Annotated in this window: 68 protein-coding genes and 3 pseudogenes (1 of these 71 running past the window's edge); 61 read left to right on the top strand and 10 right to left on the bottom strand. The window is 48.0% G+C overall.

Translation table 11 applies throughout. The features are described 5' to 3' along the window. From FYJ60_RS10785 to FYJ60_RS12845, 46 genes and pseudogenes are all read left to right on the top strand, one after another. On the top strand, positions 1–648 hold the final stretch of the coding sequence (locus FYJ60_RS10785; protein WP_205839071.1) for a restriction endonuclease-like protein. Its footprint begins 1,137 nt before the window's first position; only the last 648 of its 1,785 coding nucleotides appear in the window; its start codon lies beyond the left edge, outside the window; it ends in the stop codon at positions 646–648. A gap of 526 nt (positions 649–1,174) precedes the next feature. Further along, entirely contained in the window at positions 1,175–1,756 is a 582-nt protein-coding gene (gene kwaA, locus FYJ60_RS10780) for an anti-phage protein KwaA (protein WP_330579194.1), read from the top strand. Then, positions 1,753–2,691 (top strand): DUF4868 domain-containing protein, encoded by a 939-nt coding sequence (locus tag FYJ60_RS10775; RefSeq protein ID WP_154458692.1) that lies wholly within the window; start codon positions 1,753–1,755, stop codon positions 2,689–2,691. The genes kwaA and FYJ60_RS10775 overlap by 4 nt, the downstream gene beginning before the upstream one ends. Before the next feature lie 22 nt (positions 2,692–2,713). Beyond that, complete coding sequence (locus FYJ60_RS12695; RefSeq protein WP_235903398.1) at positions 2,714–3,316, top strand: SGNH/GDSL hydrolase family protein; 603 nt, start codon at positions 2,714–2,716, stop codon at positions 3,314–3,316. A gap of 32 nt (positions 3,317–3,348) precedes the next feature. After that, positions 3,349–4,293 carry a helix-turn-helix transcriptional regulator gene (locus FYJ60_RS12690; protein WP_235903397.1) on the top strand — a complete coding sequence of 315 codons (945 nt, stop codon included), beginning with the start codon at positions 3,349–3,351 and terminating at the stop codon, positions 4,291–4,293. A gap of 71 nt (positions 4,294–4,364) precedes the next feature. Next, on the top strand, positions 4,365–5,615 hold the full coding sequence (locus FYJ60_RS10765) for a hypothetical protein (protein ID WP_154458691.1): 1,251 nt from the start codon (positions 4,365–4,367) through the stop codon (positions 5,613–5,615). 28 nt (positions 5,616–5,643) lie between these two features. Beyond that, complete coding sequence (gene yaaA, locus FYJ60_RS10760; protein WP_154458690.1) at positions 5,644–6,414, top strand: peroxide stress protein YaaA; 771 nt, start codon at positions 5,644–5,646, stop codon at positions 6,412–6,414. Between the two features lie 6 nt (positions 6,415–6,420). After that, positions 6,421–6,669, top strand: a complete 249-nt coding sequence (locus tag FYJ60_RS10755) for a Smr/MutS family protein (RefSeq protein ID WP_154458689.1) — start codon at positions 6,421–6,423, stop codon at positions 6,667–6,669. A 15-nt stretch (positions 6,670–6,684) separates the two neighbouring features. Beyond that, positions 6,685–7,095, top strand: coding sequence for a peptide deformylase (locus tag FYJ60_RS10750; protein ID WP_154458688.1), 411 nt, complete (start codon positions 6,685–6,687; stop codon positions 7,093–7,095). Next, positions 7,092–7,505: pseudogene (locus FYJ60_RS12880) on the top strand (DUF523 domain-containing protein); the annotation flags it as partial. The gene FYJ60_RS10750 and the pseudogene FYJ60_RS12880, both read left to right, overlap by 4 nt. Then, positions 7,506–7,991 carry an N-acetyltransferase family protein gene (locus tag FYJ60_RS12875; RefSeq protein WP_456298079.1) on the top strand — a complete coding sequence of 162 codons (486 nt, stop codon included), beginning with the start codon at positions 7,506–7,508 and terminating at the stop codon, positions 7,989–7,991. Beyond that, positions 7,988–8,749 carry a rhodanese-like domain-containing protein gene (locus FYJ60_RS12785; RefSeq protein WP_330579193.1) on the top strand — a complete coding sequence of 254 codons (762 nt, stop codon included), beginning with the start codon at positions 7,988–7,990 and terminating at the stop codon, positions 8,747–8,749. Before FYJ60_RS12875 ends, FYJ60_RS12785 begins: the two co-directional genes overlap by 4 nt. Positions 8,750–8,828: 79 nt before the next feature. Further along, on the top strand, positions 8,829–9,557 hold the full coding sequence (locus FYJ60_RS10735) for an ImmA/IrrE family metallo-endopeptidase (protein WP_154458686.1): 729 nt from the start codon (positions 8,829–8,831) through the stop codon (positions 9,555–9,557). 247 nt (positions 9,558–9,804) lie between these two features. Next, positions 9,805–10,170: a VOC family protein gene (locus FYJ60_RS12870; protein WP_154458706.1), complete on the top strand. Its 366-nt coding sequence runs from the start codon at positions 9,805–9,807 to the stop codon at positions 10,168–10,170. A 21-nt stretch (positions 10,171–10,191) separates the two neighbouring features. Then, complete coding sequence (locus FYJ60_RS10725; protein WP_154458685.1) at positions 10,192–10,833, top strand: GyrI-like domain-containing protein; 642 nt, start codon at positions 10,192–10,194, stop codon at positions 10,831–10,833. 299 nt (positions 10,834–11,132) lie between these two features. Further along, positions 11,133–11,420, top strand: a complete 288-nt coding sequence (locus FYJ60_RS10720; RefSeq protein ID WP_035640437.1) for a helix-turn-helix domain-containing protein — start codon at positions 11,133–11,135, stop codon at positions 11,418–11,420. Between the two features lie 115 nt (positions 11,421–11,535). Next, the gene (locus FYJ60_RS10715; protein WP_154458684.1) at positions 11,536–11,844 is read left to right on the top strand and encodes a helix-turn-helix domain-containing protein; all 309 of its coding nucleotides are present in this window, start codon (positions 11,536–11,538) and stop codon (positions 11,842–11,844) included. An 82-nt stretch (positions 11,845–11,926) separates the two neighbouring features. Then, complete coding sequence (locus FYJ60_RS10710; RefSeq protein WP_154458683.1) at positions 11,927–12,112, top strand: hypothetical protein; 186 nt, start codon at positions 11,927–11,929, stop codon at positions 12,110–12,112. Beyond that, a complete protein-coding gene (locus tag FYJ60_RS10705; protein ID WP_154458682.1) occupies positions 12,102–12,710 on the top strand; it encodes a site-specific integrase in 609 nt (202 codons plus the stop codon). The genes FYJ60_RS10710 and FYJ60_RS10705 overlap by 11 nt, the downstream gene beginning before the upstream one ends. A 19-nt stretch (positions 12,711–12,729) precedes the next feature. Beyond that, entirely contained in the window at positions 12,730–14,136 is a 1,407-nt protein-coding gene (locus tag FYJ60_RS10700) for a hypothetical protein (RefSeq protein ID WP_154458681.1), read from the top strand. Further along, positions 14,126–14,335: a hypothetical protein gene (locus FYJ60_RS10695; protein WP_154458680.1), complete on the top strand. Its 210-nt coding sequence runs from the start codon at positions 14,126–14,128 to the stop codon at positions 14,333–14,335. Before FYJ60_RS10700 ends, FYJ60_RS10695 begins: the two co-directional genes overlap by 11 nt. Positions 14,336–14,676: 341 nt before the next feature. Beyond that, the gene (locus tag FYJ60_RS10690; protein WP_154458679.1) at positions 14,677–15,084 is read left to right on the top strand and encodes a hypothetical protein; all 408 of its coding nucleotides are present in this window, start codon (positions 14,677–14,679) and stop codon (positions 15,082–15,084) included. A 13-nt stretch (positions 15,085–15,097) separates the two neighbouring features. Continuing rightward, a complete protein-coding gene (locus FYJ60_RS10685; RefSeq protein WP_154458678.1) occupies positions 15,098–15,808 on the top strand; it encodes a metallophosphoesterase in 711 nt (236 codons plus the stop codon). A gap of 19 nt (positions 15,809–15,827) precedes the next feature. After that, positions 15,828–15,995, top strand: coding sequence for a hypothetical protein (locus FYJ60_RS10680; RefSeq protein WP_154458677.1), 168 nt, complete (start codon positions 15,828–15,830; stop codon positions 15,993–15,995). Next, the gene (locus FYJ60_RS10675; RefSeq protein ID WP_154458676.1) at positions 15,976–16,578 is read left to right on the top strand and encodes a metallophosphoesterase family protein; all 603 of its coding nucleotides are present in this window, start codon (positions 15,976–15,978) and stop codon (positions 16,576–16,578) included. Before FYJ60_RS10680 ends, FYJ60_RS10675 begins: the two co-directional genes overlap by 20 nt. A 32-nt stretch (positions 16,579–16,610) precedes the next feature. Continuing rightward, a complete protein-coding gene (locus tag FYJ60_RS10670) occupies positions 16,611–17,180 on the top strand; it encodes a metallophosphoesterase family protein (RefSeq protein WP_154458675.1) in 570 nt (189 codons plus the stop codon). Positions 17,181–17,391: 211 nt separating this feature from the next. Continuing rightward, complete coding sequence (locus FYJ60_RS10665; RefSeq protein ID WP_154458674.1) at positions 17,392–18,747, top strand: AAA family ATPase; 1,356 nt, start codon at positions 17,392–17,394, stop codon at positions 18,745–18,747. Position 18,748: 1 nt separating this feature from the next. Next, entirely contained in the window at positions 18,749–19,450 is a 702-nt protein-coding gene (locus tag FYJ60_RS10660; RefSeq protein ID WP_154458673.1) for an RloB family protein, read from the top strand. 610 nt (positions 19,451–20,060) lie between these two features. Beyond that, positions 20,061–21,071, top strand: a complete 1,011-nt coding sequence (locus tag FYJ60_RS10655) for a ParB N-terminal domain-containing protein (protein WP_154458672.1) — start codon at positions 20,061–20,063, stop codon at positions 21,069–21,071. 113 nt (positions 21,072–21,184) lie between these two features. After that, on the top strand, positions 21,185–21,835 hold the full coding sequence (locus tag FYJ60_RS10650) for a DUF6551 family protein (RefSeq protein WP_330579195.1): 651 nt from the start codon (positions 21,185–21,187) through the stop codon (positions 21,833–21,835). A 15-nt stretch (positions 21,836–21,850) separates the two neighbouring features. Continuing rightward, positions 21,851–22,243, top strand: a complete 393-nt coding sequence (locus FYJ60_RS10645) for a type II toxin-antitoxin system PemK/MazF family toxin (protein ID WP_154458671.1) — start codon at positions 21,851–21,853, stop codon at positions 22,241–22,243. 27 nt (positions 22,244–22,270) lie between these two features. Next, complete coding sequence (locus FYJ60_RS12935; RefSeq protein ID WP_154458670.1) at positions 22,271–22,528, top strand: helix-turn-helix domain-containing protein; 258 nt, start codon at positions 22,271–22,273, stop codon at positions 22,526–22,528. Positions 22,529–22,652: 124 nt separating this feature from the next. Next, positions 22,653–23,318, top strand: coding sequence for a helix-turn-helix domain-containing protein (locus FYJ60_RS10635; RefSeq protein WP_154458669.1), 666 nt, complete (start codon positions 22,653–22,655; stop codon positions 23,316–23,318). Positions 23,319–23,333: 15 nt separating this feature from the next. After that, positions 23,334–24,733 (top strand): annotated as a pseudogene (locus FYJ60_RS10630) (tyrosine-type recombinase/integrase). A gap of 1,133 nt (positions 24,734–25,866) precedes the next feature. Continuing rightward, complete coding sequence (locus FYJ60_RS10625; protein WP_154458668.1) at positions 25,867–27,138, top strand: ATP-binding protein; 1,272 nt, start codon at positions 25,867–25,869, stop codon at positions 27,136–27,138. 272 nt (positions 27,139–27,410) lie between these two features. After that, positions 27,411–27,962, top strand: coding sequence for a TetR/AcrR family transcriptional regulator C-terminal domain-containing protein (locus FYJ60_RS10620; protein ID WP_154458667.1), 552 nt, complete (start codon positions 27,411–27,413; stop codon positions 27,960–27,962). A 157-nt stretch (positions 27,963–28,119) separates the two neighbouring features. Beyond that, positions 28,120–28,581 carry a ferritin-like domain-containing protein gene (locus tag FYJ60_RS10615; RefSeq protein WP_205839070.1) on the top strand — a complete coding sequence of 154 codons (462 nt, stop codon included), beginning with the start codon at positions 28,120–28,122 and terminating at the stop codon, positions 28,579–28,581. A gap of 18 nt (positions 28,582–28,599) precedes the next feature. Then, entirely contained in the window at positions 28,600–29,001 is a 402-nt protein-coding gene (locus tag FYJ60_RS10610; RefSeq protein WP_154458665.1) for a pyridoxamine 5'-phosphate oxidase family protein, read from the top strand. A gap of 11 nt (positions 29,002–29,012) precedes the next feature. After that, entirely contained in the window at positions 29,013–29,195 is a 183-nt protein-coding gene (locus FYJ60_RS10605; RefSeq protein WP_154458664.1) for a transcriptional regulator, read from the top strand. A 78-nt stretch (positions 29,196–29,273) separates the two neighbouring features. Further along, positions 29,274–29,732 carry a MarR family winged helix-turn-helix transcriptional regulator gene (locus tag FYJ60_RS10600; RefSeq protein WP_235903395.1) on the top strand — a complete coding sequence of 153 codons (459 nt, stop codon included), beginning with the start codon at positions 29,274–29,276 and terminating at the stop codon, positions 29,730–29,732. Positions 29,733–29,745: 13 nt separating this feature from the next. Next, positions 29,746–29,844, top strand: a pseudogene (locus tag FYJ60_RS12860) (peroxiredoxin); the annotation flags it as partial. Positions 29,845–29,932: 88 nt separating this feature from the next. Further along, positions 29,933–30,694 (top strand): EFR1 family ferrodoxin, encoded by a 762-nt coding sequence (locus FYJ60_RS10590; RefSeq protein ID WP_154458663.1) that lies wholly within the window; start codon positions 29,933–29,935, stop codon positions 30,692–30,694. A gap of 11 nt (positions 30,695–30,705) precedes the next feature. Then, positions 30,706–31,311 (top strand): flavin reductase family protein, encoded by a 606-nt coding sequence (locus tag FYJ60_RS10585; protein ID WP_154458662.1) that lies wholly within the window; start codon positions 30,706–30,708, stop codon positions 31,309–31,311. Then, positions 31,308–31,958, top strand: coding sequence for a flavodoxin family protein (locus tag FYJ60_RS10580; RefSeq protein ID WP_154458661.1), 651 nt, complete (start codon positions 31,308–31,310; stop codon positions 31,956–31,958). Before FYJ60_RS10585 ends, FYJ60_RS10580 begins: the two co-directional genes overlap by 4 nt. A 1-nt stretch (position 31,959) precedes the next feature. Then, positions 31,960–32,901 (top strand): MBL fold metallo-hydrolase, encoded by a 942-nt coding sequence (locus tag FYJ60_RS12930; protein ID WP_154458660.1) that lies wholly within the window; start codon positions 31,960–31,962, stop codon positions 32,899–32,901. Between the two features lie 52 nt (positions 32,902–32,953). Next, positions 32,954–33,106 carry a rubredoxin gene (locus FYJ60_RS12845; RefSeq protein ID WP_154458659.1) on the top strand — a complete coding sequence of 51 codons (153 nt, stop codon included), beginning with the start codon at positions 32,954–32,956 and terminating at the stop codon, positions 33,104–33,106. A 304-nt stretch (positions 33,107–33,410) separates the two neighbouring features. Here the strand turns inward: FYJ60_RS12845 and FYJ60_RS10565 are convergent, their stop codons facing one another. The 4 genes from FYJ60_RS10565 to FYJ60_RS10550 form a co-directional block, all read right to left on the bottom strand. Next, on the bottom strand, positions 33,411–33,629 hold the full coding sequence (locus tag FYJ60_RS10565; protein WP_154458658.1) for a cyclophilin-like fold protein: 219 nt from the start codon (positions 33,627–33,629) through the stop codon (positions 33,411–33,413). Positions 33,630–33,848: 219 nt separating this feature from the next. Next, positions 33,849–34,820, bottom strand: a complete 972-nt coding sequence (locus FYJ60_RS10560) for an alpha/beta hydrolase (RefSeq protein WP_154458657.1) — start codon at positions 34,818–34,820, stop codon at positions 33,849–33,851. A gap of 2 nt (positions 34,821–34,822) precedes the next feature. Continuing rightward, positions 34,823–35,587, bottom strand: a complete 765-nt coding sequence (locus tag FYJ60_RS10555) for a carboxymuconolactone decarboxylase family protein (protein ID WP_154458656.1) — start codon at positions 35,585–35,587, stop codon at positions 34,823–34,825. Positions 35,588–35,590: 3 nt separating this feature from the next. Beyond that, complete coding sequence (locus FYJ60_RS10550; RefSeq protein ID WP_330579191.1) at positions 35,591–36,133, bottom strand: flavodoxin family protein; 543 nt, start codon at positions 36,131–36,133, stop codon at positions 35,591–35,593. A gap of 103 nt (positions 36,134–36,236) precedes the next feature. On the opposite strand from FYJ60_RS10550, the gene FYJ60_RS10545 reads away from it, so the two are divergent. Both FYJ60_RS10545 and FYJ60_RS10540 read left to right on the top strand, forming a co-directional pair. Further along, complete coding sequence (locus FYJ60_RS10545; protein ID WP_154458654.1) at positions 36,237–36,674, top strand: MerR family transcriptional regulator; 438 nt, start codon at positions 36,237–36,239, stop codon at positions 36,672–36,674. Positions 36,675–36,748: 74 nt separating this feature from the next. Beyond that, positions 36,749–39,265 carry an excinuclease ABC subunit UvrA gene (locus tag FYJ60_RS10540; RefSeq protein ID WP_154458653.1) on the top strand — a complete coding sequence of 839 codons (2,517 nt, stop codon included), beginning with the start codon at positions 36,749–36,751 and terminating at the stop codon, positions 39,263–39,265. A 501-nt stretch (positions 39,266–39,766) separates the two neighbouring features. Here FYJ60_RS10540 and FYJ60_RS10535 read toward each other — a convergent pair. Both FYJ60_RS10535 and FYJ60_RS10530 read right to left on the bottom strand, forming a co-directional pair. Then, the gene (locus FYJ60_RS10535) at positions 39,767–40,150 is read right to left on the bottom strand and encodes a hypothetical protein (protein WP_154458652.1); all 384 of its coding nucleotides are present in this window, start codon (positions 40,148–40,150) and stop codon (positions 39,767–39,769) included. A 66-nt stretch (positions 40,151–40,216) separates the two neighbouring features. Then, complete coding sequence (locus FYJ60_RS10530) at positions 40,217–40,522, bottom strand: hypothetical protein (RefSeq protein WP_154458651.1); 306 nt, start codon at positions 40,520–40,522, stop codon at positions 40,217–40,219. A 271-nt stretch (positions 40,523–40,793) separates the two neighbouring features. Here FYJ60_RS10530 and FYJ60_RS10525 point away from each other — a divergent pair, with 271 nt between their 5' ends. From FYJ60_RS10525 to FYJ60_RS10505, 6 genes are all read left to right on the top strand, one after another. After that, positions 40,794–42,077 (top strand): MATE family efflux transporter, encoded by a 1,284-nt coding sequence (locus tag FYJ60_RS10525; RefSeq protein ID WP_154458704.1) that lies wholly within the window; start codon positions 40,794–40,796, stop codon positions 42,075–42,077. Between the two features lie 137 nt (positions 42,078–42,214). Further along, the gene (locus tag FYJ60_RS10520; RefSeq protein ID WP_205839069.1) at positions 42,215–42,517 is read left to right on the top strand and encodes a hypothetical protein; all 303 of its coding nucleotides are present in this window, start codon (positions 42,215–42,217) and stop codon (positions 42,515–42,517) included. 105 nt (positions 42,518–42,622) lie between these two features. Next, positions 42,623–43,078: a thioredoxin-dependent thiol peroxidase gene (bcp, locus tag FYJ60_RS10515; protein WP_154458650.1), complete on the top strand. Its 456-nt coding sequence runs from the start codon at positions 42,623–42,625 to the stop codon at positions 43,076–43,078. Then, the gene (locus FYJ60_RS12675; protein ID WP_235903394.1) at positions 43,075–43,173 is read left to right on the top strand and encodes a YaaA family protein; all 99 of its coding nucleotides are present in this window, start codon (positions 43,075–43,077) and stop codon (positions 43,171–43,173) included. Before bcp ends, FYJ60_RS12675 begins: the two co-directional genes overlap by 4 nt. 205 nt (positions 43,174–43,378) lie before the next feature. Continuing rightward, entirely contained in the window at positions 43,379–43,744 is a 366-nt protein-coding gene (locus tag FYJ60_RS10510; protein ID WP_154458649.1) for an ACT domain-containing protein, read from the top strand. A 207-nt stretch (positions 43,745–43,951) separates the two neighbouring features. Next, entirely contained in the window at positions 43,952–44,476 is a 525-nt protein-coding gene (locus FYJ60_RS10505; protein ID WP_154458648.1) for a hypothetical protein, read from the top strand. A gap of 44 nt (positions 44,477–44,520) precedes the next feature. On the opposite strand, the gene FYJ60_RS10500 is transcribed toward FYJ60_RS10505, so the two are convergent. From FYJ60_RS10500 to FYJ60_RS10490, 3 genes are all read right to left on the bottom strand, one after another. Then, a complete protein-coding gene (locus FYJ60_RS10500) occupies positions 44,521–45,189 on the bottom strand; it encodes a VWA-like domain-containing protein (RefSeq protein WP_330579189.1) in 669 nt (222 codons plus the stop codon). 35 nt (positions 45,190–45,224) lie between these two features. Continuing rightward, positions 45,225–45,815: an AAA family ATPase gene (locus FYJ60_RS10495; protein WP_235903393.1), complete on the bottom strand. Its 591-nt coding sequence runs from the start codon at positions 45,813–45,815 to the stop codon at positions 45,225–45,227. Between the two features lie 258 nt (positions 45,816–46,073). Next, positions 46,074–46,508, bottom strand: coding sequence for a helix-turn-helix domain-containing protein (locus FYJ60_RS10490; RefSeq protein WP_205839068.1), 435 nt, complete (start codon positions 46,506–46,508; stop codon positions 46,074–46,076). A gap of 336 nt (positions 46,509–46,844) precedes the next feature. Here FYJ60_RS10490 and FYJ60_RS10485 point away from each other — a divergent pair, with 336 nt between their 5' ends. The 7 genes from FYJ60_RS10485 to FYJ60_RS10455 all read left to right on the top strand — a co-directional run bounded on the left by FYJ60_RS10485 (position 46,845) and on the right by FYJ60_RS10455 (position 54,691). Next, positions 46,845–48,056: an MFS transporter gene (locus tag FYJ60_RS10485; protein ID WP_154458645.1), complete on the top strand. Its 1,212-nt coding sequence runs from the start codon at positions 46,845–46,847 to the stop codon at positions 48,054–48,056. Between the two features lie 121 nt (positions 48,057–48,177). Then, positions 48,178–49,224 carry a uroporphyrinogen decarboxylase family protein gene (locus FYJ60_RS10480; RefSeq protein WP_154458644.1) on the top strand — a complete coding sequence of 349 codons (1,047 nt, stop codon included), beginning with the start codon at positions 48,178–48,180 and terminating at the stop codon, positions 49,222–49,224. Between the two features lie 244 nt (positions 49,225–49,468). Next, the gene (locus FYJ60_RS10475) at positions 49,469–49,912 is read left to right on the top strand and encodes an MIP/aquaporin family protein (protein ID WP_272818881.1); all 444 of its coding nucleotides are present in this window, start codon (positions 49,469–49,471) and stop codon (positions 49,910–49,912) included. A gap of 254 nt (positions 49,913–50,166) precedes the next feature. Continuing rightward, complete coding sequence (locus FYJ60_RS10470; RefSeq protein ID WP_154458642.1) at positions 50,167–50,802, top strand: hypothetical protein; 636 nt, start codon at positions 50,167–50,169, stop codon at positions 50,800–50,802. A 72-nt stretch (positions 50,803–50,874) separates the two neighbouring features. Further along, entirely contained in the window at positions 50,875–51,564 is a 690-nt protein-coding gene (locus FYJ60_RS10465) for an ABC transporter ATP-binding protein (RefSeq protein WP_154458641.1), read from the top strand. Then, entirely contained in the window at positions 51,561–53,216 is a 1,656-nt protein-coding gene (locus FYJ60_RS10460; RefSeq protein ID WP_154458640.1) for an efflux RND transporter periplasmic adaptor subunit, read from the top strand. Before FYJ60_RS10465 ends, FYJ60_RS10460 begins: the two co-directional genes overlap by 4 nt. Before the next feature lie 245 nt (positions 53,217–53,461). Continuing rightward, the gene (locus FYJ60_RS10455; protein WP_154458639.1) at positions 53,462–54,691 is read left to right on the top strand and encodes an ABC transporter permease; all 1,230 of its coding nucleotides are present in this window, start codon (positions 53,462–53,464) and stop codon (positions 54,689–54,691) included. Between the two features lie 118 nt (positions 54,692–54,809). Here the strand turns inward: FYJ60_RS10455 and FYJ60_RS10450 are convergent, their stop codons facing one another. Then, entirely contained in the window at positions 54,810–56,153 is a 1,344-nt protein-coding gene (locus FYJ60_RS10450; RefSeq protein WP_154458638.1) for a Na+/H+ antiporter NhaC family protein, read from the bottom strand. Positions 56,154–56,167 lie beyond the last annotated feature (14 nt).

The raw sequence follows: 56,167 nt of genomic DNA, 5'->3' as shown, positions 1-56,167 counted from the left end.
AATACAAAAACCGGTGAGCGCATTTATCTGGCTTACAATCCGTCAGAGATTGCAACACAGACCGTGAGTCAGAGGCCGGATAATGTTCTGGAGCTTGAAAAGAAGGGATCCGGATCAGCATATAAATATGTGTTCGATGTCAAGTATCGTATCGAAATGAACCCGGATGGGCAATTCTATCCGGACTCCAGGCCGGGGCCCAAAGTGGATGACATTAATACCATGCATCGATATCGTGATGCTATTGTTTATGAAAATCCAGAATCACGTTTTACCTTCGAAAAGACCATGTTCGGAGCATATATTCTTTTCCCGTATGCGGATGAGGAAGAATATAAAGATCATCGTTTTTATAAGAGCATAGAAACAGTCAATATCGGAGGACTGCCCTTTCTTCTGTCAGCCACGTCACTGGTCACGGATCTGCTGGAAGAACTCGTCTCTGATTCACCTGAATCAGCATTTGAACGGGCATCTCTGCCGGCAGGCATCGAAGAACGGTTGAAATCCGTTGATTGGGATAAGCGCGAGGTCCTGATCGGATTTGTTCCTGACGATATGCATCGAAAGCTGTTCCTGAATAATCGTATGTATTTCACTCGTAGATTTGATACAATAAATCTGCCTGTTCGTTATGTTGCACTTTAAGAAAAAGGGACTGGAATCGGATGGTATGGGGAAGTTGTCGGATGGGAGCATACTCCGCGAAGGATGCTGCCGGGACGAAGTTCCCATGGCAAAGATAAATACCATGTGTTCAGAGTCCTTAAGTGGCATGCCTTCGAAACACCAATCAGTGTGTCAGAATATGGGCCGAATCCGATTGCCTATACAAACTATTTCCTGCTATCAAACAGTTCGACATATTCGGAACTTCTTCTTAAGAGTGAGGCGGATTATCGCTTCTTCACAGAACTGAAGCGAAGGACAGATGAAGCCGTGATCGAACAGTCTGACGAGGCAACGGCCTTCGAATTCGGTTCAGCGAAAGTGTTGTTTGATCGGTCGAAGATATGTGTTTTTGTGGATGATAAACAGGTCGATATGTGTACGGTGCAGGAGTTTTCAAAGCATCCGAATGCAACATTCAGGCGATTACAGAAATATGCAGATTTAGGAAAAAGGTTATTTCACAAATAGTAGGGGGAAAGAATTGATTAAAAGGCTCAAAAGAATGTTAATGATTCAATCTCTCAGTCCACTGGCTTTATTGACAATCATTCGAAATTTTTCGTTTACTTTACCGGTGAATGAGTTTCAGTCTTTAGACGAGATGATTGTGGCTTTTATCAAGGATAATAGAATTTTAATTGTGGTAATGATTCTCTGCCTGATTTGGATAATTGCGGCAATGTTTTCTTACTTTTCTTTTTCTGCTTTTAGGTGGACAGATAAAAAAAGGGGATTTGAAATTAAGAATGTGCATGAAGAAGAAGACGCAAGTTTAAATTTCTTCATGACGATGATAATACCATTGTTGATCGATGATGTTTATACTCCGCAAGGTGCGCTAACATTTGCAATTATAGTGGTACTTATGTGTGCACTTCTCGAGAAGACGAAATTGTTTTATGCGAATCCGGTTTTATCGCTTCTAGGTTACCGTATTTATACGTTTTCTTTTGTGGAGAATTCAACATATGGTGAAAAAACTTGTATAGGCATAGTACAGGGTAAGTTGAAAGATCATCCTGGGAGTATTGAGTTCAAATCAATTGACGGAAATGTTCTATATGTTAAGGAGATAACCAGATGACAAAGGCTGAAATGCAGGAATACATCAGAAGCATCATTTCTGCAGAAGTGGAAAATGGATTTGAAATATTTGCATGTCTTAAGGAAGACAGCAGTTATAACTTGAAGTATTTACGCGCCACAGATGATCTCATTAATAATACAGAAAGTAAAATTCTTACTGCGCTCGAGCAAAATTTTTTGCCGGAAGATGTGGAATATGATACATCTGACAATATAGCTGATAATAAAAAGGCCTTATATGAAGTTCAACAAGACGAAGTATATCATCCGTTTGACTTCTTACAGGGCTATCAAGAGGTTGTAGAACGCTTCACGGATGCAGATCGAAAAAACTTATCTGGCTTTTTCTTTAGGGTCAATCTTAATGAGAATTACTTTTGGATTTATCAACATGTCTATTCTGTATCCAGAATAGATCGGAGCAAACATGTTTTTGCAATCCTCGCCAAAGATACATACAAAGAAATAAAGGGAGATATTCTTCAAATAGATACAAGAGCTGATTTGATTATAATTGGTACCAGCATAATCACTTCAAAGGTGGATTTGCTACAAAGAAGTTTTGCTTTTGAAAGCTATATAAGAGCGGGCGCTCAGAAGACCATTGGTATTATTGAGGAGTTAGACATAGTTCGGGGTCTGGAAAAGTTTTTTGCGCTTGAAAGCAAACAGAAACTGACAAATGCCAAAAAACTTTTAAAGGCGAGAAATTCCTCGGTACTAACTATGGATCGAAAAACTCTTCTTGAGCGTTTAAAGACTCATTCAAGATACTCTGTTATGTTTGCATTTGAGGATGATCATGTAGTAATTAATTCACAAAAAGATGCGGCTGCGTTTATAAAAATGCTTAACGATGATATTGTACGATCGGAGTTGACAGGGCAGGAATATGACAGCCCGAGCAAATCCGCATTAGAACCACAGGAATAAACATTAGTGTAGGGAGAATATAATGCGTATCCTAATGCTTGGCAACAGCTTTACATTTGCTAATGATATGCCTGCCATGCTGGCGGAACTGACCTGCGCGGAGGTCGTACATCACACCCGCGGTGGAGCCCGTCTGGCAGAGCAGCTCAATCCGAAGACAAAGACCGGCGCTAAAACGCAGGCCGCTCTGGAAAACGAATTCTGGGATTACGTAGTCCTGCAGGAAATGAGCAATGGTCCGGTCACTTCGCGGAATTCCTTCCTGAAGAATGCCGGACGGCTCTGTGCCTGGATCAGAGAAGAAGGTGCCACTCCTCTTCTATTTGCTACCTGGGCTTATCAGAAAGACAGCCAGGCCATGGCAGAGATGGATATAAGCTATGACGAGATGGTGCAGGGCCTGCACGATGCCTATCGCGAAGTCGCCGACCAGAACGATGCGCTGATCGCGGAGGTTGGGCAGAAATTCTATGAACTGGCTGATTCTCAGGATCTGTATGCAGAGGATGGCCAGCATCCGAGCGAAACTGGGTCCCGTCTTGCAGCCGAGACCATTGCGGCCGTGATCCAGGCAGATCAGAAGGCAAAAAGGCGGCCACTACAATCGAGGTCGATCCGAACCTGAACTGGAATGACATCCGTCTGCGAGTCCTGTATATGTATCAGCTTCTTCTGCAGCATACCGACGCGGAGCATCAGCTGACGACTAACCAGATCCGGAACATTATGGAGAAGGAGCACGGTATCTCAATGCACCGGACAACTGTACCGGGCGATATAGAGATGCTGAAAGCGGCTGGCTTTGATGTTCACGCCAGACGTTCGCGCCAGAACAAATATTATCTGGAGAACAGCAACTTCGAGCTTCCGGAGCTGAAGATTCTGATCGACGCGGTGGAATCCTCCAAGTTCATCACGGAGAAAAAGAGCCGCCTGCTGGTGGAGAAACTTCTGAAGCTGACCAGCGAGGCCAGCGCGGCGAACCTCAAGAGAAACCTGCATACTTCCGGCCGGGTCAGATCCGCAAATGAAAAGGGCTACTACATCGTCGATGCTATCAATGAGGCGATCAATGCCGGAAAGCAGATCTCCTTCTACTACACCGACTTTGACGGCAGGAAAAAGCAGTTCCTGCGGAACGAAGGAAAGCCATATATTGTCAGTCCGTACACCATGATCTGGAACGGTGACTATTACTATCTGGTCGGATGGAACCATGAGCAGGAAGAGACCAGAACCTATCGTGTGGACAGGATCCTCAAAACACTGGATATTCTGAATGAAAACGCTCAGCCGGTGCCGGAGGATTTCGATGTAGCCCGTTATACACGGGAAGTCTTTTGCATGTACGACAACGAAGAGCCGCAGGAAGTAACTCTCCTCTGCGCAAACGAAGTCATGAAGGGTGTTCTGGACAAGTTCGGTATGGATATCACCGTCAAGAAGGCAGATCCGGAGCATTTTCGGACGAAAGTGAAGGTCTGTACCTCTCCCACTTTCTACAGTTGGGTGTTCCAGTGGGGAGGCAAGGTACGGATCGAAGGACCGGAGGAAGCGGTGACGGAGTATAGGGAGATGGCTCGGAAGGCGCTGAATTATTAGAAACAACGTGGTATCGCGACATGATTTGAATTTCAAAATTAATGATATAAAAGGAGCTGAAGATAGCTAAAATGGAATTATTTTCGAGAAAAGAGCTATCACAATATACTGCGGAGAGATATAAAGAACTTGAAAAAGAAATACAAGGCTTTTCGGATCAGCAGATTTGCACTTGTGATATAGAAGAGTGGGCTGATTATTTTCAATCAAAGTATTATATAGATCCCATAATACTATATGAGAGCAACATAGAACAAAGCATTTCAGAATCCGTATTAAAACAGTATAACACTTGGCATAGGATGGATCCTTATGAGCCAGAGTATTATAACGTGGACGGGTATAGTATCTCTTTTAAGATTCCGTTTGATGGAGATGCCAATTTACTATATTTGAAACCATCCACTTTTATCATGACCCGGTTTTCGGTTTCCTCTGTAACAGCGCCTCAAGGCGAAGAATTGGGGTCGCTTGTTATTGTCATAGAAAACACAAAAGATAATTTGAAAGTTCATTCAGATAATTTGGCTCAGTATGTGGCTGGACAGTTTGAAGGGCAATTTAAAAATTATCGCCAGATGATTAACTATGTTAATGCTGGAATTAAAGGTTACAATGATGGATTGCGTCAGAACATTATAGGTTTATTGAATAAGAGACGAGACAAGGCGAATGATTTTGCTGCTATTAGCAGAGCATTAAGTATTCCTCTGAAAAAAAGCAAAAATGCGCCAACATCCGCTCCTGTTCCATTGAAACGAGTCACGCGAAAGCCTGTTGAAAAACCTGGATTTCGTCAGCCGGAACCAGAATACTGTATTTCAAATGAAGATTATTCCAATATTTTGAATATTATTCATGGAGTATGCTCCTCCATGGAAGCAACTGCACGTACTTTTATTAAAAACGATGAAGAGGAGCTTAGAGATTTTATTATAACAACACTGGGGACACACTACGAAAATGCTGTCACTGGTGAAACGTTCCGGAAAATTGGAAAGACAGATATACATGTCATTTTCGAGAACAAGGCTGCTTTTATAGGTGAATGTAAGATTTGGCATGGAATCAAGAAGTTCTCAGAAGCACTTGATCAGTTGTTTGGGTATTCTACATGGAAAGATTTGAAAACCGCACTAATTGTTTTTAATAAGGATAACAAGGATTTTTTTTCTATCCGCAGAACGATAGAATGTTGGATACAGGAAAACACAAAGCAATTTAAGGTAAGGAAGGGCAATATGTGGGAGTGTATTCTTCATAGAGAAGATACCAATACAGATGTTGTGCTTTCTATTGCGGTATATGACATTTCGGTATGATAGAAGGTTTTGAAATAAAGGAACTGCTATGAGGATTATCATTTCCCCAGCCAAACAGATGCGGGTGGACACGGATTCCTTTGTCTGTACGGAGCTGCCGGTCTTCACGGATCGTGCAGAGGTCCTGAAGGACTGGATCCAGAGCCTCTCCTACGAGGAACAGAAAACACTCTGGGCCTGCAACGATAAGATCGCCCGGCAAAGCGCAGAGCGATTCGCACATATGGACCTCACGAAAAATCTGACGCCTGCTTTGCTGGCCTATGACGGCATCCAGTATACCTACATGGCACCGGTGGTATTTGAGGATGGCCAATTTGATTATGTGCAGGAACATCTGCGAATACTGTCCGGTTTTTATGGTGTGGTGAAACCTCTGGATGGCGCGGTTCCTTACCGTCTGGAAATGCAGGCGAAGGCAACGGTCGGCGGGCATAAGAATCTGTATGACTTCTGGGGCGATAGCCTGTATCAGGAAGTGATAGACGAAAGCCGGATCCTCATCAATCTGGCTTCGAAGGAATACTCGAAATGTATTGAGAAATATCTCCGGCCGGAAGACCGCTATATTACCTGTGTATTTGGTGAGCTCACGGGCGGCCGCGTGGTTCAGAAAGGCGTTTACGCTAAGATGGCCAGAGGTGAAATGGTCCGCTTCATGGCCGGTATTCATGCGGAGGATCCGGAGCAGATCAAAGAATTTAAGTGGAGCGGGTATCGTTTTGACGAAGACCGTTCTTCTGCTGACGAATATGTTTTTATCCGGACAGAAATATCTGGGAAGCCATCTCGGAGGTGAATACATTTGAGCGAAGCGTTTGTAAAGATAGACCTGCACGGCCTGCGGCAGGAGGAAGCGATGAAGGTCATCGATAAGGCCATAGCATCCGCGGGGCCGACGACCTACCAACTGCAGCTGATCCATGGATATAACAGAGGCACAAGCCTTCGGTCCATGATCTACGACTGGTGCCGATACGAGTCTAAGGTAAAGCGGATCATTCCCGGCGACAATCCCGGGATCACAGTGCTGATATTAAAGGAATTGTATTGAAGAGGGTGACTGTGAATGATCAAACCGATAGTAAAAGACGTATTCTTCCTCGGGCAGAAATCCGAGGCTGCCACAAAGCAGGATATGTCCGTCGGGCAGGATCTTATGGATACCCTGCGGGCCAATCAGGATCACTGTGTCGGCATGGCGGCAAACATGATCGGCGTAAAGAAAAAGATCATTATTGTGAACATGGGCATCATGAATGTCGTGATGTATAACCCGGTCATTGTGAAGAAGGATACACTGTATGAGACGGAGGAAGGCTGTTTGTCCCTGTCCGGCGTCCGGAAAACAACGCGGTATCAGAATATCGAGGTTGAATACTATGACAGCAGCTGGAAGAAACACCGGCAGTCCTATTCCGGCTGGACGGCACAGATCATTCAACATGAATGCGATCACCTTGCGGGGATTATCATATGAAGATCATGGTCAGCGCCTGTCTGGCAGGTGAGAACTGCAAGTATAACGGCGGCAATAACCGGAACAAGAAAGTCCTGCGGTTGATGGAGGAAAATGAAGTGATCACAGTCTGCCCGGAGCAGATGGGCGGACTTCCTACACCGCGTGTTCCGTCAGAGGTCAGGGATGGTGTGGTCACGGCCAGAGACGGCCGGATCGTGGATAAGGAATTTCGAGCTGGTGCCGCAAAGTGCCTGGAGATCGCCATCCGCGAGCGGTCGGACCTGGTCATCTTGCAGTCAAGAAGTCCAAGCTGCGGTGTGAAGCAGAGGTATGACGACACATTTACCGGAAAGCTGGTGGATGGAGCGGGCGTAACGGCGGAGCTTTTGATGGAGCACGGATTCCGGTGTTTGGATGTAGAGGATCTGGTGGAAATCCATGAAGGAATAGTGATACGAAAGCTGCAGCCTGAGGAAGTGGAGCTGTTGAAAGATTTCCTTTACGAGGCGATCTTCATTCCGGAAGGAGTCTCACCGCCGGCAAGGGATATTGTGGAACGTCCGGAGCTTCGGCTCTATTATGAAGGTTTTGGTAACGCCCCTGCGGATCATTGCCTTGCAGCTGAGATCGATGGTCATGTGGTTGGAGCTGTCTGGACGAGGATCATGAATGATTACGGGCATGTGGATGACGAAACTCCGTCATTTGCCATATCTCTCCTTCCGGAATACAGGAGGCAGGGAATCGGTACCAGGATGATGCGTGGGATGCTGGCTCTGCTGAAAGAACAAGGTTACAGACAGGCGTCGCTTGCTGTGCAGAAAGCGAACTATGCAGTCCGGATGTATAAGAATGTCGGATTTGAGATAACCAATGAAAATGACGAAGAATATATCATGGTGTGCAGATTATGAGAAGAAGTAATAGTATCAGCTGCGGACTGATCCTTTTTACACTCCTTGCTCTGCTGCTTACGGCCTGCTCCTCCGGCCCTCAGGTCATGGACGGCGAAGATATGGTCCGCAGTTATACGCAGATCTCACAGGATGAAGCAAAGAAGATGATGGAGCAGGACGGCACGCAGATCATCGTAGACGTGCGGATGCAGGAGGAATATGACTCCGGACATATCCCCGGCGCCATCTGTATTCCGAACGAGAGCATCGGGACGGAGCCGCCGGAGGAACTCCCGGACTTTGATCAGATTATTCTTATTTACTGCCGGAGCGGGAACCGCAGCAAGCAGGCGGCTCAGAAGCTTTTTGATATGGGTTATATCAATGTCTATGAGTTCGGCGGGATCAATGACTGGACCGGTGAAGTCGTTACGAAAGAACCGGATACAGATACTTCACAGGAAAGTGAGCCGGAAATGCAGATAACAGAGGAGAAAACAGACATGAAGCTGAAAATCGGAGACGCAGAAGTCCCGGTGATCTGGGAAGAAAATGATTCCGTAGATGCATTGCGGGAGATTGTCAAAGAAAAACCATTGACCATACAGATGTCCATGTATGGCGGCTTCGAGCAGGTCGGCCCGATCGGCCGGACGGGACGATCCGCCCGGAAAGTCTGGAGTGGGAAGACGGACAGGTCTGGGAGATCACGCGCACGATTCATGTCGCGGCTCCGGCAGACCATGAATTTGAAGGAATTCGCGACACGGTATTGATCGGTAGTGCGGAAAAATATATTTACCGGACCGGAAACAGGTGGTATGTGGAACCGGTCCGTATGGAGGTGGATTCTTCTTGAGTACGTACATTTCAAACCGTGAGCTCGAGGAGCTCGGAGAAGGGCTGACCCGGCATTATCTGGAGAACGCCCACGTGCAGATGGCCGCCCGGTGCATCGACATCGAAGGCTTGGCTAATTATCTGGGAATGACTGTAGTATTTGAAACATTTGCCGAGGAGGACCGGGATAAGGTCGAATTCCTCGCCGACGGCAGGACACCGCTGAAGATCAGGCGGAAAGGCAGTATCGTCTCATTTTGTTTCCCTTTGGGGACGATCGTGCTGGACTCCTTTCTCCGGCAGGACAAGGAAAGCGGCCGGCGCCGCTTCACCATTGCTTATGAGATCGCGCATTCCGTGATTGAAAAGCATAACCCTGTGCCTCAGTTCCATCGGATCTATGATTCCGAGCATGGCTACACCTTTCAGGAGCTGAAAGCACAACTGACTATGACTGAAAACCAAGCCGACCGGCTGGCGGCAGTGATCCTGATGCCGCAGTTCACTGTCGATCAGGCCTTGAGGGATTTTAATAAAGGCAGGCGGCTCAAAGTCTACGGGCAGAACGTCTATGCCAATGAAGAACGCAGGATCATCAGCCGGATGGCCGCTCAGGTGGGAGTCTCCTTCTCCGCCATGCAGATCCGGCTGAGGGAACTGGATCTTTTGGAGTATCATCCACTGGATGAATATGTCGAGAAGAACCTTCTGGGAGGTAAAGCTGATGAGCGGTTATACCTGTAATCCCAGATACAATACGCCGTCGCCGGATGTTCTGCGGAAGCTGGAGCTTTCCAGGCTGGAAGCTGAAAACATAGAGACGCGCGAAATGCGTTGTCCGATCTGCGGCTTCCTCGTGCGGATCATACCGGTGACACAGACGGATATTGTTTTTGTAAAGTGTCGGAAGTGCAAGTTCGACGGAGCATTAAGCCCTGCTTATTTCAGGAGAATAAGGAACTGCCGGGCGAACAGGATGCAATGGGGAACTATGAAGCTGAGAAATGTGCTGATCGTTGTCCGGGACATTGAAAGATCAAGAAAGTATTACCATGATCTGTTCGGTCTGGAAACGGTACTGGACAATGACGGAAATATGATCCTGTCGGAAGGACTGGTCCTGCAGGATGCAAAGATCTGGGAGAACTTTCTGGGAAAAGACATAATTCCCAAAAACAATGCAAGCGAACTGTATTTTGAAGAACGTGATATCGAGGGCTTTATTCAGAAACTGGAGGAACTCTATCCGGATACAGTCTATGTGAACCGGCTGATGACCCACAGCTGGGGTCAGAGGGTGATTCGCTTCTATGATCCCGACGGGAATCTGATCGAAGTCGGAACTCCGATGGAGTAAGCGTATAAGGAGATTATGATCATGGCATTTGATTTCAAGAAAGAATACAAAGAGTTTTATATGCCAAAGAACAAGCCATCCATCGTGACAGTGCCTCCCATGAACTATATCGCTGTTCGAGGAGAGGGAGATCCCAATGCGGAGGGCGGCGAATACAAAGCCGCAATCGGCCTGCTTTACGGCATTGCTTTTACGATTAAGATGAGCAAAAAAGGATTGCATCAGATCGAAGGTTATTTTGACTATGTTGTTCCGCCGCTGGAAGGCTTCTGGTGGCAGGATGGAATCAGGGGAATTGATTATTCTCAGAAAGAGAACTTCCGGTGGATCTCCGTGATCCGTCTGCCGGACTTCGTGACAAAGGAAGACTTTGACTGGGCTGTGGCTGAAGCGACAAAGAAAAAGAAAGTGAATTTCTCAAAAGTAGAATTTCTGCACTATGAAGAAGGCCTTTGCGTGCAGTGCATGCATATCGGCTCCTACGATGATGAACCCGCCACCGTAGATCTGATGCATCAGTATATGGAGAGTCAGAGATATGAACTGGATATTACCGAGGCAAGAAGGCACCATGAAATCTACCTCAGCGATGCCAGAAAAGTAGCACCGGAAAAACGTAAAACTGTAATCCGGCATCCTATCCGCAAGGTGGAACAGCTATGATTACAGAATGAATCTGACGGAATATGTCCCTGTGGCAACCAGATGCCGGAGGATGAGAAACAATTAAAACAGAATAACACGATACGACTTTTAATCGAGCAAGCGGAGCCGGTCACAGACCGAGACTGCCAGGCGCCGTACGAAGCCGGATTGGAAACAGGATTACCATATCCTTTTATCCGATCCGATTTCGACGGCGCTTTCTCTTCCGCTTCCTGCGGTGGATTCTGCTCGATCACGACTGCTTCGTACGGTGAATGGAAGTCCTTTCCCGGCAGACGCTTGGGAAAGGACAGAACATGTACTTTGATCAGGAAGCATTCGGAAAGCGTCTGAAGGAACTCAGAAATATCAAGGGGATGACCCAGGAGGAGCTGGCTGAGAAGCTGAACATCAGCAGGGAGCATCTGGGCAGGATCGAGCGCGGCAAATATGGCTGCTCCATTGATCTTCTCATTGAACTCTCTTACACGTTAAATGCGAGTACGGATTATCTCCTGCTTGGGAGAAATCCGGACCGGGATCAGGACAGAAAGCAGCTTCTGCAGGTCATCAGCCAGCTGTCGGACATCGCAAGGAACATGTGAAGGGGCCTTTTGAGGTGTCGATATTGAACGACAAGTTCAATGACAAGCCTATCAGAATCGGATATAATAGAGCCGGAGGCTTCTGCCTCAGCTCTTAAGAGAAAGAAGAATCGTCATGACAACAACTATTGATAAAGCAAAAACAGGACAGCAGATCCGTCTGCTGATGGAGAAACGCGGGGTAACGGTAAGAGATGTGAAAAACGCGCTCTCGCTGGCCTGCGTGCAGAGTGTCTATCACTGGCTGGATGGACAGAGTATGCCCACACTGGACAATCTTTATGCCTTAAGCGATCTGCTGGAGGTGCCGATGGATATGCTGGTTTGCGGAAACCGGCGTTATGATCCGGGAAAGGATATACCGGAAGGTGCGGAGCGCCTCTTCCGGTATTACAGGCTGATACAGGACTGTATGGCAGCCTGAACCGGAAAGATCATATACGGAAAGCATTATCCCGGCCCGTCGCAGATCTGCGGTGAGCCGGGTTTTTTATGGGAGGAAGGCCATGATGCTACCGATGATTTCAGAGAAGGAATTCTGCGAGCATATTGAGGATGATGATTTCCCAATCCGATATGGGAACCCGGTATGTATTCACACAAATGACGGACAGCTGCTCGTCTGCATGACATATAAACTCTATGAGCGGCTTCTTGAGAGAAAGGGACAGGTAACCGGCAATGAGTTATGATATCAGATTAAAAGATCCCGTTACAGACGAGACACTGGACCTGCCTTTAAAACATGTTATGACCGGCGGGACATATCAGGCAGACTATGATGAACAGACACGGACATTTTCTCCCAAACCAATCAGCGAGGCATGGCTGAACGTCACGTATAACTATGGACGTTATTATTACGATGCCACAGATGGAGATCCACGTTTCGCTTACGATGAAATCTCTGCTTATTATGCTGATGGGACAACGGGTCCGGTTAAAACAGAGTATGGCATCCGCGGTATTTACGGCAAGACAGGGGCGGATAGTATTCCGATGCTGCAGGATATGATTGAAAGGATCAAGGCAAAATACAAGCCGGCTGGGGAATGGTTGATTACCAGCAGGGACAGGACAAGATACCGCGATAAGTCCGGTAAGGAAGTTGACTTCTATTATGCACTTCATCATAGGGATGAATGCAGCAGCGAGGATTACACGGAAGATATCAGCGAAGGTCCTTGTGATGATTACTGGGAAGCAACAGCCGCGAATGCCATCCGGCCGTTGTATCAGCTTATAGCGATGGCGAAACTCCGTCCGGACGGAGTCTGGGACGGGGACTGATAAAGAAGAGGTGATTTCATTGAATGATTATAAACTGGTGGCACCGGATATAGACAGCCTGCTGAATTGTTTTGAGCGGGGCTTCCTGAACCCCTCTGCGCCGTCAGAAGCTTTGTGTAAAGCGATGAATCCGCTGTTTGAGATGCTGCGGGAGATGGCTCCCCTGCGGAAAAACGATGAAGCCAAAGCAATCTGGGTCACGATTCCAAGAGGATCCATTGAGGATTTTGGCTCCTATGAGGACATGCTTGAGTGGGGCGATGTAAAGAACCGTGAAGAATATGAGCAGTACTGGCTGGAGGAATACCCGGATCCTGTTTGCTGGTATGAACTGGTCATCGCGGAAGCCTTTCATAAAGACGGTTCCAGATGGTTCAGGGCAGTTCATTTTGGCGACAAACCGATCATCAATGCGCATTTTGATTATAACGATGATGAGAAAACCGGATTCACTAACAGAGAGGAAGCCGTCATTGATCTCTGCGCTCTTCTTGCGGAACCGGTCATGGAATCCATGCGGAGGTTGAAGGAAGGCACTTACAATGAATTTGTAAAAGCAAATCTGCCGTATTCATTCAGAACAGGCGTAATTCCCCGGCGGGTTCTCTGGGAAAGGGAACCGGAATGGAAGGAAAGCGATCTGGAAGGACTTCCGGAAGAGACGATCAGTGCATTCCGTGCGCTGTTAAACAGCGGTATAAACCACAGGAATCGTATCGGAAGACTGAAAAGCATGACGGCGAACGATTTCTTCCGTGCCTGTGCGATTGGTTATAAAGCGTGCGGGTACAACGGTACGGATCTGCCGCCTGTCGATCAGTATTTTCTTCATGGTGACGGCAGGGATGAAGGACTGAGCGGACGGGGACATGGACTGAATGCAGGCCCCGGGATTGATTTTGATGATCCGGCAGCCTGGGATGAATGGTATTTTCACCGGGAACAGCACGGGGGACATCCATGGGAAGTCTGCCGTGGCGGGAACAGTACGCATGTTGATCTATATGTGATGCACGACCGGCGTGACCTTGACTTTAAATACAGAGCAGGGGAAATATCTGAAGATGAATATCAGGAGAGGATCCGTTCTTCGGGCTACTTTTTTCTGATTGGCGGGAAACACCGTGCGGCTGAAGCTGTGAGATTTTATACGGCATTGTCTGCAGCCGGCCTCCCGGTGCTGCTTTCTGACGCGGATGATATCATGACGCGGTTTGACGGCACCGGATATGTCGGCATTGTTCCTCACTCCGTTCCGACGAGATACTGTGAGGAACTGTTTCCGAAAAAATACGGAGACATCATTGATTTTATGCATGTGTACAGAGAAGAAATGGAAAAATTCGGAGATGCGATAGAGTGGCTTCCCGAAGAGGAGGCAAGGCTTCAATCTTCTGACCTTCGGGGAAATCAGGATGGCATTTGAAGTATCATCACTGAACGCGGGGCTGAAGACTTATATATTGCAGCAGGATAATCCCGCTTATTCTGCCCGGGAAGAGATTTTAAAAGATCTTTTCCGGAGATACGGAAAGGATGCAGACCAGTACGTCATTTATGAGGATCTTCAGGGAATCGATCGGTCTGTGGCACGGGGTTATGCAGAGACCATATTGAATCGCTGAAAGAACTGGCAGCTTCCATGCCGGATAAGTGGAAAGACTGTTTTACCGATACAGGCTATGACAGATGGTGGAAATTCTCTGTGGAAAGCGCTCTTCCGGCGGCAGACTGGTTAAGTGACCTTGCACTGATAAAAGTATATGTTTCGCTCCGGGATATTTCGAAGCTGTCAAAGGTGTTTTGCGAAACAGTCCGGCTGCTGCTGGCGTACAGTGACAACCGCTTTCATGCAAAGGTATCGCGGGTGAAGCGGAAAGACAGTATGTGTTTCTGGGTGTCGAGGCACGCGTTTCATATTTTAGAAAGCCATTTTTCTGAATGCAGCGATGTCATCGGAGGAGCAATGCCTTTTATTGCGTACCGTGGAAGGCTCGGGATCAGCAGGGAACTGGCGACGTTTGACAGTCACAATTCAGAGCAGGCCCTGCTGATCAGCAGCTATTTCAATTCGCTTGAGAAAGAGGGAGACGTCAGCCTCAGCAGGATGTACGACCTTCTTATCAAAGCGTGGAATCAGGAGATCCCGCCGGATCATCCCGTTATGAAAGCTTTTCAATATACCAGAGCTCAGACTGTTCTGCTTCTGCTTGATACCATGGATGTGATCACCGGTAAAGTAATGCTTGATAATGATCATCTGTTCCTGCAGGAGAGCGAAAATATCTGGAGAGCCTTGGGACAGGCATCGAGCTGGACGCAGGCAGAAAGAAATTATAATGCTCTTGAAGAGATGGAGAGCAAATTACATTGAAGGATAAGAAGCTATGAAAGTAATGGTAATTCCCGATGTCCATCTGAAACCATGGATATTTCACCGCGCATCGGAGTTAATGAAAGAAATTAAACCGGATCGGACTGTCTGCTTGATGGACATCGCCGATGACTGGCGCCAGCAATTTAATCTGGATCTGTATATTCAGACCTATGATGCGGCGATCGCTTTTGCAAAAGATTATCCGGATACACTCTGGTGCTATGGAAATCATGATGTCTGTTATCTGTGGAACCAGAGGGAGACAGGCTATTCCAAGATCGCACCGTGGACAGTCTGTGAAAAGCTGCAGATTCTCCGTGAATCACTGCCGGATGAGCGGCAGCTGGCGTATCTCCATCGGATTGACAACGTCCTGTTCTCTCATGGCGGTCTGACAGATGCGTTTGTCCGGCGGTATGTACCAGCCGGTAAATATAACGACATTGATATAGTCATTGATATGATCAATGGTTTTAGCTGCGGAGAAATGTGGCAGGACGCATCTCCGATCTGGTACCGGCCGCAGTATTACGAAGGAAGGCTTTACAAACCCAGGAAACTGCTGCAGGTGGTTGGACATACGCCGGTCGACCGAATATCGCGCAAAGGAGACCTGATTTCCTGCGATGTTTTTTCGACAGACAGCTCGGGTGAGCCGATCGGAACGCAGGAGTTCCCGGTCATCAATACAGACGATTGGGAGTATTTCGGTGTTCGCTGATGAAGGGAGAAATATACAGATGGCAGTAAGAAACCTGGATGATTCAAACCGATTATTTGCAGTGGAAGTAGATATGGAGAACCGTACGCCGGAGGAGATCGCAAAAGATGCGGCTCTGCAGATCGGTGCGCTGTTCGACAAGCTTATAAAGGAGCAGCAGGAAAAAGATGATCAAAACATTGTATGAAATATTTCAGCACTGGTCGGCAAAGGGATCTGTTTATCTTCTCTCCGACCTTCATCTGGATGATGACGACTGTCTTCTGATGGATCCGGACTGGATCCCGCCGGAGGAGCAGATCTGGATTATCAATAACAAAGTGACAAGAAATGATACCTTCATCTGCCTTGGCGATGTGGGCAGTTCGGATTACGCTGCGCAGATCAAGGCCGGGCATAAAGTCCTTCTTCTGGGCAATCATGACCGGCGGAAAGACTATAAGGACATCTTTGATGAGATTTATGAAGGACCGTTGTTTATATCGGAGAAGATCCTTCTCTCCCATGAACCGGTCTATGGCCTTCCCTGGTGTCTGAATATTCATGGCCATGACCATAATGGGATCGAGCCTTATGCAGAAGGCTGCAAGCATCTTAATCTTGCGGCAAATGTCTGCGGATATACACCAGTCAGCCTTGGGCTGCTGATTAAAGGCGGCATCCTTGCGGATATCAGCAGTATACACAGGCAGACGATCGACCGGGTAGCGGAAAGGAAACAAATGAAAGAGCAATTCTACAGAGGAATTGAAATGCTCTCTGAGGATTAGATCAGTAATATTCAAGAAAGAAGTGACAAAAAGTGAAAACATATTTTATCAGTGATCTGCACCTGGGGCATGCCAGCTGCATCCGGTTTGATAAAAGGCCCTGGGAAACGGCAGAGGAAATGGACATGGAGATCATCCGCCGATGGAACCGCAAGATCCGGAAGGAGGATCACGTCTATGTGCTGGGCGATTTCGCCTACCGGAACCGCACATCGATCGCGGACTACACAAACCAGATGAACGGGCACATTCATCTGATCCGCGGCAATCACGATAAGCGCAGCGAAGCTTATGAGAATTGCTTCCATGAGGTTGCGGATTATAAGGATATGGTAATTATGGCCGATGGTGTCAAATGTCGTCTGATCCTGTGCCACTACTTTATTCCGTTCTATAATGGTGCCCGGCATATGGCATTCATGCTGCATGGGCACACGCATAAGACAGAGGAATCCGTCATGGAGGAGAGGATCAAGGAGGATATCCGTCGAAAGGGACTGCGCTGTGAAGCGTACAATGTCGGAGCCATGTGGCAGGATTATGAGCCGCAGACATTCGAGGAGATCATTGCGAGGCAGGGAAGGAAGATTCCGCTTATATAATAGGGACAGTTAGGGACAGTTAGGCTGGATAAGGAAAGGCGTGAAGAAACTGATTTGAGATTATAATTTAAATCTATGACTGAAATACCAAAACAGCACATATAGTGTGCTTATTTAGAGATAATTTCTCCAAATAAGCATTTTGCTTATTGCTAATTTATCGGATCCATAATATAATATAAGCGCAGCCTGGAAAGGGGGACGCTTATTTATGTTAATTAAATTATCCGTTGAGAACTTTAAGTCTTTCGATCAGAAAGAAGAGCTTTCTATGGTCTCCTCTAGTAAAATGCAGGGCAACAAGAACCATCGAATGAAGATTAAGCAGACGCAACTGCTAAAGAATGCCGTTGTCTATGGTGCAAATGCATCGGGTAAATCAAATCTCGTAACAGCATTTGCATTTATAAAAACTACTCTTATGGAGGGGCTTCCAGTAGGTTCTGCTAATGATTTCTGCAGAAACAAAGAAGCGAACAAGGAACGTGAGAGTGTTTTTGAACTGCAATTTACAGTAGGAGATACTTTCTATGCCTACGGATTTTCAGCTATACTGAGTCAAAGAAAAATAACTGAAGAATGGTTATTTGAATTAATGCAGGACGGCGGAGCGCATCAGCTTTTTATTCGAGAGGGAAATAATGCCCCGGTTCTGGGAGATGATGTGCGGCTTTCTACAGCTGAAAAAAGCAGATTTACTGTTTATTCTGAGGATTTTATTGATCAGGGCACACGGCTTTTCCTTACTGAAATGAATCGGGGGAAGAAGTATGCAAGGAACTCTCGGCTGTTGTTCTTCCCTGAAACTTTCAATTGGATCATGAATAATATTATCGTGATTAATCCGAATATCGGTATTTCCAATACAGAGGCCTACTATAATGATGAATCACTGGAAAATATCAGTAAACTAATTCAAACATTTGACACCGGAATTACAGATATTAAAACTCGACAGATTACTGTTGATGAAATGAGCAAAATGATTCCTGTCGAAGTTGTACAAGGTATTTTTTCTCATCTGAAGATGCAAATGCAGATGACAAACATGCCTGGCATACAGATGACATGGAGAGTTGAGGGGGGCTTTTTTAATATTCGCATACAAGGGAACGCAGAGCCAGAAATAACGACGCTTGTGCTGAAACATGGGAAATCTGTCTTTGACTTTAGTTTTGTGGAAGAATCTGATGGCACAAAAAGACTATTTGATTTGATCGACATGCTTCTTACCGATCGACCGGATACAGTTTTTGTTGTTGACGAATTGGAACGTAGTTTACATCCTAAACTTACAGAGCATTTCCTGAAACTTTTTATGGAGGCGCATGATGGTGTAAGAATGCAGTTAGTATTTACAACACATGAGGATACTATCATGGACCAAAGCCTTTTCAGACGCGATGAGATTTGGTTTGTGGAAAGAAATGTAGATAATGCCAGCAAGATATATTCTCTGGATCGCTTTAAGGAAAGATACGATAAGAAACTGAGTAAGGCTTACCTTGAAGGAAGATATGGGGCTATTCCTGTATTTAGGCAGTTTTCTTTCCGGAAGGGAGAGTAAAATGCCCGTACACACTTATACAAACTGGAACACTCGTCCATCTGACAAGGAAGAACAGATTGAACCTTTTCGAAAATACTTCTTTATCTGCGAGGGGGCCAACACAGAGACGTTTTACTTTAGACGGTTGATCGACCTCAGAAAGCAGTTAGGCATCCATCCGCTAATAGATATACGCCTGTGGGAAAAGACAGATAAAGACAGAGATATATCCTATGCTAAAAAGTTAGTAGAATTTGCCGAGATACAAAAACAGAACATCGATAACGGCTTTGATCTGGACCGCGACAAGATGATCATCGTATTTGACGGTGATATATTCGAAGAAAAGGTGCAGGGATACGATGAGTTGATAGCATCTATTGAAAAAACGGATACTGCTGCAGTTACCAACCCTGGTTTTGAATTATTCTTGATTCTCCATATAGATGGGAGCTACGAGCGCTATATTAAGGGGCATGAAGCCGAATACTTACGTGCTGATGAAAAAGGTAAATACAGCCATGCATATAATGTGTTGCTTAAACTGACGGGAATGAATGCAAAAACCAATTCAAGGATCGGTGAACTTGCAGACAATGTCTTGACAGCTATTAAGCAAGAGAAGCTGATAAATCAGGATATTCATCGGCTGAAAGGTAATGTTAGCAGTAATGTTGGCAAGATCATTGAAGAGATTATAAACGAGAAACTAGATATTTAAAAAACAAAGTTGCTATTTAGCGCTTGCAGGAATGCAGGCGCTTTTCTTTTTGCTCGAATGCACATCTGTGTGACGTGCGCCATCACATGAATGTGACGCATCCCTTCCTAAAAACAATCCCTTTTTTCTTCTAAACTTTACATTGTAACAGCCACATGGGTTGTTACACAGATCGCACCATGACAACTGCATAGCATTCTTCAGACACGACCCTGTGACGAAGAGCGACGTTCACGGCAAATGCAATAATCTCCCGCTGAGGGAGGAAACGGTAGGCCGGTGATGAACGCAGGGCAGCTCCCTGCGCAGCATTGAGACGTCACAGGATAATGAGACTTCCGTCCGGGATTCCGGGCGGCTCGGTGAGAACCACGGAGGGGTTAGATTCCCATGGATCCGGTAAGCTGCCGGACGTCTGAATGTATTCCCTTATTTTCCGGGGGCGTCGGGGACAAATACGGAAAGAGCATACAACGATTTTTAAGCCTTATGGCTTTGAAGATATGTAGGGCGGGCTGTGAAAACGGCCTGTCGGTACATAGGAAAAAGTGTCGCGCGCGCACCGCGGACTAGGGCGTCTCACGCACCGCGCACGGAAATGGAGGTGCACATGGATCTGAATGATTTAAAGATCGATCCGGAGTTCGAGGAAAAGATCCCTCCGCTGACAGAGGATGAATTTTCACTTCTTGAGCAGAACATCATTGCAGATGGAGAGGTACTGGATTCTCTGATTGTCTGGAATAACACGATTCTGGATGGACACAACAGATACTGGATTCTTAAGAAACATCCGGAGATTCCATTCAAGACTTATCCCAAGGACTTTTTAGATAAATATGAAGCCATTGCCTGGATCTGTAATAACCAGCTTGGCCGGAGGAACTTAACGCCAGAGCAGCGGCGATATCTGATTGGCAAACGGTATGAAGCTGAGAAAGCTTCGCATGGAGGCCATTATACAGAACGCGATGCAGAAACAGGTCAATTCACCGTAAGTCTTTCGGGAGAAGACTTACGGTTGCCGGAAAGAACAAGCGAAAAAATCGCTGCAGAAACAAACACCAGCAGAAGCTTTGTAGAAAATGCGGAACGTTTTGCTAAGGGAGTTGACGCTGCGGAAGCGGCAGTTCCGGGAATCAGAACAGAAATCCTTTCAGGATCTCTGAAAGCGAAGCGTGATGTTGTTGCAGCCATTGCCCGTGCCGCGCCGGAGGACAGAGTAGAACTTGCCAAGCAGCTCCGGTTACCAAGAGCAAAACCGGAGAAAACTGAAGAACCGGAAGAAATCGACGATGAAGACTTTGAAGAACAGGAATCGGAAGTGGATGACACGCCGGTCCGGATCCCGAAAAAGAGTGAAATCCTGGCGCTGGCCGAGAGCATGAACCATTCCGAAGGACAGGCCATCGGCACGGTCGAGGACATGATCTACGAAATGAACAGTGCTATGCAGGACATGATCTTCCGCTGGAACTTCTGTAAGGAGGCATATGCAGGTCCGGTCAGAAGCCGGGACGGAAAGCGTCAGATCAAAGACCTTGCTACCGAAGGTATCGAATATCTGAAAGAAATCAGAAAAGGAAAGTTATGGAAAGGAGACACCGATGAAAACAAATAAATATACTTATAAGGTCATGGATCTTAATACGGCGCAGCTGGAGATCCCGCGGGAAACCTATCAGAGAGAATTAAGCCCGGACAGGGTCCGACGCTAAAGCTTTTGATGAACGCATTGCTAACGAGCCGAAGGTCAGCTATCGCGGCGGCCACTATTACGTATTCGACGGCCAGCACACCATCGCTGCCAGAAAGCTCCGCAATGACAACCAGGACCTTAAAGTACGTTGCAAAGTATATTTCGGAATGTCGGATAAGGATGAGGCGCTTCTTTTCGCACAGCAGACGGGCGCTTCGGCAAAGCTTTCCGCCGGTGTGAAGATCCGGGCAAGAATCTTCGGAGGAGATCCGGAAGCAATCCAGTTCAAGGATGCGACTGAAGCAGTCGGCCTCCGCCTGGATTACGGTCAAGACAAAGGCAAGAAAAGGCTTCCCTGTATCAGCACTGCTTACACTGCTTTTCAGAAGCTTGGAGCGGAGCGATACATGGAGATGCTGCAGGTCATCCTGGATGCCTGGAACGGAGCGCCGGATTCATTCCGAAGGGAGAATGTGCAGGGAATATCTGCTTTTGTGGATCTTTACCATGACGAATATGATCCGAAGCGGCTGGTCAGCCGACTGAAGCGATATGATCCGCTTCACATTTACAGGGAAGGAAAGGCAAGCGGCCTGAATCTGGCCGGTTACAAGAAATATCTGAACCAGGTATGGCTCATGTACAACGGAAGCAGCAGGAAGAATGTGCTTCCCCAGAAATACTGATCGGAGGGACAGCTCATGAGGACAAGAGAATTAAGACCCGGATGGTTCTTCCGGAGAGGCGATATTTACCTGGCGAACCTGAATCCTTTCACGGGATCGGAGCAGGGAGGCACGCGGCCGGTTCTGGTTCTGCAGAATAATGACGGAAACTTCTACTGCCCCACCCTGATCGTGGCGCCGATGACGACGCAGATCAAGAAGCTGAACCAGCCGACCCATTATCTGATCAAAAACAACCGTGCGCTTGCGGCTCCCTCGATGGTCGAGTTCGAGCAGATCAAGACAATCGACAAGAGCCGGATCAAAGGCTATCTCGGAAAGCTGACGAAGGAACAGCTCAGAGAGATTGATGATTACCTGAAGATCAGCCTGGGGATGTATATCCCGGAGACGGTCGAAGCGCCGTAAAAAACGATATGGATGAGGAGGACGACAATGGACGAGATGAGAATAGATGAGAAGGAAATAGTAAAGCAGGATAACACAGATTTTGAAGTAAATGCGGATGAGGCGGGTAGCGTTCCGGAAAACCGTTGTTATACAGTGGAGGATCTGGAGGCTATCCTGATGATCAGCAAGAGAAGCGTTTACAACCTTCTGAAGAAAAAGGAATTCCGATGGATCAGGGTCGGCCGTTCCGGTTACCGGATCTCGAGGAAAAGTTTTGATGAATGGCTGAATCATACTGCCTGAAATCTGTCAAGGATCTCGTTTCGGCAAAACAGCGGAATCGACATCCTAACAATTCCGAAGAAGGGTTGATAGGTTATATCCAGGCCGTGCGACCTGGATATATCTTTGAGAGGAGGAACTGAAAATGCCGGATGAAAAGAAAACCACAATGTCTGTCGCAGAGATGGGGAAAATGCTGGGCCTCGGGAAGACGGAACCCTACTGGCTGGTACATAAGAACTGCTTCGAGACGATCATGGTGAATGGAAAGATGAGGGTCGTGATCGAAAGCTTTGAGAAATGGTATGCATCCCAGAACAAGCACCGGACACAGAAAGACCGTGAGAAGGATGCTGCGCTTGAGGCAGAGACCCTGACGATGCCGGAAATGGCAAAGGAGCTCTATATCGAGAGGGATGAAGTCTACAACATCCTTGAAAGGAAGGAGAATCGGGATGCGTTTGACTTTGTGATCATTGCGGATAAGAAAAGGATCACACGTGAGAGCTTCGAGCGGTGGTATGCAGGGCAGTCAAAATACCGGAAGCTGTCGGATCGGACGCCGGAAGAACTGGAAGAGATTCGGATGGCAGAAAAGAAAAAGGAAGCTCCGCGTCTTGAGGTCGATCCGGACAAGCCCAGCTATAACGTCCGGGAAACGGCAGTTCTTATGGATCTTACACCCGATGAGGTCCGGCGGCTGATCCGGGAAGGGAAGCTCGCAGCGAAGAAGTACGGCGCCAGCTATATAATCCGCAGAGAAAATATTTCCTGGTGGCTTGAGCAGCAGAAGCGCTTTGCGGAATCATAAGGAGGTGCAGGAAATATGGCATCAATTGTTCAAAAGAAGAATCGGTACTATGTCGTCTATCTTTACGACTCTGAAGACGGCAGGAGAAAGCAGAAATGGGAGTCTTTTAAGACGAAGGAAGAGGCCAAACGGCGAAAGGCAGAAATTGAATACAGACAGGAACTTGGCAGCCTTGTGATTCCCAAATGCAAAACGGTCGAGGAGCTGCTTCGGGAATATGTTTCCCTCTACGGCAAAAACACCTGGTCCATGTCCATGTACGAAGGCAGTACCGGTCTGATCAAAAACTACATCAATCCCATTATCGGCCCGATGAAGCTTTCCGAAGTGACGCCGAGAGTCCTGGAAAAATACTATATGTCTCTTCTGCAGACAAAGGCGGTCATCCGGTGCACGGATAAGCAATATACGAAGCGGCAAACACCCGGGAAAAGAGACAGTTTTGTTACGCCGGGGACAGTGCGGAGAGTACATAAGCTCTTAAACAGTGCTTTTACACAGGCTATGAAGTGGGAACTGATAGAAAAGAATCCTGCACAGCTGGCAACTGTTCCGAAGGTGGAGAAAAAACACGCGATATCTGGGACGCTGACACATTGTTCCATGCACTTGAGGTATGTGAAGATGAACGCCTGAAGCTTGCAATCAATCTTGCATTTTCCTGTTCACTGCGAATTGGTGAGCTGCTCGGCCTGACCTGGGACTGTGTGGATATTTCTGAAGAAAGCCTGGCGGAAGGAAAAGCTTCCATTTTTATCAATAAGGAGCTGCAGCGGGTCAGGAAGAGTACGATGGAAACGCTGGAGAAGAAAGATGTTCTCTGCGTGTTTCCTGAGCATACGAGCGGAACAGCTACGGTACTTGTCCTTAAAAAGCCGAAGACCCTCACCAGTACGAGAAGAATCTATCTTCCCAGAACAGTTGCTGAGATGCTGATCGGTTGGAAAAGGGATCAGGAAATGACAAAGGAGGAGCTTGGCAGTGAGTATCATGACTATCAGCTGGTAATTGCCGGTCCTTTCGGAGCACCGATGGAGCATGGAAGGATCAATGAGCTCTTTAATCAGTTGATTGAGCAGAATAATCTGCCGAAGGTAGTCTTCCACAGCCTCCGCCATTCAAGTATTATCTACAAGCTGAAGCTGAACGGCGGTGATGTGAAATCTGTACAGGGCGATTCCGGTCATGCGCAGGCCAAGATGGTCACGGACCAGTACTCTCATATTCTGGATGAAGACCGCAAAAACAACGCCCAGATCTTTGAGGATGTCTTCTATCAGAAAAAGACACCGGGCCAGATCGCAGCCGAGCAGGCCGGTCAGTCAGCCGGTATCGATGCGGAGCTGCTGATGAAGGTCCTGACGAATCCTGAGATGGCAAAGCTGCTGAAGGCGCTGGCCGGAACAATCGAATAAAAATCACTGCATAAAAAAACGGGCTTGCCTGACGTATGTTAAAGCATCAGGCAAGTCTTTTTCATCTAAGAAGATAACTGAAACGGCAGAAACAATGCCGTCGGATCCGATCTAAAAAAGTCCTGTGCTCATAACACAGTAAACGACACTATTAGAAATTTCTAAAAAACGTCTAATTTCACCAGGTGATTACCAATGATTTCGGATGATTTCCGGTGATCACCAATGCACTCAATAACAAAAAAATAACTTGCGATTACGGGCCTTCAGGGACTTTGAAAGACTACATATGATCCTCGGTGCATAACACCGACCGTGGCTCCTAAGCGGAAGGTCGTGTATTCGAATCACATCAGGGACGTTACCCGTAAAGGCGTGGAAGATTTCATAGAAATTCTCCCATGCTTTTTTTATTTCATCTAATATTTTCGGTTTTCGATTAGAGGACTGCTAATAAAACAGGCGGTTTTTCTAACGGGCAAAATCAGGCTGAAGCAGCCGACCTGCTAAAAATGGCTTAAGGTTCCCTGATTACCGGTGTATATCTGTGTTTTTCTATGGATAACGCATGGATTTCGCCGGAAGAAAGCGGAAAAGGAAGAGCAGCACCTTATGTTCTGCAGGCGGATTTCTAATTGCGTTAGATGAGACCCGCGGGGAAAATTAGATTTCTAATAGCGAACGCCGGAATTAGATCAGACAACAGAATACCGATACCTTACATAGCCCTGCCAGTACCGACTATCTGCTTCTGGGGCGGGAGCTTGACAGGGATTCCGTCCGCGCGAGCCTTCTTGAACTGTCCGCGCAGATGACAGAGCTTGCCAGCAAATTATAAATAATAACGAACGGTAAGAATGCCATACATAGTCATTACGATAATTTTCCAGCGGAAAATACGTGCCAATGATGTAAATCGTAAGCGCTCAATTAACATTGAGCGCTTTCTTAAGATAAACGAACGTTCAATATCTGTCGGCTTCGATCGCCCTGATGTTATATTTGACTGCTATCTTATGCCACTTACGTCCCAAGTACGTAATTTCATGTTGAACCGCAGGACTCAATGGGTTATACTTTTATTGTGATCTTAAGACGATTGCGTCCTAAGTGCGTAATATCAGGAGGTGCCGATGATACAACGTGATCTTTATCTTCACCAACTTGTTTCCTATATGTGGGATGGCCAGATCAAAGTTATTACCGGGATCCGGCGGTGCGGAAAGTCCGTTCTTTTATTCGAACTGTTTCGTGACTATCTGCTGTCACAGGGGACGAGCGCCGAGAACATCATTACAATCGAACTTGATAAACGCAAAGATGTAAAATACCGCAGCCCGATTGCTCTCAGCAGTATGGTCGAGGCAAAGATACAAAACAGCGCACAACAGTACTATCTTTTTATCGATGAAATTCAGATGTCTGTTCCCGTCCCGGATTCGGATCTGCCCGGTGAACAGGTAACGATCTATGACATGCTGAATGAGCTGCGAGGATACAAAAATCTTGATGTGTATGTCACAGGAAGCAATTCCAGAATGCTGTCAAGCGACATCGTAACAGAATTTCGCGGCCGTTCTTCTCAGATCCATGTATATCCTCTTTCTTTTCGGGAATTCTTTGCCGCTGCAGGCGGAGATAAAAGAGATGCATTTGACCGCTATATGCTTTATGGGGGGATGCCATACCTTCTGAATCTGAAGGAAGACCGACAGCGAAAAGACTATTTAGCACAGCTTTTTAATGAGGTATATATCAAGAATATCATTGAGCGTGAGGGAATTGAACGCCCTGATGTACTTTCTGATATTCTGGACTTTCTTGCGTCATCTGTCAGTTCTCTGACAAATCCTACCAATATTGCAAACATACTGAACAGTACAAAAAGAGCGAATATCAGCCCTAAAACTGTTTCAAGTTACCTGGAATACCTGAAGAATGCCTTTCTGATCAGCGAAGCAAAGCGCTGGGATATCAAGGGAAAACGATATTTTCAGTATCCAAACAAATATTATTACACAGATATCGGGCTCCGTAATGCGCGAGTTAATTTCCGGCAATTTGATCCTGGTCATATCATGGAAAATATCCTGTACAATGAACTGATTATACGGGGATATTCCGTTGATGTTGGAGTTGTCCTCGACAGGCGAAAAGATCAGAAAGTGCAAAAAGAAATTGATTTTGTTGTCAACCAGGGAGACAAAAAGGTATATATCCAATCCGCCTACGAAATGTCTCACACAGAAAAGACAACCAGTGAACTGGACTCTCTGCGACTGACGAATGACTTCTTTGAGAAAGTCATCATGCGTCGGGATATTCCGGCGTCATTCACGGATGAAAACGGCATTCGTCATATCAATGTGCTGGATTTCCTGCTTGGCAAAGAAACGATTTTCTGATTTATAAGATAGTCGGCACATGGTAGGATGAATCTTCTGGATGAGGGCGCGAGCATGGCAGCGGATCTGGATAGATTCCGTGATGCGAGGAGAAATTTATTATGGCAGTAAGAAAAACAGATGAATCAGACAATTTAAGGATGGTGTAGATCATGGCTGATGCGCAGCAGAGAGAGGCGGCCAGACAGTTTTATTATAGATGGAATGGAAAGAGCAAAGAAGATGAGGGTGCCCGTTCCTATTGAGTACTTTATAATTGGGAATAGATTGAGATGAAGAAAAAAACGACAAAGGAACTACTGGCAGATTCCTTTCTGGAATTGGCAGAGAAGAGGCCGATCAACAAGATCACCATCGCAAATATTGTGGAGAACTGTGGAGTGACACAGCCCACTTTTTATCGTTACTTCAAGGATAAGTACGATATGATCGCCTGGATCTATGCCAGACAGGCTGGCGAATTTATAGGAAAAATTGGTGAAAAAGGCTACCTGTGGAAAGATACTCTTCTGGATGGTATGCGGTTTTATGATGAGAACCGGAAATTCATGGTGAATGCACTGAAGCACACAAGTGGAAGAGATTCATTTCTATTCCAGATGTCTGAAATGAACATCCGGTTTATAGAAAATGAGATCAGAGAAAAACTTGGCGTCAGCGAATGTCCGAAGGATCTGTCTGCCATTGTGAAGATGTTTTGTTATGGGACAAATCAGTTCCTCTATGACTGGCTTACGGAAAGATCCGATTTGTCCTACAAGCAGGTGGCAGATCTGATGGAAAGAAGCATTCCGGAGGTGCTGAGATCCTTTCTTTGTGAGTGAGCGGCATCAATAACTTTATAATTTCATCGCTTTATAAAGCGGCGTTATAAACAGAAAGGATCATAACGTGACTTGGAACAGATCTTCAGTTAATGTGTAGTTGTGCGCAACAAGCAGAAGGTAATAGCCACGAAATATGATTTGGAGGTATGTTATTATGACGCTCGATGAAAAGATCAAGATGCTTAACGATTATGCAATCGCATGGTATTCCAGCTCACAGGCAGATTACATCCATGAAGCCACTTTCCGTGCGCAGGGGTTCGGAAAGTTCGCTGACCGCTGCAAGGAAGAAGGGGACGAGGAACTGGAAGAAGCCAGAAACTGCACGAAAAGGGTTATCGAACTCGGTGGCCAGCCTGTGATCGGATATACTGAGCAGCCGATTTTCAGCGAGATCAAGGATCTCCTGAAGGATTGGGACGATGGCTTTAAGGAATATAAGGGAGTTGAAGAACTCGAGAAGATCGCAGCCTCTCTGACGGACGACTCCATCACCAGAAAACTGGTGGAAAGCTTCGTAGAATGCGAGGCAGAGCACAGAACATGGGTGGCACAGCATATGGGTATTATCGAAAGGATAGGTTATGAAAACTATCTGATCGAGCAGCTCGGTTAATAAGCAGGAGGCATTAGCATGAGTGGAATTGAGAGAGTTTATCAGTTTTTGGATGAGGCAAATACCTATTATCTTGCAACTGTAGAAGGTGACCAGCCGAGAGTCCGGGCATTTGGTACGGCACTTCTGTATGATGGAAAACTGTACATACAGACCGGCAAGGTAAAGCCTGTTTCAAAACAGATCGCGGCAAATCCGAAGGTTGAGATTTGCGCATTCAAAGGCGGAAAGTGGGTACGTATCGCAGGTGAACTTGTGAATGACGATAGTCATGATGTCAAAGTCGCTATGCTTGAAAAGATGCCTTCTCTGAAAGCTATGTACAGCGCGGATGATGACAATATGCAGATGCTCTACTTTAAGAGTGCCACGGCAACATTCAGCTCCTTTACGGAGGAACCGGAAACCGTCGCATTCTAAGGGGGATGGATATGAACGAGAAAGAGATCATCCTTGAGGCAATGAAGAAAGCCGGAGAGCCGTTAAATGCCGGCAAAGTCGCAGAACTGACAGGATTAGACAGGAAAGTAGTAGACAAGGCTTTCACAGCTATGAAGAAGGAAGGTTCCATCGTTTCACCGATCAGGTGCAAATGGGAGCCGGCAGAAAAGTAAAATAGTAATGACAAGGCTGACGCTGCGGCAATGCGCGCCAGCCTTTTTGCAAAGAGAAACAGACTTTGGAGTAATAGGATGGCTGATACAAAGACAATGAGGATTGATGAAGTCCCGCGCCTTGAAGATCAGTTCTGTTTCCCGCTCTATGCCTGCGCGAAAGAAGTGGTCAGGCAGTATCGAAAACCTCTTGAAGCGTTAAATCTGACCTATACCCAGTATCTTGTGATGATGGTGCTCTGGGAACACGGCGGCATGACGGAAGGACAGCTTGGCAGGAAAGTTTATCTTGATTCTGGCACGCTTGCGCCTCTCTTAAAAAGGATGGAGAGATCAGGACTGATTAACCGGATCAAGCCGGACGGAAATGTGCGAAAACTATATGTTACGCTGACGCAGGAGGGACGGGATCTGAAAGAAAAAGCAAAGAGTGTGCCGGGGGAGATCCAAAATTGTTTACCTCTGCCGCAGGAGGATCTTTTGGTGCTCCGTGAACTGTTGAACCACCTGCTTGTCAGCATGGAAAAGAATATGTAGGAGGGAACAAAGAATGTTGGAGATTGGCAGTAAAGCGCCGGAGTTTTCACTTCCGGATCAAAACGGAGAAGTACATACTCTGTCGGATTATAAAGGAAAGAAGAGATTATTGAAGCGCTTGATAATGAGATCAGGCATGGAAACCTTGATAGGATGGCAGCGATCAGAAGGAATAAGCAGACATTGTAGGAGGATGGCAGATGACGATATGCTATTTTACGGCAACAGGAAACTGCCTATATGTAGCTAAAAGGATCGGCGGTGTGCTGTTGTCCATTCCTCAGCTGATGAGGAAGGACGAAATAGAAATATCAGATGAAGCAGTAGGAATCGTCTGTCCGGTATATAACGCTGAGATGCCGATGATGGTCAGAGCGTTTATGAAGAAGGCGAAAATTGAAACGGACTATTTCTTCTTCATCTACACCTATGGCGCAGGGTTCGGAGAGGCTTATGCCCATGCGAAACTGACGGCGCAGGAAGCCGGGCTCACACTCAGTTATGTGAATGCCGTTCAGATGGTAGATAATTTTATCCCGTACTTTGATATGCAGGAGCAGATCGATACACTGCCGAAGAAGGATGTGGAAGGACAGCTTGAAATCGTTTGTGCTGATATTGCCGCCCGGAAGACTAAAGAAGTCAAGATCACGCCTATCACAAAGGCACAGATGGCGATGTACCGCAAGATGTTGGCGGACAAGTGGCTGAGGAAGGATACTGCGCTTTCGTATACCGTAAATGAAAGCTGTATTCACTGTGGTATCTGTGCGAAGGTCTGTCCTGCAAATAACATCACTGTCACAGAGGATGAAGTGAAATTCTCAGATCATTGCGAGGTGTGCTACGCCTGCCTGCATAACTGTCCGCAGAGTGCAATCCATATGAAACTGGAAGCCGGGACTACTCATTTCCGCAATGAATTTGTGACGTTGAAGGATATTATCGAAGCTAATCAGTAAGGGTGGTGGACATGGCAAAGAAAGAATTGAAACTGCATGCGGTTGTCTCTCCAACCGAGACAGTCGTTGTATCGGCCTATGATAAAGATGGGAAGGCAGATGCCTGTACACTGGCATTCTATATGGTGAGCAGTCACGTACCGCCGTGCGTGACGATTGCAATCAATGCAACACAAAGAAGAAAGACACTTGCGGATATGCTGGAAAACAATGCGTTTGTGCTTGGATTTCCAAGCATTGATCAGGTGAGAGAAGCCGATTATCTGGGCGTGGAATCAGGCTATAATTCCGACAAACTGAAAGATATCGGATTCAGCGTGAGTAATGCAAAGACTGTCCATGCTCCAATCATCAATGAGATGCTGCTGTCGCTGGAATGTGAGATCGTTCATACGGTTACTGTTGGAAGCCATATGCAGGTGACGGGTGAAGTGAAACGCATTCTGGCGGATGAATCGATCCTGAATGAGAAAGGAAGGATCGTTTTGGAGAAATTAAAACCAATCATTTATGATGAAGAGCAGATGAGATATCTTAATGTAGGTGAAGTAATTTCAGATGCTTTTAAGCCTGGGGCAGAGATGAAGAAGACACTCAGGAGAGGAGAATGCGTATGAGTAAAAGAATCGTTGCGGTCAACGCAGGACCGAGAAAAGGCTGGAACACAGACACGCTGATCAATGAAGCGATAAAGGGCGCTGAATCTGCCGGAGCAGAGGTGGAAAAGTTCGATCTTTTCAAGCTGGAAAGATATACCGGATGTATTTCCTGCTTTGGGTGTAAGAGAGAAAAGAATAAAGGTCATTGTATTTGCAGAGATGGTCTTACTCCGGTGCTCAACGCAATCCGGGAAGCGGATGGCCTGATCATCGGATCTCCGAATTATCTTGGTGAGATGACGGCATCTTTCCGGGCACTCTATGAACGACTGATCTTTCAGAACCTGACCTATAATGCTGAAACGCCATGCTGCAATCAGAATGTGCTCCCGGTACTTTTGATCATGACCAGTAATTCGCCGGATTATGGCTATCAAGCACTTTTGAATAATTACCAGCAGACAATGAGCAGGTTTGTCGGGCCAACTGAGGTTTTTGTCAGCGGCGAGACCTTACAGCTGAAGGACTATTCCGGGACGGACTGGGAATGGTCGATATTTGATCCGGAGGCAAAACGGATACGCCATGAGACGATTTTTCCGCAGGAGTGTCAGAAAGCGTATGAACTTGGATCAGCATTAACAAACAAAGCGAAGGAGGATTGAAATGGAGATCAAGGCAGTTAAATTCAGAACAGGCGGCTTTTATACGCAGCCATTTGTATTCGGTGGTGAAGAAGGAGTAGAGAAGTTCGATCCGAAGGTCAGATATCGTGGCAGTCTTCAGAATTATCTCATCGACACGGGTGATGAGGTGATTCTTGTCGATACGGGTCTTCCCGCAGGCACCCCGGAAGAGGTGCCGGAGGAGAACAGTACCCTATATACGGGAAAGGATATCTGCAGCTATATGGAGGCGTTTGCCGCTTTAGGATACAAGCCAGAACAGGTGACGAAGATTCTTCTCACACATAAGCATGGTGACCATTCCGGAGAGTTGAGATCATTTCCGAATGCGAAAATCTATGTGAATGAGGAGGAACTTACTGCGGATGAACTGCAGGGAATTGACAATGTTGTTCCCGTCAGCTTTACGGATGGGGCTTATTACAATTTCCCTGAAAGCCAGAAAATACAGGATGGCATCTATCTGATTAAGGCAAAAGGCCATACAAATGGAAACAGCCTTGTAATCGTAGAAAATGACGACCTGTTCTATATGTTTGAGGCGGATATCACATACGTGGATGAAGCCCTCTATGAAAACAAGCTCTCCGTAGTCTTTGATGACCTTTCCGCAGCCCGTGAATCGCTTGACAGAGTACGTGAGTTTGTCCGCAATCATCCGACCGTTTATATGGGAACCCATACACCGCAGGGCTATGAGAACCTGGAAGCAAAGCGTGTGATGGATCTGGATAATCCGGTGCCAACGATCTGGCCGAAGGTTGATTTTTCAAAGAAAGAAGTAACCGGTAAATATGTTTGTTCCATCTGCGGTTATGTGTATGATCCCGAGGAACATGACGGCGTAGCTTTCGAGGACCTGCCGGATGACTGGAAGTGCCCGAGATGCAAGCAGCCAAAAGAGAAGTTCAATAAGGCTTAAGAAGGAAAGCAAAATGGAAGAAAATGATAAAAAGATTCAGTGAGCTGGGGAAATGGCAGGTTTAAATGCCCGTGTGGATATATATGATCCTGAGAAGGGCGATTCGAAGCATGACATCCCGGCCGGGACGAAGATTGAGAATCTACCCGATGATTGGAAATGTCCGAGATGCAAGCGTAAAAAGGAGAAGTTCAAAGTACTCTGATTTATATAATAACGATTAACGCATCCCGACAACGTCCAGTTCGTACAATAATATCACTTTTGTAAAAAGCGAGCAATAAAATAGCTTTTCGTCAGAGCGATCATGCGATTGTTAGTGGAAGAGCAAGCACAGCAAGTGTAGCTACACTTGCGAAAAACGGCGTGGGACGATTAAGATTTACTTGCAGAGCAGCAAGCAAATCCGGTGAGTACCCACACCTGAAAAACAGAGCGTTCCGGCTGACCGTGAAACGCTCTGTTTTCATTTTTGGGAAAGTCCCAAGCCCTTATGATCAATTGTTATTTTAGCCGTTTTTTATTTCAATAACTGCTATGTCTTTGTTCAGCAACGCGGTCAGTTCATCAGTAGAAAATCCCTCAATGTGACTCAACTTGGTATAGCTCCACGAATTGGAGCCGAAGAATATGACAAGCTGATTGCCGGAATATAAAACGATATCTCCCGGCTGCGTTTCAGCCGATGGCACATCCATTGAGATAGGGTTTTCTGTTCCATCAGGCACAGGCTCTTGCGAATCTGTTTCCGGGTTTTCTTCCTTGTTTTCTTCGTCCTTTGCAGGTTAGTTCATCCGGCTCTTTCAATACTCCCGACTGTGCTGCATTATTTGATACACTCTCTGTACTGACATCGACAGCAGATGGATCTGCTTCCGGTGACTGCATGGAACAGGCTGCGAGCAAAAATACCATAACCGCCAAGAAGCAGAAACACAAAGCGCGTCTCATTTCAGGTATTCCTCAAAGAACGCTTTCAGCTTTTCAAACGGAATGACGTCCATCTGATCGTAAAGGTCGGTGTGGTTTGCGCCGGGGATAATGAGCAATTCCTTATTATCCCCGGTCAGCTTGCTGTACGCTGTCTCACTGAAATAACGTGAGTGCGCCTTTTCTCCGTGTACCAGCAGCACGGCAGAGCGAATCTCGCTGCTGTATTGCAAGATCGGCATATTCAGGAACGACAGCGAGGAGGTCACATTCCAACCGCCGTTGGAGTTCAAGCTGCGGGGATGGTAGCCTCGGGGCGTCTTATAGTAGGCGTAATAGTCCTTCACAAACTGCGGCGCATCCTCCGGCAGCGGATCAACCACACCGCCTGCCAATGCATAAGTACCACTCCTGTAATCTTCCGTGCGCTGCGTGTTCAGTGCTTTTCGCTTTTCAAAGCGTGCCTGCTCAGAATCCTCAGCATCAAAATATCCGTTGGCGGTTACACGAGTCATGTCGTACATGGTCATAGCAGCGGTAGCTTTGATGCGGGTGTCAATCGCCGCCGCATTGATCGCCATGCCGCCCCAGCCGCAGATACCGATGATACCGATGCGCTCCGGGTCTACATTCTCCTGCACGGAGAGGAAGTCTACCGCTGCGCAGAAATCCTCGGTGTTGATGTCCGGCGATGCGACATAGCGGGGCATACCGCCGCTCTCACCGGTGTAAGACGGGTCGAAGGCAATCGTCAGAAATCCAAGCTCCGCCATTTTCTGCGCATACAGGCCGGAGGACTGCTCCTTTACCGCACCGAACGGACCGCTAACGGCAATAGTGGGCAGCTTGCCCTCCGCGCCCTTCGGCGTGTACATATCCGCCGCCAGTGTGATGCCGTAGCGGTTGTGAAAGGTCACTTTTTTGTGATCCACCTTGTCACTTTTCGGGAACACCTTATCCCATTCCTGTGTCAGATTCAGTTTTTCCATATTCAGACCTCCTTGCTTGTTGCCTTAAAATATGCTGTGTTGTCCACGGCCTCCAACCATTCATTGGAGGTTTCGTCCCCCGGAACCTCTACCGCCAGATGGGAGAACCAGCTATCCGGTGCAGCGCCGTGCCAGTGCTTTACACCAACAGGAATATTTACCACACTGCCGGGGCGCAGCTCCTGTGCCGGTTTGCCCCATTCCTGATAGTAACCTCGTCCGGCCACGCAAACAAGAATCTGACCGCCACCATTTCTGGCATGATGAATGTGCCAGTTGTTGCGGCATCCTGGCTCAAAGGTCACATTGAAAATGCCAACCTGCTGCGTAGAAAGAGGTGCGAGATAGCTTTGCCCAATAAAATATTTCGCAAAGGCATCATTGGGTGCACCGATGGGGAAAACCATTTCGTTCTGATGCTTGGCTTTTGCGTCGGCGGCATCGTCCTCCGCCCACACCTCTTTTGCCATACGGAAGGCAGCCCATGCCTTTGGCCAGCCTGCATAGAATGCCGCATGTGTCAGGATTTCCGCAATTTCCGTTTTGGTTACACCGTTGTTTTTTGCTGAAATCAGATGGTACTGAAAAGACGAATCCGTCAGTCCCTGCGCCATCAATGCAACTATGGTTACAATGCTGCGATCACGCAGGGAAAGCTTGTCTCCTCGGCTCCACACCTGCCCGAACAGCACATCATCATTCAATTCCGCAAATTTGGGAGCAAATTCCCCCAGAGCCTCTCTGCCTGCCGTTTGTTTGACTGCCATAGCTCACACCTCCTTGCCCATCTGATAAGCTTGCTCCAGCGCAATATGACCTGCGATCTCTCCCACACCGTTTACGCCGCCTGTAAACACAGTGCCAACCAGCGCACAGCGGGGGAAGCAATCCACCCAGCCCTGTACGGCCTTCTCTGTACCCGCAAAGGTCTCCGGTGCGTCCTCTGCTGCCGTTGCAAGCAGATAGGCTTTCGTAAAGGCGTAGTCCGTATCGAACAGCGGGTTGGCACGGTCCAGCATAGTCTTGAGCTGACCGCTGACGCAGTAATAGTAGACAGGCGTTGCGAACACCAGCACATTTGCATCGTGCATTTTGGCGGCAATTTCCACGGCATCGTCTTGGATGACGCAGTGCCCAAGATTCAGGCAGGCGAGGCAGCCCTTGCAGAAGCCAACCTGCTTTTCCCGCAGAAACACAGTCTCTACCTGATGACCAGCTTCCTGCGCACCCTTAGCAAAGGCTGCCGCCAACGTCTCCGAATTGCCGCCCTTGCGGGGGCTTGAAGAAATAATCAATACTTTTTTACTCATCATAAAACACTCCTTGCACTCAGGTTTTTTTTGTGTTATTATCTTGATAATACCTAAACCTAACTTTAGGTCAAGAGTTTTTTGAAAAAATTTTTAGGAGCATTTTATGTACACGATTGGACAGGTGGCGGAGATGTTCGGATTACCCATCTCTACGCTGCGCTATTATGACAAGCAGGGGCTTTTCCCGAACATGGAGCGGGTATCTGGTATCCGGAAGTTTAGTGAGGCGGAGATTGAAGCACTCCGGGTCATCGAGTGTCTGAAAAAAGCCGGCATGGAGATCAAGGACATCCGGCAGTTCATGGATTGGTGCGCTGAAGGCCCATCCACCTATCCCCAACGCAAGGCCATGTTTGAGGAGCGGAAAGCCCACATGGAAGCGGAGATCATGCACATGAATCAGGCACTGGATATGCTGAAATTCAAATGTTGGTATTATGAGCAGGCAATCAAAGACGGCAGTGAGGACAGACTAAAGGCACTGCTTCCCGACCGCTTGCCGAAGGAAATCCAAAGAGCATATGAAAACGCTCATCACTAAAATAGATGAATAATTTATAGAGGCAGTAATTCTTTCTTTTGTAATTACTTCAGAAGTGACAAGAGGAGAGCGGAATGGAACATCGAACCGAAACAGACAGAGCCATCCACATGCAGCCCAGGGCGATCAAGGTCCGGGGTGCAAGGGTCCACAACTTAAAGAACATCAACGTTGACATTCCCCTGCATCAGATCACGGCGATCGCCGGGGTCTCCGGATCCGGCAAGTCCTCCCTGGCCCTGGGAGTTCTCTACGCGGAGGGGTCCCGGCGCTACCTGGAGGCCCTCTCCACTTACACAAGGCGGCGGATGACCCAGGCGGAGAAGGCACAGGTGGACGAGGTCTGGTACGTACCGGCGGCGCTTGCCCTGCACCAGCGCCCCGGCGTGCCCGGGGTGCGCAGCACCTTCGGCACATCCACCGAACTCCTCAACAGCCTGCGGCTGATGTTCTCGCGCCTTGCAAGCCACCGCTGCCCCAACGGCCACTACGTTCCGCCCACAATGAATGTGGCGGCGGAAAAGGAGATCGTCTGCCCGGTCTGCGGCGCCCACTTTTTTGGCCCCGGTGCGGAGGACCTTGCGTTCAACTCCCGGGGTGCCTGCAAGACCTGCCAGGGAACCGGCGTGGTGCGCACCGTGGATGAGTCGACCCTGGTGCCGGATGAGAGCCTCTCCATCGACGAGGGGGCGGTTCTGCCCTGGCAGACCCTCATGTGGTCCCTGATGAAGGACATCGTGCGAAAGCTCGGCGTGCGCACCGATGTCCCCTTCAAAGACCTGACCCCGAAGGAGCGGGACATCGTCTTTCACGGCCCGGCGGTCAAGACGAACATCGTCTACCAGAACCACACGACTGGTGCGGCAGGGGACATGGACTTTACCTATTTCAATGCCACCTACACGGTGGAAAACGCCCTGTCCCATGTGAAGGACGAGAAGGGCATGAAGCGGGTGGCGCGGTTTTTGAAGACCGACATCTGCCCGGACTGTCACGGGACAAGGCTCTCGGAGGAGGCGAGGGCACCGCGCCTTCGGGGCATCTCTCTGGCTGATGCCTGCAAGATGACACTGACGGAGCTCGTCTCCTGGGTGGATGGGATCCCCGCCTCCCTCCCGGAGTACCTGCGCCCGATGGCGGAGAGCATCTGCACCGCCTTTCAGGATACTGCGGCGCGGCTCCTCGATCTTGGCCTTGTCTACCTGTCTCTGGACCGGGCCGCCTCCACGCTTTCCAATGGAGAGCGGCAGAGAATGCAGCTTGCCAGGGCAGTGCGAAACCGGACCACGGGCGTCCTCTATGTCCTGGATGAGCCCTCTATCGGCCTCCATCCCGCCAACCTGGAGGGCCTCTCCGGGGTGATGGACGATCTCATCGCCGACGGCAACACGGTGGTCCTGGTGGATCACGACACCAACATCTTAAAGAAGGCGGACTGGATGGTGGAGATGGGTCCTGCCGCCGGCAAGGAGGGCGGGCAGGTCATCGCGGAGGGAACCGTGGAGGAGGTTGAAAAGAACCCGCGCTCCGTCATCGGTCCCTTTCTCGCGGGAAATACCGGGGAGCCGGTCCGGACAAGGTGCAGCAGGGAAGCGCTCTTTGAAAAGGGAGAGATCCGGCTGCAGACCCAGGCAATCCATACGGTGCAGCCCCTCACCGCGGTCTTTCCCAAGGGACGGCTCTGCGTCGTGACCGGGGTGTCGGGATCCGGAAAGACCACCCTCGTTCTGGAGAGCCTGATCCCCGCCCTGCAGAGCAGCATTAATGGGACGGCGCTTCCCGCCCACGTGGTATCGGTCGATGCGCCGGGGATCACAAGGGCCCAGCTCATTGACTCCACCCCGATCGGCATCAACGTGCGCTCCACGGTGGCAACCTATGCCAATGTTCACGACGAGCTGCGGAAGGTCTTTGCAAAGACCGAGGAGGCAAAGCGGGCCGGAATGAAGGCCGGTGCCTTCTCCTACAACACGGGGAGCCTTCGCTGCCCCACCTGCGACGGAACGGGGACCATCAGTCTGGACGTGCAGTTTCTTCCGGAAGTGGAGATCCCATGCCCCGACTGCGGGGGCACCCGGTATGGAAAGCAGGCGGGAGAGATCCACTGGACCAATTCCAGAGGACAGTCCTATACACTGCCCCAGCTGATGGCGGCCACCGTGGATGAGGCGCTGGAGGCCTGCCAGAGTCTTCCTGTGGTGCGAAAGCGCCTGCAGGTGCTGCATGACCTGGGCCTTGGCTACCTGACGCTGGGCGAGGAGACGCCAGGACTCTCCGGCGGAGAGGCGCAGCGGCTAAAGCTCGCCTCCGAGATGGGACGTCCCCAGGAGGGCTCCGTATTTGTCTTCGATGAGCCGACGATCGGCCTGCATCCCCGGGACGTGCGTACGCTTCTTACCGTGTTCCAGACCCTCCTCGACCAGGGTGCCACCGTCATCGTGATCGAGCACGACCTGGATGTCATTCACAGTGCGGACTATCTCCTGGATATGGGACCGGGAGGCGGCAAAGAGGGCGGCAGAATTGTCGCCGCAGGGACACTCGAAGAGGTCAAGGCCTGCAGGGAGAGTGTCACGGCAAGATTTCTGTAACGAACAACCTGAACAGAAAGCCAAGGATGAAAGTTTGTGATAGGACATCATTTTTTAGCCGCAGCGAAATGCTGCGGTCTTTTTTTGTTAGAGAGCTTGAAGTTATCAAATAGTTATTCTGCCAGTATTAAATTGACGCATCCTGTTTGCCAGACAATTCCGGGCAAACGGGGTGCTTTTTAGTGCGTTGCTTTATACCTGCCCTATTCTGACTCTTCTTTTCTATCGGTCTGTTATTAATATGGACTTCGCGAATCTGCAAATCTTTACAGTCACAGTAGTAAATTTCCATTACCTGTCCCTAAGATCTTATCTCTTCCCCGGCTAAACTTGTACATGTCAGGAGCCAAACAGCTCCGAATCTCCGATCCTTGAAAACTGCATATGCATTCTTCAGGTACAACCCTGTGACGGGGAGTTACATCAGCGGAAAGCGCGAGGATCATCAGAAATGACGGAAGCGCGGACCGGTCTGTAAGTCCGGATTGCTTCCGGATACAGCTATGATCCGTCCCAGCACAATGATACTTCTGTACGCAGCTCGGTGAGAACCACGGAGGGGTTAGAGTCCCATGATGCCGTTAGCAGACGGATGCCTGAATGGATTCCCGCAGGACAGAGTGCCTGCATCTTCGGGGGTGTCGGGGACAAATACGAAGAGATCATATTTGACATGAAGCCGCCATGAAACGGCTTTATCGATAGTCGGGCGGGAAGCGATTTCCCGCCCAATGCATAGAAAAACATAGCAGGACATACCCTGCATGGATTTAGCATGGAGGATTTGCATGATATCACAGCTTTCACGTGCTTGTTGACATCTTTATCATCCAGATCAACTCCGAATGCTTTTTTGTAAATCTTGGCAGTAATATCAGTTTTCATAGTTTTGCCTTCCTTAAAATATCCATAGGATAATTGAATCTACCAATCGTTCTTTCTCCTTTTCAGTCACTCATCGACTGATCCAAAGATTTTTTCGTATTCGTCACCGTTCAGATGATTCTCTGCCCATTTCTTTGCTTCATTCTCGGAAAGGGGAATGATCTTCTCACCGCCGTATCTTTCGTTGCCGTAGCTTTCAGCATAATTGCTCATTGCTCCTCCTTCACCGTGAAGGAAAAATTCTCCGGTTCTTTTGCGGTACAGTCTTTCTTCAGCATACTGGAAATCGCCATGGCCATATCCGTTCGCCCAGTCGCCGACACAATTCGCTGTGTCCGTATCATACTTCTTCCCATTGATGATTTTTTTCATAGTTTTTCTCCTTCTAAAAAATAAAAAAATAGTGCTGCGAGATTGTCTCGCAGCACTATTTTTTTAGGGGGAAAGAATTGCGAGTGGAGATTTAATATCTCCTTTCGCAGTTCATTTTAAAACTTACCCCATGCACATGCACTATAAAATGATATGATGAGAACACAAAACGAAAGCGAAAGGACCGGAGATATTGCATATCAAGGAGAAAAATTATCTTGACCTGACGAATTGCAGGATTGTGGAAGGGCTGATTTTATTCGCGCTGCCTATGATCGCCGGTGATCTCCTTCAGCAGTTCTACAATCTTACGGACACATTAATTGTTGGTAAGTTTATCGGGAGCGGTGCACTGGCTGCGGTTGGTTCGGCGTATTCCCTGATGACATTTCTTATATCTGTTTTTCTCGGCCTTTCTATGGGAGCGGGTGTCTTGTTTTCCATTGAGTTAGGTAAAGAAAATATGCATCGCCTCAGATCCGCCATTTTACATGCGTTTTTCTTGATCATGGCGATCACGGCTGTGATCAATGTCCTGCTGTTCCTTGTGACGGATCCGCTTCTTCATTTTTTAAGTGTTCCAGCGGAAATTTACAGTTACATGAAAGCATATCTTATCATCATTTTTGCAGGTCTTATGGCGACATCGCTGTATAATTTTTTCGCGTGTCTGCTGCGTTCGGTCGGCAATTCTGTAATACCGCTTGTTTTTCTGGGGGTTTCTGCATTGATGAATATCGGCCTTGACCTTCTCTTTGTACCGGTATTTCAGTGGGGGATTGAGGGGGCAGCGATTGCAACGGTGATTGCGCAGTACGTTTCCGGAATCGGCATACTGCTTTATTTTCTGACAAAATGCCGCCGCTTTATCCCCAAAGCGGAAGAAAGGCGATTTGACGCGGGTGTACTGAGGGATATTCTGGGCTTATCCTGCATGACCTGTGTCCAGCAGTCCTGCATGAATTTCGGTATTCTTCTGGTACAGCGTCTTGTGGACAGTTTTGGAACGATCACGATGGCAGCCTTCGCGGCTGGTGTAAAAATTGATACGTTTGCTTATCTTCCGGTTCAGGACTTTGGAAATGCATTTTCCATCTTTATCTCACAGAATTGCGGCGCAGGAAAGGTTGACAGGCAGCGGAAAGGATTCCGGGCAGCGACTCTGATCAGTGTGATTTTTTCCGTCTTGATATCCCTTCTTGTTGTCGTTTTTGCCGGACCTCTCATGCGGATTTTTATCAGAGCGGATGAGACAGCAGTGCTCGCATCCGGCATCCGGTATCTGCACATCGAAGGAGCCTTTTACATGGGTATCGGCTGCCTTTTTCTTCTATACGGATTTTACAGAGGAATCGGACGTCCGGGAATATCAGTCATTCTAACGGTTGTGTCATTGGGAACACGGGTAGTTCTTGCCTATCTGCTGGCTCCTGTTATCGGCGAGGCCGGGATCTGGATGGCGGTTCCGATCGGATGGTTTCTGGCAGATGTGATCGGGTATGGATGGTATTTTCTGAAAAAATCGAACTGGTTTCCATGTGCGCGGGTAATGTAAAAACTTTGGTTTGCAGACAAAAGATTCATCGGATATCTGCAATGGCTGCAGAAGAGACAACAACCGGTTTGATATGAAAGAAAAAGTCTGTGGGAAATTACGTTTTGGGAAAGAAAGAATAGAAGGGGTACCAATTCATGATTATAATGGAACCAAAGGAGCCATTATTTACGGATGAATCCGGAGCCGTACAGAGGGAGATGGCAATAAATAAACAGCAGATTACAGGTGAGGCAATTATGGACAGGTTAGGAGCCTTTGAACAAATGCTTGATGATATTTTACATCAGAATGAAAGGGAGCAGATAGAAATGAAGAAGCTGAAAGCTGCCGGAAAGGAAAAGACGGCAGCTTATCGGCAGTATCTTGGAAACCGGATGTTTTATAAAATGATTCTGGACAAATACAGGCAATACGGATTGTTAGATGAGAGAATGTAGTATGGGACGACAGAGTGTTTTTGAATATTTGTTGATGGGTATGTTCAATATGTCTATATTTGCTGGGTGGAAGGAAATGGTAAATAGATCAAGGAGAATAAAATTATGTTAGAGATCGGAACAAAAGCGCCGGAATTTACGCTTCCGGATCAGAACGGAGAGATGAAATCTTTATCAGATTATCGCGGCCAGAAGGTAATCCTGTATTTTTACCCGAAGGACATGACCGCGGGATGTACAAAGCAGGCATGTGCTTTCGGTGAACTGTATCCGCAGTTCCGGGAGAAAGGCGCAGTAGTGCTTGGAGTGAGTAAGGACAGTGTCGCATCACACAAGAAGTTTGAGGAAAAATACGGTCTGCCGTTTACGCTTCTCTCCGATCCGGAGAAAGAAGTGATTCAGGCATATGACGTCTGGAAAGAGAAGAAAAATTATGGCAAAGTCAGCATGGGCGTTGTCCGGACGACCTATCTGATTGATGAAAATGGCATTATTGTCAAGGCATTTGGCAAGGTGAAAGCGGCAGACAATCCGGCTCAGATGCTGGGAGAACTGGGATGAGAATCATCATTTCCCCGGCGAAGAAGATGCGGACAGATACAGATACTCTTGCCAGCGCAAGGCTTCCGGTGTTTCTTGAAAGACCGCAGCCCTGAAAGACTGGAGCTGCGCTCTTTCTTATGAGAAACAGAAAAATCTGTGGGCATGCAGCGATAAGATCGCGGAACAGTGTGCTGCGCAATTTGCGGAGATGGATTTGTGCAGAAACCTGACTCCGGCGCTGCTTGCTCAAAAATAATGGCGCATGGCTGTAAATGAGGGGGCAGACCTTCTCAGAATTTGCGAAGGAGAATAGGCCGAATGGAATTGAAAAAGATGGAACATAACCTGACTGTTTGTAAAGTACAAAATGTCTCAGACATCGACATGGCATCTGAGTTTTATTTTATAGGCAAAACGGATGAAGAGATCTCTCTGGTTTGCAAAACTGAAGATACACCGGCTGAGACCGTTGAGCGAGATGATGGATGGAAAGGTTTTCGTATTCAGGGGACGCTGGATTTTTCTCTGATAGGAATTCTGTCAAAGTTGTCAGGTATTCTTGCTGATCATAAAATAGGCATCTTTGCGGTTTCCACATACAACACAGATTATATTCTTGTAAAGGAAGAAAACTTTGCCAGGGCATTAAATGCCTTGGCATCAGAAGGATATACAGTAGCATAAATTCAGGCGATACGCCATAATCCGATGCATATGCGTGACTATGTTGAGCAAGCAGATAAAGTACTTAGCAGTACAGATGAGCGCGTACTTCCATCACCGTAACTTCCGTCGGTGTTGTTCTCTGGAATAATCCATAGGGAAGAGGAATAAAGAATTGTAAGAATTAATCAATCCGGCACATAGAAATATATCTTGTGGAGGATTCTCATGAAAAGAATGGTTATTATTGCGGCAATCTGCGCGTTGCTTACGGCTGGAGGCTGCGGAAGTCATGGAGTACCTGTGGCCAGAGTTGTCACATCCTCTCCGGATGACGGCACCCAGAGCTATGAGATGGTCTATGAGGACGGAAAAGTAAAAAAGACAGACAAGTTCACGCCGGAAGCGGATACCATTTATCAGGCGGATTTCACTGATTTTTCGGGGATTATCGAAGATAATAAAATCGCGGTCACGTTAGTCGATACAAAACTGACCGATGAGGATGGCAACGAGATAGAACCGGATGAAAACATCATTAAGTTCATGCAGTGGATCGCAGACAATGCAGAGCACAATATTTATGAAGCAGACTTCATCCCTCTTCAGGAAAAATATTTTGCGCTTGTGAAGCTGGATGTGAACTGGTGGGATCCTTGCGTTTTGTATATGTATGATACAGAGGAGCAGAAGTTCTCTGAATTGTACAAATGGGATCATGTGAATGTTGAAGGCGTTTCATTGCCAGATTAATGCGTTCTCTTAGCGATCCGGGCAGTGGTAAAATGTCTGGAATTTCAGCTGAAGAAGAAAACCTCTCCTTTGGGCCGAAAGGGCAGAGACCTTCCGGCCGGCGGCAGAAAGGCGTGGCGCCGGCGGATCGTCAAATGATCTTCGATCCATCCGTCTGTGATCAGAAGGATCGGGCTGTCCTTCGGAAAATCTTTTGCGTTTTCCAGAAGATTAACCGCCGGCTGTAATCTGGTGCCGCCGCGGCCGACCACCTTGACCCTGCCGGCGATCTGATCCGTATCGAGATAGCCCGCGTCATAGGCGTCCGCATCGCAGAAAATGACACGTACAGCCGGCACATCCTTCGATGCGGCATAGCTTGCGATAGAGCCAAGCGCTTTCCCGATATTTTCCGCGGACATGGATCCGGAGGTGTCAATGACGACGCCGAAGGTCGATGCCATTTTTTCTGTCTCGGTTCGGATATACCGCGGCCTGGGGATCGTTGGCGAAGAGGCCTGCCTGCGGCTCGGATGCGCGTAGGAGAGGTGTTTCTCCTGGGTAAGGATATTTTCATCAAACCAGTATGCCAGCCGGACATCCCACCGAATCGGCGGCATGGCAAGGGCGCGGATCTCCTGGATCATCCCCGCGGGAATCGTCCCCCTTCCGGAATCCAGCTGGTATTCCAGGCCGGACAGCAGTGTATTGCGGAAGAAATCATCCAGAGACACGCCGCGTGACCGGTCAGAGAGGCGGCTTTTTCCGCTTAGAATATCGCCCTTCCCCCAGCCGCGGAACGTGTCCAGGCGGTTACAAAGGGGTGAAGACCTGCTTCATAGGCCCAGGCGAGCCACTCGTTTACATTGGGCTTAAGCTGGACATGAAACATACGGTTTAACAGAGCGGACGACATGGTCTTAACGATCGCATTGTCAGAGGAACGGTTTCCGGCGCCGATCACAATGCTGCCCTCCGGCAGATGGTATTCCCCGACGCGCCTCTCGTAGATCAGGCTGTAAAAGGCTTTCTGGACCTCCTGCGAGCAGTCGTTCAGCTCATCCAGAAAGAGGATATACGGATCTTTTCCGGCAATCATTTTGGGCGGAAGAAAAGCAGAGACGCCATCCTGTATCTGTGGAATGCCGATAATATCCTCTGGAGCCAGTTGGCTGCCCAGAAGAGAAACGCAGGGCATGCCGACTTCTTCCGCGAACTTTTCGACGAGCGCGGATTTGCCGATGCCGGGTGCGCCCCAGATATAGACGGGGCGGACGGGGGAAATATTCAGAAGAACATCCAGAAGTTCTTTTTGTGATACAGAGACAGGAAGATTCATGATGCATACCTCGGAAATCATGCAATGGTGTATTCCATATGATGTTGGGGGTCAAAAGGTATTTTGCCCCCCAATGATACCCTCGGATTGCTTCATTGCTTCGCAATTCCTGCAATCCTCCCGCCATTCGTAATCTCGCAGAATCCTTACAAAACAAGGATTCTGCTTCTTGCTCATGTCGGGACGGGGCCCAAGGTCAAACGCCTTTTCGTGCAAGCACGAAGGCGTTAAGACCTTTTGACCCTGGTATCATAACATTAGTATCCGGGGAGGCGCAGGTCACTGAACTTGCAGTTGAAAGGGAAGAAAAAGCTCTTCCCGGCAGTTCAGGAGGCGTCGGAGCGGGTTCTTTGCGTGAAGATCCGGATTTATCGGCGCAATTTTTTTATGTTTGTCGGAGGTTTCCGGAAAAAGACGTCCCTCGAAAAAACGCCCCCGGAAAAAATCAAGCTCCCCGTCGATGACGAGGAGCTCTGTTATTTTTAATCCTAGAAGCCTGCAGAGGATGATCTGCGTCTCCAGCGAGGGAATAGACTTCCCGCTGTACCATTTGTAAATGGTCTGCTCTGTGGTAATTCCCGTAATCTCCATGATTTCGCGCATCGAATACCCGCTTTCCTTAATGGCGCGCTTAATGTGCGCACCGGTTTTCTCCATATTGATGGAGATGTCCATGCGTTTTACAGGGTATTTTCTCTTAGAATTATTCTGCATATCATGCGCCCCTTCCATGATCCATGTCCTTTTATTGTACTGCGGTTATTCCGGGTTGTCACTAAACCGGCGGTTGAAATTATATAGGTAGTTATTTGCAAAACTATATTATTTCTTGGGATTATCGGTGTCAGTAAATTTTAGTCTGTGGGTGTTTACCAGGAATGGTGTCAGATATAAGACGGGTGTTTATCAAGAGAATTTACCGGGAAGGTCCAATGCACAAAATTAAGACGAATATATCTGAAAATATTGTACTTTACGGATATTTTATAAAAATACTATCAACTATATACTTGAATTTAATAAACAAAGCATAAATGAGGAGGTGTTAACATGAATAAGGCAATCCATAAGAAGTCGTTGATTGGTATCCTGATTTTCTGCGTGGCTGCGATGGCCACAAATATGACGATGGGAATTCTGGCAAAGATTATGCAATCTTACCCGGATGTTTCCCCGGTCACGGTGCAGTCCGTACTTGTGGGACCGGCGCTTATTGGAACAATCTATGCTTTCTTTGTAGGCATGCTGAACCGTAAGATTCCGGCAAAACGTCTGTTGATTTTTGCTCAGGCAGCTCTTTTGCTGTATGGCATTATCTTTTGGATGGGCGGAGGCAGAGTGCCGATCGCGGTATTGATCTGTGCTTCCGGTCTGGCGGGCTTCAATCAGGGATCTATGAATACAATTTTTGGTCTTCTTCTGATGGAGGCAGTTCCGGATGACAAAAAACGGGGAAGCCTGATCGGGATTGGTACGGCGGTCATGAGCATCGGCGGAGTGGTCTTTACGACAGTCGGCGGTGTTATTGCAAATGTGAGGTGGCAGAATGCTTATCTGCTCTTTTTCTATTACCTGATCGCCATTATTCTGGAACTTATTCTTCTGCCAAATGTAACACCTGAGGGAAGCGCTGCGGCACCTGCCGCTGAGAAGCATCAGGAAACATCTAAAGGCGGCATGGCCAGAGTATGGATTCTTTCTATTCACTATTTCTTTTTCTTCCTTTGGCTGTATTGCTTTGGCACGAACTGCTCAGAGTACGTTATTTCTACCTATAAGCTGGGGACGGCGGCAGAGGCAGGCGTCGCGGCCAGCTGCGTGACAATCGGAGGCATTTTTGCAGGATTGTTATACGGGGTATATTCCAAAGTACTCAAACGCTTCACGGTTCCGTGCATGATGGGCTTGAGTGTGATTGGTCTTGCAATTGCTGTGTTTATTACAGATAGTCTCATTGGTGTGTATGTGGCCGGTATTTTGCTTGGCTTTGCCATGATGGGGGCAAACCCGTATATCCTGGAATATCTGCAGGAGCTGGCGCCGGGCGCGAAATACGGAAAGGCATTGTCGGTTTTCTCCGGCTTTATGAATGCCGGTATGGTCGTTGCAATCTATGTCATCGCCTTTTTGACCCAGCTGGTCTGTGGCAATGGCGCGGATGTGCATTACAAATTTGTAGTCGCCTTTGTTGGTGATCTGATTGTTTTTGCATTGTCGTTTTTTGTTTATCTGCCAAAAGGTAAGAAGGCGGACAAACAGTAACCTGAACCCATTAAAAGATTGATAGTCGAGTACCCTATATGGCTTTTTACGTGTGTTTACAATTATGGGTAGGGAAAGCAGCTGTAAAGACGTATCCCTGAACAGGGATAGGAGGAAAATTATGCTGACAGCGAGAAAAAATTTCTATGAAGCCGCCAAAGGCGGTCACCCGGATCGTTTTGTCAATCAGTATGAGGCGTTAAGGCTCTGCCTAAATCCATCAATGATTCATAGCCCGTTTCCAAAGAAGGGTGAGTCAGATGTAGTTAATGCATGGGGCGTTACAAACAGTTTCCCGGACAATGCGCCGGGACCGTTCCCGGTACATACACCAGAAAAAGTTGTTATCAAGGATATTACCCACTGGCGTGATTATGTACACGCACCTTCTCTGGATTTCCCACAGGAAGAATGGGACATGTTTCGAAAGATATATGATTCTGTTGATACCACAAAGGCCTACAAGGCGGCCTTTGTGGCGCCAGGACTTTTTGAGATGTGCCATCACCTGGGAGAGATGACACATACCATGATGAACCTGCTGGAGTATGAGGATGAGATGCATGAACTGATCCGCTATCTGGCTGACTACGAGATGCGGCTTGCTGAGCTGATTTGTGATAAGCTGCACCCGGATGCATTGTTCCATCATGATGATCTGGGCAGCCGGACGAGCACTTTTATGAGTCCGGATATGTGGGCGGAATTCTATGTTGAACCCTATAAAGAAATCTATGGCTATTATAAATCACATGGCTGTGAGCTGATCATTCACCATTCGGACAGCTACGCTGCCACACTGGTACCCTGCATGAAAGAGATGGGTATTGATGTCTGGCAGGGCTGTATGACATCCAATAATATTCCGAAACTGCGGGAAGAAAATATCGGGCAGATCGCCTTTATGGGAGGCTTTGATGGTGCCGACTATGATCGCCCGGACTGGAATGCGGAGGATATTCACAGGCGCGTTTATGCGTGGCTCGATCATATGGATCCGCGTGGCTATATCCCATGTGTAGCCCAGGGAGGCCCAGGCTCTATTTACGATGGCGTATATGAGACAATTTTCAAGGCTATCGATGACTATAATGTGGAGCATTTTCATATCAACCGGGACGAGATCAGCAGAATGCCGCTGCAGTCTGAGAAAAAAGGATATATGTAATTAGTATCAGCGGTTATGCAGCGAGAATCTGTGATGGTGCAGTAATGGCTCAGTTAACTCTCAGTTAACTCTCATCGGAGAATATGCTTAATAATATTGATAAAAATTCATATTTACAGGCCTTCTATGATGTGTTTCATGATAGGAGGCTTTATTTATTGAAGGAAAAGTGAAAACGTCATGCATCCTGATAAGAGCGGGTAACATGCAGTGAAAGACAGAATATTTACGTTGTGTAAAGATATTGTCATGCCTGGGTGCTGTCTGCGGAAGCTTTCTGCTGATGGGGATCTTTGCCTGGGGGAATTTGAGCGACAAGACGGGCGCTTACGGATCAAATGCGATTACCGGCTTAAATAATTCGGCTGGTGCCGGTTTCCTGGTAGAAGTGGTCCTGACCTTTGTTTTTGTCCTTACTGTTTTGGGTGTGACTTCCAAAAAAGCGGGGCATGGTTCTCTTGGCGGCCTGGTGATCGGCCTCACCCTTACGCTTGTTCATATTCTGGGAATCGGTCTGACCGGGACATCGGTCAATCCGGCGCGCTCCATCGGTCCAGCTCTTGCCGCCGCCGTCAGTGGGAACGGGGAACCGGTTCGTGTGCTTTGGATCTTTATCATTGCTCCGCTTGTGGGAGGAGCGGCAGCCGCTGTCTGCTATCGATATCTTGCCGGAAAAGATACAGAATAAAGGAGCTGCGCTGACATTAGAAAAGCGATGTCATTCAATAACAATGCCATTTGTCTGCGAAGCAGTAAGTAAGAAACGCTTGCTGCTTCGCATTTTACACACCGCGATGAAATCTGCATGTCCTCCAGGTTAATTGTACACCTATATAATTAAAATATTGGAAATAATCACTTGCGCATGATACAATCAAAAAGAAAGCTTCAGATATGGAGACATATGGAGCAGCTGTTTAGAAAGAATGGGAGGTGAATTCTATGAAGATGAAAGGTTCTGTGCTGATGAAGGTGTCAGCGGCTTTTTGTTTGATTTTCGGGGCGCTGTCGCTGGTCAGCACTTTATTTTCTATATCCACGGATCTGAAACTGATCAGTTACGGTGCGTCTTCCGCGGTGATAGGTTTAACCATTCTATTTGGCCTGCTGGAAGGGGCGGTGCTTCTGTTTGCCGGGATCGCGGGGATCCGGAACAGCAGGCGTCCGGATAAGGTCCGATTCATGTATCTTACGGCCATATGGACATTTCTGATTCTTCTGATAACTACCCTGATCAGTATTCTTTTTATTACCCCGGCGGTTTCGGAGGCTACTGCTGCCATGACGAACGATATCCTGCAGTCCGCGGGGCTGAGTGATACCGGGGCATTGGCAGGCTCTGCCATGACGGCAGTTTCTGTCATCGGAACGGTGGTGGGAGTCATCATCCAGCTTTTGTTTCCGCTTCTGCTGTTGGCGGCTTCCCTGAAAAATAAGGAGCAGATTGAGTCCATGCCGGAAGGGTGGGATCCGCTTCTGGAGATGCGGGGGCAGCAGCAGACTTACGAGGGCGGTCAAACGGATAAGGGCGGCGCAGAAAATCCGGAGAGCTTACAGAAACCGGACGGCCGGCAGTAACCAGAGTGTTTACCGGCTGCGGCAGAGATGTGGCTCCGGGATGGTGCGGAATCCCTGACAGGAGAAAAGGATATGGCTTCGTTTATTGAGGCACTGGATCTGACGAAAATTTATAATCCGGGTGAGAGTGAGGTGCGTGCGCTGGATCATGTCACGCTGCGGATTGACCATGGGGAATATGTGGCGATTATCGGCCAGTCCGGTTCGGGCAAATCCACCCTGCTGAACCTTCTGGGGTGCCTGGATGTGCCCACATCGGGAAGGCTTATGATTAACGGGTGTGATGTGGGAAGGCTGAATGACAATGAGCTCTCCAGGATCCGGAGCAGGGAGATCGGGTTTGTGTTTCAGGGATTTAATCTGATCCCCGCTCTTACCGCCCGGAAGAATGTTGAACTTCCGCTGGTTTACCGCAGGGTCAGGCGGGGGACGCGGGAACGGCTTGCGGAAGCGGCGCTTACCCTGGTCGGGCTGGAACAGAGGATGGATCACCTGCCGTCCCAGCTTTCGGGAGGACAGCAGCAGCGGGTGGCGATTGCCAGGGCGCTGGTTGTGCGGCCTCCGGTGATCCTGGCGGATGAGCCGACCGGAAACCTGGATTCATCTTCCAGCAGGGAGATTATGAATATTTTCGGAAAGATTCATCAGGCGGGAAAAACAGTCATCCTGATTACACATGACCAGAAGGTGGCAGAAAACGCGGACAGAATTATCCGCATTGCGGATGGCCGTGTAATAGAAGACAGAGAGAGGGGATTATGAGCACAGAGAAAAGGATCAATTCTGCTGCGGATCCGTATGCGCAGCTTCTTGAGGGAGAAGAGACGGTAGAAGATCTGGACAGAAAATCTTCGGACAGGAAACCGGGGAAGGGGAAAAAGAACCGTTGGGTGATTCCTTCCGCGGTGGGAGCGGTTGTTCTTGTCGCAGCGGCAGCTGTGTTTGCCAACATGCCCCGGACGGCCGCGGCGCCGGAGGTGTCGGCAGTCCTGGTGGAGAAAAAGGACATTCATCAGATTACGGATACAAACGGAACGGTGGAAAGCAATCAGCTTCAGGTCTGCGCCTCTCCGGTAGCGGCTTCCCTGGCGGAAGCGCTTCCGGAGCTGGGGCAGACCGTGAAAAAAGGCGACGTAGTTGTCTCCTTTGATACAACAGATCTGGAGAACGAGTGGAAAAAGGCGTCCCTGAGCGGGGATGCCTCGATGTCGGAAAACGCCAATACCATCGCGAAGGCGGATCAGAGCGCCGCGGATCTTCAGAGTGCATCCGCTGACGTGCAGTCGCTGGAGAGCGCGGTGGATCAGCAGAGGCAGGTGATCTATTCGCTGAACGCTGCGATCGCGAACCGGCAGGCGGAGCTTTCTGCGGGAGTGACCGGTCTGCAGAACAGGCTGACAGAGCTTCAGAGCCGGCAGAGCAGCCTGCAGACGCAGATTGCGCAGATGCAGACAGAGCAGCAGACGGCGCTTCAGGCTGGCCAGACCTATGATTCCGCTGCCTTGGATCAGGCGCAGAGCGATCTGGAGGCCGTCTCGCAGGAAATCGTTTCGGTTCAGCAGCAGATCAATTCCGCTCCCTCGGCGGAGACCGATTCGGTGCTCGCTTCCAATCAGCTCCAGTTACAGGCGGAGCAGGATCGGCTGTCGGATTTGCAGACGGAGCTTTCCGAGGCACGCAGCCGCCAGCAGACCGCGGAACAGTCAGAGCTTTCCCAGGAGAGCCGGGATGCCCTGCAGGCGAACGACGATCTGGCCAGACTGAATACCATGACGGCGCAGCAGAAGCTGGATCTGGCAAAGGCGGGAATCCAGGCCGAGTTTGACGGGGTAGTCATCAGCAGGGGAGAACTGGACAAGGGGAGAGCCGTCACGGAAGGAATGGAACTGCTGACGATTGCCAACCGCTCGGATCTGAGTGTAAAAATCAAAGTGCCGAAAAGCGATTACGGGGATGTCCGGGAGGGGCAGAAAGCCGATATCCGCATCGGAGACCATACCTATACGGGAACGGTGAAATCGGTCAGCGGTCTTGTAGAAACGGATGAGAAGGGAGCATCTGTTCTTACGGCGCAGGTCAGGATAGATAATCCGGATGAGGGTGCCGTCATCGGCATTGACGCTCAGGTCAGCATCCATTCCGCGGATGCCAGCCAGGTTCCGGTTATTTCTTCGGAGATCCTGAATTCCGGTGTGGACGGCGATTTTGTCTACACGGTCGGCGAGGATGGAAAAGTGAAAAAAACCAGTGTAACCGTCGGGATCCGCACGGATACAGAGGCGGAGATCCGCTCCGGACTCTCCGCGGGCGACACGGTGCTTCAGAGTCTTCCGGATGGCCTGCAGGTCGGTGACGCGGTCACTCCGGTGCTGGATAACGCAGGCGAGACGACAGAGGCTTCCTCAGTTTCCTGAGGCTTTTACATCCGGATATAAAGACATGTAGATGGCGGCGACTGTGGCCTTCTTTTATAGATTCAGGGCTGTTCTGATTTCCAGGAGGCATTGCGGAAAGGCCGGGAACAGAAGAACACAGAATCCCAGAGAGTATCGGTTGTTCTGATTTCCCAAAAGCACCGCTGAAAGACATCGGGCGGCCAGGATACTGACCGGAGCATTTTTGTATTATTTAGAGAAGAAATAGGGGATTGGGGGAGTATATGGGAGAGATCGCGGAATATCTGACCATGGCGTTCGAGAATATCCGCCACAATAAAGGACGTTCCTTTCTTACTATGCTGGGAATCATCATCGGAATCGCGTCGGTGATTACCATCACGATGGTGGGGAATGCTTTTTCCCGGACGGTATCGGATACTCTGGAAAATATAGGCGGAGGCCAGATTTTTCTCTATGTGGGAGATGACGGCGCCGCCGCGGATGAGTGGATTACGCCGGATGATATGAGCGCTCTGGGAGCGTCGGACGGCGTGGAAGGAGTAACCCCCTTTTATTCGGTCGGAGGCAGTACGGAGACGGGCAAGGGAAATTTCAGCCTTACCATTTCGGGTGGAACGCCTATTCTCGATAAGATCCAGTATTCCAATATGGAGATTGTGAAGGGGAGAAACATTTCAGATACAGATGTGGAGAATGGAAGCCGGATCTGTGTCATGAAAAGAACGGACGTGCAGAAAATGTTCGGAACAGACGATGTTATTGGCATGAGCGTACCCGTTACCTCCGGGGATGTGACTCTCACCTATAAGATCATCGGCCTTCTGGATACGGCGAAGGGGGAGGAAGATTCGCTGCTCAGCCTGATGAACAGCGAAGAGGACGTAGGGGTGATTGTTCCGTATCCTTCTCTTGCCGACTGGGGATATGATACCGAATCCTTTACCGGCGCATATGTTCTGTGCGACGGCAGCGTGGAGTCCGGCAAGGTGGCGGAAGCAGCCTTAAAGCTTCTGAACCGCAGGCATCAGGTGCCGCAGAAAGACAATTATTTCCTGGTACAGAACTTTACGGACACCTTCGACCAGATGAACAGCCTCATGGGGACTGTGACGATGTTTGTTATGCTTGTGGCCGCGATTTCTCTGGTAGTGGGCGGTATCGGCGTCATGAACATCATGCTGGTATCGGTGACGGAACGCACCAGGGAGATCGGAATCCGGAAATCGATCGGCGCAACAACCGCTTCCATTACGATGCAGTTCCTGGCGGAGTCCGCGATTATCGCCGTCATGGGAGGCGGAATCGGAATCCTGGCCGGAACCATTTTGTCAGCCATCATCTGCGCGGCGATCCATATGAAGCTGGTCATTTTTCCGGTGGTTATGCTCTCAGCAGCCGGGGTATCCATGGGGATCGGCATGTTTTTTGGAATCTATCCGGCCAGAAAGGCAGCGCATCTGAGCCCGATTGAATGCCTCCGGCATGAGTGACAGATGCATCGCACATAAAGATTTCCCTCTTGTATTAGATAATCAATTCGAAGACAAACTAAATATTTGAGAAAGATATCTTGTTTTTCAGGCGGCTTATTATGTGCCTGATAGGAAGTTACATTGCTAATCTTATTCCTACAACCAAAAACAGGACAGATGCAAAGGCTGCTCCAATAATCGTATATGGAAGAACCACCTCAAATTGTCTTGCATTAGATACCCCTGTTCCAGCGGAAACCATAAAAATTGCATCGGAATACAAACACGACTGGCTGCCAAGCGCAACACCTGACATGATTGCTGCGATTATTATATACGCAGGAATACCTGTTGCAGTTGCCATCGGAATAAATATTGGATAAGATATTACGATCAATGCCCAAAATGAAGCCGCAAAAAATGTAATAGCTGCAACTGAGATAAAAGCCATCATTGGAAGAATAACTTTGGGAAAATGTGTAGAAATCAACTGTGCCAGTGCATCCATGAATCCCATTTTAGCTGAAGCGTTTTCCATAATATACACGGCAAAAATATTTAGGATTAACGGCAAAACCGCAGACATTCCGGAAGTAAATGTTTCGAGAAAACTATCTACTTTAAAAATTTTCTGCGGTACAAAAAGGAAAAACATAGAGACAATTGCCAGAATCATTCCAACAACAAGATCTGAATCTGCGAGAATCATACCGATAATAAGAACACCAACAGGAATAAGAAAATTCCAGGGCGAAGTTGCTTTTAAACTCCGGGTATCAATTTCCTTTACGTTGCAATCCTGATTATCGAGAACATTCCCATTTGTTTGCACTCGCAAATATGCTTTTTTTAGTGCTCCAATTTTGGGAAAAAGATCAAAGCCTGTCAATAGACAAAGTATGATAGAGGTAATTGGATAAAACATAAACGGAATTGCCTGCAAATAATCGTTCGGTCCAACATTATACGCTGCTCCTATACCGACTGCAAATGCAGCCCAACTGGAAATTGGCACTAAAACGCATACACATGCCCCCATGCAATTGGTTGTATAAGCCAGGTGTTCACGCGGAATTTTATAATTATCCGAGATTCCTTTCATTGAAGCTGATACGGCCAGTGCATTCAGGTAATCATCAATAAAAATGATACCTCCTAGAATCCATGTGAAAAACAATGTACTCCTGCGATTTTTGCAAACTTTTCTTAAAATATTCTGAAATCCCAACATAGCGCCAGATTTTTCTAAAACAGCAGCTATTCCGGAGAATCCCATTGCCACGATAAGAAGAAGCTGAAAAGAGTTGTCTGAAAGCACGTCATACATAGTCTGAATATATTCTGGTATAAAATGGATCCCTTTCAGCATAATAATTGCTAAAAGCGACGATATCCATGCTGATAATGCGGTCTTCTTCGTAATAACGGTAATAACAATAAATAATAAAATAGGGATGCCTCCCAGTATAGAATGTCCCATATCATCCTCCTGAA

Source organism: Bilifractor porci, assembly GCF_009696005.1.
Taxonomy (GTDB): Bacteria; Bacillota; Clostridia; order Lachnospirales; family Lachnospiraceae; genus Bilifractor; species Bilifractor porci.
This window is presented reverse-complemented; position numbering and strand designations above follow the sequence as displayed.

Bases quoted from the DNA above. Each gene is read 5' to 3' on its own strand.
- kwaA (WP_330579194.1), top strand. From the start codon at position 1,175: ATGTTAATGATTCAATCTCTCAGTCCACTGGCTTTATTGACAATCATT.
- FYJ60_RS10775 (WP_154458692.1), top strand. From the start codon at position 1,753: ATGACAAAGGCTGAAATGCAGGAATACATCAGAAGCATCATTTCTGCA.
- FYJ60_RS12695 (WP_235903398.1), top strand. From the start codon at position 2,714: ATGCGTATCCTAATGCTTGGCAACAGCTTTACATTTGCTAATGATATG.
- FYJ60_RS12690 (WP_235903397.1), top strand. From the start codon at position 3,349: ATGTATCAGCTTCTTCTGCAGCATACCGACGCGGAGCATCAGCTGACG.
- FYJ60_RS10765 (WP_154458691.1), top strand. From the start codon at position 4,365: ATGGAATTATTTTCGAGAAAAGAGCTATCACAATATACTGCGGAGAGA.
- yaaA (WP_154458690.1), top strand. From the start codon at position 5,644: ATGAGGATTATCATTTCCCCAGCCAAACAGATGCGGGTGGACACGGAT.
- FYJ60_RS10750 (WP_154458688.1), top strand. From the start codon at position 6,685: ATGATCAAACCGATAGTAAAAGACGTATTCTTCCTCGGGCAGAAATCC.
- FYJ60_RS12785 (WP_330579193.1), top strand. From the start codon at position 7,988: ATGAGAAGAAGTAATAGTATCAGCTGCGGACTGATCCTTTTTACACTC.
- FYJ60_RS12870 (WP_154458706.1), top strand. From the start codon at position 9,805: ATGAAGCTGAGAAATGTGCTGATCGTTGTCCGGGACATTGAAAGATCA.
- FYJ60_RS10725 (WP_154458685.1), top strand. From the start codon at position 10,192: ATGGCATTTGATTTCAAGAAAGAATACAAAGAGTTTTATATGCCAAAG.
- FYJ60_RS10720 (WP_035640437.1), top strand. From the start codon at position 11,133: ATGTACTTTGATCAGGAAGCATTCGGAAAGCGTCTGAAGGAACTCAGA.
- FYJ60_RS10715 (WP_154458684.1), top strand. From the start codon at position 11,536: ATGACAACAACTATTGATAAAGCAAAAACAGGACAGCAGATCCGTCTG.
- FYJ60_RS10710 (WP_154458683.1), top strand. From the start codon at position 11,927: ATGATGCTACCGATGATTTCAGAGAAGGAATTCTGCGAGCATATTGAG.
- FYJ60_RS10705 (WP_154458682.1), top strand. From the start codon at position 12,102: ATGAGTTATGATATCAGATTAAAAGATCCCGTTACAGACGAGACACTG.
- FYJ60_RS10695 (WP_154458680.1), top strand. From the start codon at position 14,126: ATGGCATTTGAAGTATCATCACTGAACGCGGGGCTGAAGACTTATATA.
- FYJ60_RS10690 (WP_154458679.1), top strand. From the start codon at position 14,677: ATGCCTTTTATTGCGTACCGTGGAAGGCTCGGGATCAGCAGGGAACTG.
- FYJ60_RS10685 (WP_154458678.1), top strand. From the start codon at position 15,098: ATGAAAGTAATGGTAATTCCCGATGTCCATCTGAAACCATGGATATTT.
- FYJ60_RS10680 (WP_154458677.1), top strand. From the start codon at position 15,828: ATGGCAGTAAGAAACCTGGATGATTCAAACCGATTATTTGCAGTGGAA.
- FYJ60_RS10675 (WP_154458676.1), top strand. From the start codon at position 15,976: ATGATCAAAACATTGTATGAAATATTTCAGCACTGGTCGGCAAAGGGA.
- FYJ60_RS10665 (WP_154458674.1), top strand. From the start codon at position 17,392: ATGTTAATTAAATTATCCGTTGAGAACTTTAAGTCTTTCGATCAGAAA.
- FYJ60_RS10660 (WP_154458673.1), top strand. From the start codon at position 18,749: ATGCCCGTACACACTTATACAAACTGGAACACTCGTCCATCTGACAAG.
- FYJ60_RS10655 (WP_154458672.1), top strand. From the start codon at position 20,061: ATGGATCTGAATGATTTAAAGATCGATCCGGAGTTCGAGGAAAAGATC.
- FYJ60_RS10645 (WP_154458671.1), top strand. From the start codon at position 21,851: ATGAGGACAAGAGAATTAAGACCCGGATGGTTCTTCCGGAGAGGCGAT.
- FYJ60_RS12935 (WP_154458670.1), top strand. From the start codon at position 22,271: ATGGACGAGATGAGAATAGATGAGAAGGAAATAGTAAAGCAGGATAAC.
- FYJ60_RS10635 (WP_154458669.1), top strand. From the start codon at position 22,653: ATGCCGGATGAAAAGAAAACCACAATGTCTGTCGCAGAGATGGGGAAA.
- FYJ60_RS10625 (WP_154458668.1), top strand. From the start codon at position 25,867: ATGATACAACGTGATCTTTATCTTCACCAACTTGTTTCCTATATGTGG.
- FYJ60_RS10620 (WP_154458667.1), top strand. From the start codon at position 27,411: ATGAAGAAAAAAACGACAAAGGAACTACTGGCAGATTCCTTTCTGGAA.
- FYJ60_RS10615 (WP_205839070.1), top strand. From the start codon at position 28,120: ATGACGCTCGATGAAAAGATCAAGATGCTTAACGATTATGCAATCGCA.
- FYJ60_RS10610 (WP_154458665.1), top strand. From the start codon at position 28,600: ATGAGTGGAATTGAGAGAGTTTATCAGTTTTTGGATGAGGCAAATACC.
- FYJ60_RS10605 (WP_154458664.1), top strand. From the start codon at position 29,013: ATGAACGAGAAAGAGATCATCCTTGAGGCAATGAAGAAAGCCGGAGAG.
- FYJ60_RS10600 (WP_235903395.1), top strand. From the start codon at position 29,274: ATGGCTGATACAAAGACAATGAGGATTGATGAAGTCCCGCGCCTTGAA.
- FYJ60_RS10590 (WP_154458663.1), top strand. From the start codon at position 29,933: ATGACGATATGCTATTTTACGGCAACAGGAAACTGCCTATATGTAGCT.
- FYJ60_RS10585 (WP_154458662.1), top strand. From the start codon at position 30,706: ATGGCAAAGAAAGAATTGAAACTGCATGCGGTTGTCTCTCCAACCGAG.
- FYJ60_RS10580 (WP_154458661.1), top strand. From the start codon at position 31,308: ATGAGTAAAAGAATCGTTGCGGTCAACGCAGGACCGAGAAAAGGCTGG.
- FYJ60_RS12930 (WP_154458660.1), top strand. From the start codon at position 31,960: ATGGAGATCAAGGCAGTTAAATTCAGAACAGGCGGCTTTTATACGCAG.
- FYJ60_RS12845 (WP_154458659.1), top strand. From the start codon at position 32,954: ATGGCAGGTTTAAATGCCCGTGTGGATATATATGATCCTGAGAAGGGC.
- FYJ60_RS10560 (WP_154458657.1), bottom strand. From the start codon at position 34,820: ATGGAAAAACTGAATCTGACACAGGAATGGGATAAGGTGTTCCCGAAA.
- FYJ60_RS10555 (WP_154458656.1), bottom strand. From the start codon at position 35,587: ATGGCAGTCAAACAAACGGCAGGCAGAGAGGCTCTGGGGGAATTTGCT.
- FYJ60_RS10550 (WP_330579191.1), bottom strand. From the start codon at position 36,133: ATGATGAGTAAAAAAGTATTGATTATTTCTTCAAGCCCCCGCAAGGGC.
- FYJ60_RS10545 (WP_154458654.1), top strand. From the start codon at position 36,237: ATGTACACGATTGGACAGGTGGCGGAGATGTTCGGATTACCCATCTCT.
- FYJ60_RS10540 (WP_154458653.1), top strand. From the start codon at position 36,749: ATGGAACATCGAACCGAAACAGACAGAGCCATCCACATGCAGCCCAGG.
- FYJ60_RS10535 (WP_154458652.1), bottom strand. From the start codon at position 40,150: ATGAAAACTGATATTACTGCCAAGATTTACAAAAAAGCATTCGGAGTT.
- FYJ60_RS10530 (WP_154458651.1), bottom strand. From the start codon at position 40,522: ATGAAAAAAATCATCAATGGGAAGAAGTATGATACGGACACAGCGAAT.
- FYJ60_RS10525 (WP_154458704.1), top strand. From the start codon at position 40,794: ATGATCGCCGGTGATCTCCTTCAGCAGTTCTACAATCTTACGGACACA.
- FYJ60_RS10520 (WP_205839069.1), top strand. From the start codon at position 42,215: ATGATTATAATGGAACCAAAGGAGCCATTATTTACGGATGAATCCGGA.
- bcp (WP_154458650.1), top strand. From the start codon at position 42,623: ATGTTAGAGATCGGAACAAAAGCGCCGGAATTTACGCTTCCGGATCAG.
- FYJ60_RS12675 (WP_235903394.1), top strand. From the start codon at position 43,075: ATGAGAATCATCATTTCCCCGGCGAAGAAGATGCGGACAGATACAGAT.
- FYJ60_RS10510 (WP_154458649.1), top strand. From the start codon at position 43,379: ATGGAATTGAAAAAGATGGAACATAACCTGACTGTTTGTAAAGTACAA.
- FYJ60_RS10505 (WP_154458648.1), top strand. From the start codon at position 43,952: ATGAAAAGAATGGTTATTATTGCGGCAATCTGCGCGTTGCTTACGGCT.
- FYJ60_RS10495 (WP_235903393.1), bottom strand. From the start codon at position 45,815: ATGATTTCCGAGGTATGCATCATGAATCTTCCTGTCTCTGTATCACAA.
- FYJ60_RS10490 (WP_205839068.1), bottom strand. From the start codon at position 46,508: ATGCAGAATAATTCTAAGAGAAAATACCCTGTAAAACGCATGGACATC.
- FYJ60_RS10485 (WP_154458645.1), top strand. From the start codon at position 46,845: ATGAATAAGGCAATCCATAAGAAGTCGTTGATTGGTATCCTGATTTTC.
- FYJ60_RS10480 (WP_154458644.1), top strand. From the start codon at position 48,178: ATGCTGACAGCGAGAAAAAATTTCTATGAAGCCGCCAAAGGCGGTCAC.
- FYJ60_RS10470 (WP_154458642.1), top strand. From the start codon at position 50,167: ATGAAGATGAAAGGTTCTGTGCTGATGAAGGTGTCAGCGGCTTTTTGT.
- FYJ60_RS10465 (WP_154458641.1), top strand. From the start codon at position 50,875: ATGGCTTCGTTTATTGAGGCACTGGATCTGACGAAAATTTATAATCCG.
- FYJ60_RS10460 (WP_154458640.1), top strand. From the start codon at position 51,561: ATGAGCACAGAGAAAAGGATCAATTCTGCTGCGGATCCGTATGCGCAG.
- FYJ60_RS10455 (WP_154458639.1), top strand. From the start codon at position 53,462: ATGGGAGAGATCGCGGAATATCTGACCATGGCGTTCGAGAATATCCGC.
- FYJ60_RS10450 (WP_154458638.1), bottom strand. From the start codon at position 56,153: ATGGGACATTCTATACTGGGAGGCATCCCTATTTTATTATTTATTGTT.